The sequence below is a fragment of the Metallococcus carri genome (assembly GCF_011440275.1).
Lineage (GTDB): Bacteria > Actinomycetota > Actinomycetes > Actinomycetales > Dermatophilaceae > Metallococcus > Metallococcus carri.
Genome location: NZ_JAAOIV010000003.1, coordinates 336,724 through 387,232, shown reverse-complemented (window position 1 = coordinate 387,232; position 50,509 = coordinate 336,724). Strand labels below are relative to the sequence as shown.

Sequence of the window (50,509 nt, the reverse complement as noted above, 5' to 3'; positions counted from 1 at the left end):
CGACGCCCCTGCGAGGACGGCATCAACGGAGCAATCAGCTCCCACTGCGCATCAGTCAGCAACTCCGTTCGAGACACACACCGAGCGTTCCAGCGACCAGCCCAAACCTTTGGGAGACACGCCCTAGCGGAGACCGTCCAGGCACGCAAAGCCCAAGCGCCAACATGCTTGCCTTGGTCGACGAAGCGTTGGATGACGACCAGGTATCAGTGGAACTCGTCGCCCGAGGAGTCGATGTCACATCCGTGCGCGTAGACCAGTTCGCCGAGGAACTGCACGATCGGCGCCGCCGGTTTACCGAGGCGTCCGCGCTCAGGCTTGAGACCGAAGCCAAGCTCGCGGGACGCAAGAAGGTCGAGGATGACCTCGCCGAAGTGAACCGCAAGCTCGCCGCGCTTGACGACGAGGAAGAGAAGAAGAAACTCACATCCGCCCAAGCTGTCCTTACCGACAAGGCTGGAATCCTCCGCTATTCGTCCAAGGCCGACGAGCTGGCAACGACACTAGAGCAGATCGTTCAGCCTGAACGCCCGAATCTCACCACCGACGCAGGAGCTCATTTCTTCGCCCCACTGGAGCAGTTGGCAGAGCGCGCGTCATCCGCGGTCGCGGACCTTGTCACAGAGATTCGACGGGTCACGGGTGCGGCGCGGGCGGGGCTCGACTCGGAAACGGACGAGTTCGCGAAGACCATTGCCGCCGCCGAAGCCGTCAAGACGGCTTACGAAGCGAGGCTTGCTGAACTGGGCGTCGATCTCTCTCAATACGGCGCGCTCGGCGTGGAGAAGGTTGCGTTCACAGATGAACTCGCGACTCTTGATGACCTCGCCAAGCAACAGCCGAAGCAGGTTGAGGACGAAGCGGCCGCCTGGGCAGCGATCAACGAGCTGTTCGCCCAAAGACGGTCAGCCCGTGACTCCTTCACTGAGCTTGTTTCGTCGCGGACGCCTGGCCTCCGATTCTCTGTCGATGCCCATGCGGATCATGCGAGCTGGCGCCAGGCCATTCACACCGAGCTCGGCTTTCGACAGGGTGACCACGTTGATTCGCTGCTCAGCGTTGCTGAGTGGATATGGGGAGCCAGCCTCGATTTGGATACGCGCCTCGCGCGGTCTCAGGTTTGGCGAGATGCGCTGCTCAGCAACGACTACACGCCGTTGTCCGACGCCCACCTGTCAAGCTCCTTCGTCTCGCGGCTCAAGCAGGCGACTGAGACGGTACGCATCGGCTTGGCGACACTGAGTGCTGATGACGCACTCGACATGCGCTTCCTTAAAGAGGGCAACGACCCAGCGGATGAGCGATCGTGGCAAACCGTGACTGACGGTAGCCCCGGTCAACGCAGCGCCGCGATGCTCGCCTTCACACTGAGCTATGGCGATAGCCCACTGGTACTGGACCAGCCCGAGGACGACCTTGATAGCGCGCTCGTGAGCGAACTCATCGTTACTCAGTTCCGGAAGGCGCGCTGGAAACGCCAACTCATCGTGGTAACCCACGAAGCGAACATCCCGGTCAACACTGACGCTGAGGTGGTCGTCGTGCTTGAGAATGCAGAAGGCCAACTCCGAATCATGAAGCGGGAGGGTGAGGTCACCACTGGACCGATCGACAATCCTGAGGTGCGTAAGAGCATCCAAGAGCTCCTCGAAGGTGGCGTCCGGGCGTTCGTCAACCGCGAACGCAGGTACGACAACGAACTGTCCAAGTACCGCATCGATGTCGGCATGCTTGCCCGACGCAGGTCAGGCGACTCCTAGTAGATCGCTCGACCTCCTCGACCGCTTCATTCAGAGGTGGACCGGGCCGGGATAGGGAAGCTGTGGCGATCCGCTTCTACCGACAATCGGCGAACGGGTCCACGACGGTGTGGACTCCGTGGGTGGGGCAGATGAACGAAACACGGACGCCGGCACCGGCGCTGTCGAATAGAACTGGCTCGCAGTCGAGCCCGCACTGCGGGCAGGTGCGGTAGTCGTCTCCATCCGGCATGAGCGTGATTTGAGCCTATTGACCAGTCAGGGGGACAGCGGTTGCTGTCCTAGCCACTAAGACCCGATGGTTGCGTAGCGGGCGGACTTCATCGCGTCGCTTCGCCGGCGTGCGCGGCGGCGTTCGGCCGCTTCGTGGAGTCGGATGCGAACCAGGTGGGCGAGGCTGACCGGCCCGATGAGGATGAACTTGAGCGCGTTCCAGATGAACAGGATCACGAGGAGGTTGAGCCAGCCGGGGCCGCCGTCTGCGATGAGGTTGGTGCAGATGCTCGCGGCGAGCAGGTAGGGGGCGGCGAGGAGCATCGCGGGCAGACCCCACTTGAGGCCGCGGCGGGTGCGGATGCGGTCGAGGAGGACGTTGGCGGGCATGTAGCGGCGCAGGAAGTAGCGGGTGCGGACGCTGGCCGCCCAGAGCAGTCGGAACATGGTCGGGCCTCTCATCAGGACGTGTTTCTCCGTCGAGGAGGCAGAAACTTTGATGAGTGGCCCCGAAGGGACTGTCCCGAAGGACCCGCAGAGATGTGAAACGCTGCCTCCCTTCCAGGGTACGACTTCCCGGCGACATTCGTAAGGGCAGTTACGGGTTCCGTCCGCCAGCAGGGTGCCTACAGCCTCGGTCCGAGCGGTCGCGTCGTGGTGCGTCGAGGCCGTTCGCGTTCGGTTCGGCCGGTGTCTGACAGCGTGCGGGCGCGGTCGAGGGCTGCGCGGGCGCGGGCGGCGTCGATCTTCTGCGCGTCGTTCTCGGCCGGTGCGCCGAGCGGTGCGGCGTCCGTGATGTCGTAGCGGTCGCGGTACGCGATGACGGTGCGGGCGGCCTGCCGCCATGCGGCCACGGTGCGGAGCTGCTTCGGAGGAGCGCCGAGTGCCTTGGTCCAGCCTTCGTGTTCGGTGAGCGCGGTGTCCAGGAGTGCGTCGGTTCGGGCCTCGATGAGGTCGCGCCGTTCGGTGAGGGCGTGGCGGAACTCGGCGCTCATGATGCCAGTGGCCTCGGGGATGAGCCCGGCGATCAGCCGCGGGGTCTTCCGGGTCCGGCCCGATCCGGCAGGCCGTTGTGTCGCGCGGGCGAGGCGGTAGTGGAGGACGGCGGCGATGTCGTCGGCGTCCTGGAACCCGCGTGCTCGCACCAGGCGAGGCAACAGGTTCTCGATGTCGTGGTTGTTGGCCTCGGCACGGCGTAGTTCTGCGGTGAGTGCCCCGAACGCTGGGGAATGGATCGCGGCTTCTGTCTCCTCGTCGGTGAGCCCGGAGGAGGAGATGAGCGTGAGCCATCGGTCGCGTTGTGCGGCGGCGGCGATCGTCTCGTACTCGCCGGCAAGCTGGCCGATGTTCGCCCAGGTGTCTTGCTCGGCGGTGATGGTCTCGTGTGCGGAGAGCTCGGCGCCGACATGTGAGAGCACGCCGAACAGCACGCTTCGTGCGGTCGCTTCGGTGTTGTCGGCGGGGTGCGGGCCGTCGTGGGAGTCGTCGGGCTTGTCGATGGCGACGTAGGCGATGTTCGTTTGCCTGCCGCGGGTGAGCGCGACATACAGGTTCTCCCTGGTCATGGCGGCGTCGACCACGACGTGCGCGGTGTCGACGGTGATGCCCTGTGCCCGGTGCGAGGTCACGGCATACCCCAGGTCGAGGTGTTCGGCCACATAGTCAGCCGGGAGGACGACCGATGCTCCCCAGCGGGCCGTGGCGCGGCGGAGTGTGAGAGAGCCGTCGTCTCGGACCTCGGTGACCGTCCACCTGTCGCCGTTGCGCACCCACCCGCGGCCGGCGCGCAGGCGGCGATCGTTGCGGCGGCTGATGACGCTGTCACTGACCGCGGCGCGGGTGCCGTCGTGGAGTTCGACTTCGCGGCGGGGGTTCACGGTGCCGTCGAGGATCAGGTCCGTGCGGGCACGCTGGTTGAGGGCGAGGACGGATTCGTTCGAGTCGGAGACCAGCACCGTCGCCTGCCTGGCCTGCCGGTCGGCCCGCCAGGCGGCGTATGCGGCATCGACCATCGCCTCCGTCTCACCGCCGTGGACGCGCTCGTGGTCCAGGTAGGTGTCGATGACCTCGGTGCGGCCATGCCGCAGGCCCAGGGAAGCGGTCTTCTCCCACTCGTTGGCGAAGCGGTGCACGTCGACCAGTTCCGGGGCGTCGTCGCGGTCGCGGACGAGCAGTGAGAACGCACCGCCGGCATCGACGGACTGGAGTTGGGCGTAATCGCCGACCAGCAGCACCTTCGCCCCGGCCTCGGCGGCAAGGCTGGTGATGCGGTCAAGGGACACGGTGCCGGCGAGGGAGGCTTCGTCCACGATGACGAGCTGCCCTATGCCGAACGTGTCGCCGTACATGAGGTGGTTCTGCCACCATTTCGCGGTGTTCTCGGTCTGGATGCCGAGGTCGTCGGCGAGGACCTGCGCCGCGACCGCGGACGGCGCCAGCCCGACCACGCTGCCTGCGCCGTGTTCGTGCTCCCACGCGCGGCGTAGCGCGGACATGGCCGTGGTCTTGCCCGCGCCGGCAGGGCCGACGAGGACATCGACGAGCCGGCCGGAGACGGCGACCTTCGCCAGCGCGGCCGCCTGGTCATCACCGAGGGCGTGGCCCTTCCTGTCCGGTCGCGCCGCGATCTTCTCGACGGTGGCAAGCGGGACGGTCGGGCCGGTGGTCGTGCGGGCACGCTCGAGGAGTCGGTCTTCGGCGGCCAGCAGCGTCTCGGAGGAGAACACCGCCGAGTTCTTCGGCCGGAACACGCTGCTCCCGTCCGGGCGGCGGAACACGGCCGGGCTGGATTCGAGGTCGGGCGGGGTCAGCCGCAGGGATGCGGCTTCGGCGGCGTCCACGACCATCCCGACGATCGCTTCCCGATCCGTGGTGGACGCGAACCTGTAGCGCATCGTCTGCCGCGCCGCCTCGGCCGTGAGGTTCCACCGCCGCCACGTCGATCGCTTCTCGCCCACGACATCCACGACCGACTGCCCGAGCGTGCCGATCACGTCCAACGGCACGTCGTCCGCGCGCAGCAGCAGAGGCGCGTCGTTCGCCGTCACGGTGCGCGCCCATGAGGTTGCGTTCTGCCCGAGGATGCGCCCGGCCCGCGCCCGCCACTCAGCGGTCAGGTCCGCGAGGGAACGAACCTGCTTCTCCGGGCGGGTGCTGAGCGTGGCCTGCGCGCGCAGTTTGATGATCGTCGCCGCAGACGGCTGCCGACCATGCCGGGCGACGTACTCGGCGATCAGTCGATCCTTCTCGACCTCGATGTGCCGGGACCGGGACGAGAACTCTGAGACCAGTTCCTGCGGTACCGAGGCGACCGCCCAGGCGGGGTTGCGGTCGCGGCCCATCTCCCGCGCCTCCCACTCCACGCCGAACGCGCGGGTCAGGTGGTCGGCGAACACCGCCTCGTGCAGCTCCGACAGAGCGACGGTCGCGGCGTGCATCGGACGGCCGTCCAGGCTTCGCCATTTGCCGTCGAGGACGGTCTGCACCTTGTTCGAGATGACGACGTGCGTGTGCAAATGCGGGTCACCCGCACGGGAGTCGTAGTGGTCGAACGCTGTGGCGATCAGCCCGTGGACATCGACCTGCGCAACCGCGCCGTCGCGGCCGGTTGCACCGGCGCGGGTGGCTGCAACCTCCCGCTCCATGAACGCAACCACCTCTGCAACCGCCGCATGATGCGCGTCCGCGATCAGCGCTTGCGTCCCGGCGTCGGCAACCGCCCACAACACGGAGGCGGACTTCGGCACTGAGAACGTGAAGTCGTATCCCGCGACCGCGCGGCGCGTCCCGCGCGCCGCCTCCTCGGCCTGGATCGCTGCGACCGCCTCGGTCCGGGTGGCCGGCCCGATCGTCGGATCGAGGGCCGAGACACGCTCCGCGACGCGCTCGGCCACCGCCCGGTACTCGGGGTACGCCCGGCCCAACGGTGCCCCGGTGATCGGGTCACGCCCCATGCCGACCAAGAGCTGGAGCTGGGCTTCGGAGACCTGATCGCCTTGTGCGATCTGCCCGCCACCGAGAGTCCCAACGCCGGAACCGAGCCAGAAACCGGGCGGGCTTCCCTCCTCGGCGTAGTAGCGCGTCAACGGCGTCGAGAGCGACCTGTCGCCGTCGCCCGCAGCGACGGTGCGCAGCAGGTACTTATAGCCGTCACCCGCCGACATCACACGCATCGAGACCGTCACTCAGGCCGCCTCCCTCCCGCTCGCTGAGGAGGTGAGCGGAGGCGGTCTGTCGCATCAGATGCGACACGGCGAATCGCGCGGCGCCCTCGATCTGCAAGACGCGTGGCAGCTCAGAAGCGGGGACGTAAGCGACGGCTCCGGGATTAGACGGCAGGCGGGGTGACGGGGTCCGGGGAGCGCGGTGAGCACCTGGCAGGTGACCAGCCCGGCGTTGAACTCGTGTGCAGAGGACCGCCAGGATCACCCGATCGGCGGAGTCCGTATGTCAGAAGTCGAGAACACTAACGACGGTCGCCTACGGGTAGGGTCGCTGTTCTCCGGCTACGGCGGGCTCGACCTCGCCGTCGAGGAAATCTTCCACGCCCGCACCATCTGGTTCTCCGAAATCAACCAGCCCATCGCCCGCGTCTTCTCCCACCACTGGCCCGACGCCCCCAATCTCGGCGACATCACCACCATCAACTGGAATACCGTCCCGCCGGTGGACATCCTCTGCGGCGGCTTTCCTTGCCAGGACGTGTCGACGGTCGGGAAGATGGCCGGCCTCAAGCCCGGCACTCGCTCCGGACTCTGGTCTCACATGGCCGCAGCAATCGATGCTCTGCAACCGGAGTGGGTCGTGATCGAGAACGTCCGCGGGCTGCTATCTGCACCCGCGATCCGCACGATCCCCGAAGGAGACAACGATGAGCAACGCAACCCCAGAGGTGCAACTCCCAGCGGCGCAACCCCTCGCGGTGTGGAATCCGACTCGTGGCATGTGGGAGAAACCGCAGCTCGACCTCTTCGGGCAGCAGGAGCAGTTCTGGGAGACCTGGCCGACCTCCGGTGTGACGCGCAATGGATCGGTCTACCCGCCACCGCCATCGGCGCACCCCATCCCCGATACCGGGTCTTCATCCTCGCCCATCGCACTCTTCCGAACCCCACTGGCGTCGGACGCGTCCCGTGGCGGGGAGAGTTTGCAGCAGGTGAAAGCACGGCGGGGCACGATTGCGCTGAGCCATCAGATCATCGACCTTGCCCTCCACGGTCCGAACGGCTACCCGCGCCCAGACGAGTCCGAGAGCCTGTGGTCGTTGATCGGGCAGCTTTTCGACGCTGGGGACGATACGCCGAAGCCGTGACTCGGTGGGAGCAGATCACTAGCCGCGCTGCTCCTTCTCCGGCGATTCTGAGCGACGAGACCGGCCCTCGTCCGGCGCCCCTATTCGTCGAATGGCTTATGGGGCTACCGTCGGGATGGGTGACCGATGCAAGTCATGGGCTCACCACCAACCAACAACTTGCGTCGCTCGGGAATGGTGTTCTCCCGAGGCAAGCTGTCGCGGCTTTGAGAACTGCCCGGAAGATGTTCAACTCTTGAGAGACTCCTGCTTTGCAAGGACCCGCTGGTTGCCGGCATGTTCACCGAGGCTGAGCGCGGCTAAGCTGCTCCCGGGGTGGCGTCCCCTGGGGTGGTGTAGTTTCCCGGCTCGGGTGTCACGTCGTGGACGTGGTGAGCCATCGTGCGATGGTCAGTGAGAACTGTGTAGGAATCTCACGGAAGGACACAAACGCACGATGGCTCTTGACCAGTCTGCCCTCCTCGAGCTACTCGGGGAACTGAAACTCACCGATGTGAACGACCGGATCCGGGTCGCGACCGAGACGCTCTACCAGGAGCTGATCGACGCGGAAGCAGCTGCGTTCATCGGCGCTGCCCCGTTCGAACGCTCCCCGGACCGTACGACGCAGCGCAACGGGACCCGGCTGCGGACCCTCACCACCACCGCGGGGGAGCTGGAGTTGCGGATCCCGAAGCTGCGGCAGGGATCGTTTTTCCCGTCGCTGCTGGAACGCCGCCGCCGGGTCGATCAGGCCCTGTTCGCGGTCGTGATGGAGGCGTACGTCCACGGCGTCTCCACCCGCAAGGTCGACGACCTGGTGAAGGCGCTCGGTGCCGACACCGGGATCAGCAAGTCGGAGGTGTCGCGGATCTGCAGCAACCTCGACGAGGACGTCGCGGCGTTCCGCGATCGGCCGCTCGCGGACAGCACGTACCCGTACGTGTTCCTCGACGCGACCTACTGCAAAGCCCGCGTCGGCCGGCGGGTCGTCTCCCAAGCCGTCGTCGTCGCGGTCGGTGTCGCCGCCGACGGGCGCAGGGAAGTCCTCGGCTTCGAGGTCGGGGACACCGAATCGCAACCGTTCTGGACCGCGTTCCTTCGCTCGCTGAAGGCCCGCGGGCTGGGCGGAGTGAAGCTGGTGATCTCCGACGCGCACACCGGGCTGATCGCGGCGATCGACACCGTCTTCCAAGGCTCGTCATGGCAGCGGTGTCGGGTCCACTTCATGCGCAACGTGCTTGCCAACGTCCCCAAGACCGCTGGGCCGATGGTCGCGTCGATCATCCGCACGATCTTCGCCCAGCCAGACACCGAGCACGTGTTCACCCAATTCCACGAAGTCGTCCGCATGCTCTCGAGGTCGCACCCGAAGATCGCCGGCATGCTCGAGGACGCGCAGAACGACATCCTCGCGTTCTGTCAGTTTCCCGCCACACACTGGCGGCAGATCTGGTCCACGAACCCGCTCGAGCGGGTCAACAAGGAGATCAAACGCCGCACCGACGTCGTCGGCACATTCCCCAACCCCGCCGCGTTGCTGCGCCTGGCCGGACACGTCCTGATCGAGCAACACGACGAATGGGACGGCGCTGACCGCCGCTACTTCAGCGAGCACTCCATGAAGCTCCTGAACGTCACCGAAGAGGAGGTCGCGATCCCGGAACTCGCTGCGGCATAATCACAACAGCTGACCCGCACGGTGTTGAGAAACTCCACCACTCAGCGGGACGTCACCTGCTCCCGGTGTCGCATTCGATTGAGATGCGACAGCCAACGGATGGAAACAGGGAGCAGCTCCTACTGTCTTGTGCGGAGCGGCGCGCGGGCGTTGGTGTTGGGATTGCGTTAGCAAGCCGAGGCGATCTGTGGGTTTGCTGCATGGGGTCCGTATGGTGCTCTCGCGGTGATTTCGTGATCGAGCAAGCATCAGTGCATGTCTCTCGTAGGTCCCACAGATAGCCGGGCACCATTTCATAGCGGCTCCCGGCTTCCACGACCCGTGCACTGGGGGTCCGTTTATCACGCTGTTGCGCGTCACGGGGTCGGGACGTCCCGGTTGGTCGTGTACTCGCCGGTGTCGTCAGAGCGTGAACGGTTCTGGGCTCGGTTGGCGAGTGCTTTCGCGCCGGTGGCCCTAAGCGTGGGCCTATTGCTGTGGATTCTGCTTGTCGCGGTTGGCGCGTCTCCTGAGGCGTCGGCGGTCGGTATCGTGCTGGCAGGGGTTTCGACCGGTGCGTTCCTTTGGTGGAAGGCGCGTCCGCTTCGCGGACGCGTGGCAACAGCATGGTCGAGCCGGTTCGTGCTCTGGCCTCGTCGTGATGATGAGGATCGTGAAGAGATGATCATCACGCTGTCGTTGCTGATGGAGCGCGCAACAGAGGATCTTCGTCGAGGGAGGATCACGCGAAGCGTGTACGACCACGTGTGGATGGCCGTCTACGAGGAGACGCATGCACTGTCTCCTGGGAGAGACAAGTAAGCACCCGGACTCGCCCTGAGAGTCGGCGCCCGTGACCATCGATGGGTCCAAGGTAGGGCTTCCGCGACGCTAGAGAAGTGCTTCTGCGGCGGCGGCGGCAATGGATCTGTGTGCGATCTGATCCCAGGAGGTCGCGTAGTGGCTCTCGAGGGGTGTTGTGGTGACCCTCTGGTCTACGCGTTCGGCGAGTGCTTCGGGGTCGGTGCGGCAGGTGGTGACGATTCCGGTGATGCAGATGTCGCGACCGTGGCGCATTTCGATCTCGGCGTGGTGTGCGCAGATCGCTGCGGACAATGCGTTGACGGCGCGGTCAGGGGTCGGTGAGTCAGAGGGGACTTCGACGATGTAGAAGATGTGCCGCACCAGGGGGTGCGTGCGCAGCGGTTTCGTGAGGATGTCGTGCGCTGCTCGGAGCTGACTCCGGAGCGCTTGCCGAGGGTGGTTGGTGTCGGGCACGCGGATTCCCACGATCATGGTTCGCGCCCTCCGATCGTCGAGTGCGCCGTGACTGTGAGGAGCGGCCGCAGCAAGATAGGCGAGGCTGTCGAGCGAGTCGCCGTAGAGGAGCAAACGAGCCTGCCCAGGCTGCGGGCCTGCCGGGGACGAGCGGGTGGTGTGTCGGATGGTGTCCATTATTTGAGGCACCTGCCTTGCCACGGCTCGTCGTCACTGCCCGGGTGGATGCGGGCGGGGTGGCTGGTGATCTGCCCGAGTGCGATCGTGCCTTCGCAGGTGAGGGCGAGGAGGTCACCGGGGGCGCAGGTCTGCGGAAGCAGCACCCTGATGGCGGTCTGCGTGTGCGGGGAGCGCAGCAGGGTCGTCTTGCGGTGCCGCGCGTTCGGGCACTGCAGGGGCAGGACGTCGAGGACGCGGGAGTCGAGGGCGCCAAGGTCGCAGTTGACCGTCAGCTCCATGGGGTGCCGTAGCCCGCGGCGCGGTGTGCGGTCGAGAATCGTTGTAATGACGACAGTTCGGTACTCCTCTCCTCGCGCCGATGCGCTGCTGGGCGCGATAAGGAGGCAGGGGGTGCCGCGCTGTGCTGCGAGGGCGGTGAGTGATTGCGCGCCGATGCTGATGTCGTGGTCAGTGAAGGCGGTGTCTGCGGGCCAGGGCGGGCAGTCCTCGTACAGGGCGGCAAGAGCCATCGCCCGAGAGGAGATCAGCGTGTGCGTGATGCTCATCGGGTCACCGCGAGTTCCCGGACCCGTTCGGCGGGGGCGAAGGCTTCCTGCGGGCGTGGGCGCACGTCGCTGAGCGTGACCGCGCCGGCGCAGGGGACGGCGAGGAGGTCGCCTTGGTGGACGTCTGTAGGAAGGGTGACGATCGGGTACGGCCAGGGCGCAGACCCGGTTTCGCCGGGGATGAGTTCGATGGTGGTGCTCTTCGCGGTCGAGGTGCGGCCGATGAGCCGGCACTCGTCCCAGCACGGGGTCACCCGGTCGAATCCGCAGTCGGTGAGGGCGACGCGTTTATCGGTGTCGGTGTCGATACGGAGGGTGACCTGAAAGATGAGGACAGTGACATCGTTGCCGATCCCCTGAGCGCGCGCCTCGGCCGGTTTCGGGTGGGGCAGGTCTCCGGTGAGCAGCGACGGGGTGCCGCTGATCTCCACCAGCCTTGTCAGGGATACTCCGCCGATCACGACATCTGAGACCGTGGGGACGGTGTGTTCGGGCCAATGTCGGGGTTGGAGGGGGTCGGGGATGCTGAGTCTGAGGGTGGGGAGGATGGCGGTGAGGGTCATGCCTCCACTTCTACGCGGCACCCATCAGGCAGGGAACATCCCCTGACGGAACTCATGCGCCTTCTCGGCCTGCCGCTAACAGCACCACCCTGAGGGGCGGCGACCAGGACCCGTGCCATCAGAGCGCTCTGCGGGCTGTCGTGTTAGCGGGCTGTCAGAGTCCGTCCGATCCTCGTATGGGTTCTGTTAGGACGCCTGTTTCGGGGGTGTGGGCGGGTGTTTGATCGTGAGTTGCGCCCGCTGTTTCGGGTTGCGCGGCTAGTGGTCCTGCTGTCGCTTGTTATCCGAATGGAGCTTGTTGTGCTTGACATCGTCTACGTGCTCGGCGTGATCGCCTTGTTCGTGGTCGTCGGGCTGCTGGGGAAGGCGGTGGAGAAGCTGTGATCGTCTTTGAACTTCTCGCCGCCGGTCTCGGGGTCGCGGCGATCGTGTATCTCGTGTTCGCTCTCGTGAAACCGGAGCGCTTCTGATGACCTGGGTGTACGCGCTTCTCGCCCTCGCCACCGTCGCCATCATCCTGGGCGTGCTCTACCGCCCGTTCGGTGACTACATGGCCTGGGTCTACACGTCCCGCAAGGACTGGAAGGTCGAACGCGGGATTTACAAGATCATTGGCGTCGATTCCAAGACCGAGCAGACTTGGCAGGCGTATCTGCGCAGCGTGCTCGCGTTCTCCGCGATCGGCCTGCTGATCGTATACGGTCTGCAACGTCTCCAACAGTGGCTGCCGTACTCGCTGGGCTTGGAGGCTCCGTCTGAGCATCTGTCATTCAACACCGCAGCCTCGTTCGTCGGCAACACGAACTGGCAGTCCTACTCGCCGGAGCTCACCGTCGGCTACACCGTACAGTTCGCGGGTCTCGCGGTGCAGAACTTCGTGTCCGCCGCCGTGGGTATCGCGGTCGCGATCGCCCTGGTGCGCGGCTTCGCCTACCGACGATCCGGCACGATCGGGAACTTCTGGGTCGATCTGATCCGCGGCACGCTGCGCATTCTGCTGCCGATCGCCGTCGTCGGTGCGATCGTGCTGATGATCGGCGGGGTGATCCAGAACTTCAACGGATTCACCTCCGTCACCACGATCACCGGCGCCACGCAGACGATCCCCGGCGGGCCGACGGCTTCGCAGGAGGTCATCAAGCTGCTCGGCACCAACGGGGGCGGATTCTTCAACGCAAACTCCTCGCACCCGTTCGAGAACCCCACAGCGTGGACGAACGTGTTCGAGGTGCTGTTGATGCTCGTCATCCCCTTCTCCCTTCCCCGCACCTTCGGGCGGATGGTGGGTGACAACCGTCAGGGGTACGCGATCCTCTCCGTGATGGCGATCCTGTACGTAGCGTCGTTCAGCATCCTCACCGCGCTGGAATCCGCCGGCATGGGCACCGCTCCCGAGCTTGCCGGTGGCGCGATGGAAGGCAAGGAACAGCGACTCGGAATCATCGGCTCGACGCTCTTCACCACCACCAGCACGGGAACCTCGACCGGTGCGGTCGCTGCAATGCACGACTCGTACACCGGGCTCGGCGGGATGATGCCGATGCTGAACATGATGCTCGGTGAAGTCACTCCGGGCGGCGTCGGCTCCGGGATCTACGCGATCCTGATCCTCGCGGTCATCGCCGTGTTCATCTCTGGCTTGCTGATCGGACGCACTCCGGAGTACCTGGGCAAGAAGATCGGCCCGCGCGAGATCAAGCTCGCCGCGCTCTACATCCTCGTCATGCCCACCCTGGTGCTGGCCGGTACGGCGCTGAGCTTCGCGATCCCCGGTGTCCGGGAAGAGGTGGAAAACACCTCGATCTGGAACCCTGGCATCCACGGCATGTCCGAGGTGCTGTACGCGTTCACGTCTGCGGCGAACAACAACGGTTCCGCGTTCGCGGGTCTCACCGCGAACACGCCGTGGCTGAACACCACGCTGGGTCTCGCGATCTTGCTGGGACGGTTCGTGCCGATCGTGTTCGTCCTCGCCCTGGCGGGCTCTCTGGCCGCTCAGGACAAGGTTCCTAGCACCTCCGGCACCCTCCCCACGCACCGTCCGATGTTCATCGGGCTGCTGACCGTGGTCACGATCCTGGTGACCGCACTGACCTTCTTCCCCGTTCTCGCGCTAGGTCCGCTAGCGGAAGGGCTGATGTAAACCATGTCCACCATCACCGAACCCCGCCCGAAAACGGCGGGTACCCCCACCCGGAAGGGCGGGTTCACCTGGGAACAGGTCCGGGCAGCCCTGCCCGGCGCGTTCCGCAAACTCAACCCCAAAGAGCAGTGGCGCAACCCCGTCATGTTCCTCGTCTGGGTCGGTGCCGCGCTCACCACGGTCCTCGCCGTCGCTGAGCCGTTCATCGGCGGACCTGCCGATTCCGGCGGCACGGTCGTGCCGTGGTCGTTCACCTGGGCGATCGCGGCGTGGCTGTGGCTGACCGTGCTGTTCGCGAACCTCGCCGAGTCTGTCGCCGAAGGCCGCGGCAAAGCGCAGGCGGAAACCCTCCGCAAGACCCGCACCAGCACCATGGCCAGCCGAGTCACCAGCTACGACCCGAAGGCCGATGCCGCTGCGGAGCGGGCCACAACCACGCAGGTGTCCTCTTCGGATCTCACGCTCGGTGATGTGGTTGTCGTGACCGCGGGTGAGCTGATCCCCGGCGACGGGGACATCGTGTGGGGCATCGCGTCGGTAGACGAGTCGGCCATCACGGGCGAATCCGCCCCGGTGGTACGCGAGTCCGGCGGCGACCGTTCCGCGGTCACCGGTGGCACACGGGTGCTGTCGGATCGGATCGTGGTGCGCATCACCTCCAAGCCGGGTGAGACGTTCGTGGACCGGATGATCTCTCTCGTCGAGGGTGCCGCGCGGCAGAAGACGCCGAACGAGATCGCGTTGAACATCCTGCTCGCGTCCCTGTCGATCATCTTCGTCGTCGTCGCGCTCACCCTGAACCCGATCGCGTCCTACGCGGCCGCCCCCGTGAGCGTCACCGTGTTGGTCGCGCTGCTGGTGTGTCTGATCCCGACGACGATTGGGGCGCTGTTGTCGGCGATCGGTATCGCCGGGATGGACCGGCTCGTGCAGCGCAACGTGCTGGCGATGTCCGGGCGTGCGGTCGAAGCGGCCGGCGATGTGACGACGCTGCTGCTGGACAAGACCGGCACCATCACCTACGGCAACCGGCGCGCCAGCGCGTTCGTCCGTCTCGGCGGGGTGAGGGAGCAGGAGCTGGTCCGTGCCGCCGCGTTGTCCTCGCTGGCGGACCCGACCCCAGAGGGCGTGTCGATCGTCGAGCTCGCCGAGCAGGAGCACGGAGAGTTCGACCGGAACACCACTGGAGAGATCGTCCCGTTCACGGCGCAGACGCGCATGTCGGGCCTGGACCTGCCCGATGGCACCCAGATCCGTAAGGGCGCCGGCTCTGCCGTGATGGCGTGGCTGGAAGAGGGCGGTGAACGGTTGCCGTCGTCGCTGGTCGCGGAGCTCGACGAGTATGTCGAGCGCATCTCCCAGTCCGGCGGCACCCCGCTCGTCGTCGCGACCAAGGACGCGACCGGTGCGGGGCGTCTGCTCGGGGTGGTGCACCTCAAGGATGTCGTCAAGGAGGGGCTGCCGGCGAAGTTCGCCGAGATGCGGGCGATGGGTATCCGCACGGTGATGATCACCGGCGACAACCCCCTCACCGCGGCCGCCATCGCGAAGGAAGCCGGCGTCGACGACTTCCTCGCCGAAGCCACCCCGGAGGACAAGCTCGCCTACATCCGTAAGGAGCAGGAGGGCGGGAATCTCGTCGCGATGACCGGTGACGGCACCAACGACGCCCCGGCGCTGGCGCAGGCCGATGTCGGGGTCGCGATGAACTCCGGCACGTCGGCGGCGAAAGAGGCCGGGAACATGGTCGACCTCGATTCCGACCCGTCCAAGCTCATCGACGTGGTGCGGATCGGGAAGCAGCTGCTGATCACCCGCGGGGCGTTGACGACGTTCTCGATCGCGAACGATATCGCGAAGTACTTCGCGATCATCCCCGCGATGTTCATGGGCGTGTTCCCGCAGCTCGCCGCGCTGAACATCATGGGCCTGCACTCGCCTGCCTCGGCGGTGCTGTCGGCGATCATCTTCAACGCGATCGTGATCGTGTTCCTCATCCCGCTCGCGTTGCGTGGAGTGAAGTACCGGCCCGGGAACGCGTCCAGCATCCTCGGCCGCAACCTCGCCATCTACGGGCTGGGCGGCGTGGTCGCCCCGTTCGTCGGGATCTGGTTGATCGACCTGCTCGTCCGGCTCATCCCCGGCTTCTGACACACCTTCGGAAAGAAGAGAACATCATGAACACACAAGCTCGTGGAGTCGGGCGCACCATCTGGGTCGCCACCCGCGCCATGGCGCTCCTGACCCTTGTCCTAGGTGTCGGCTACACCCTGGTGATCACCGGCATCGGGCAGGTCGCTTTGCCCGCCCAGGCCAACGGGTCGATCATCACCAACCAGGACGGTGACCCGGTCGGGTCGTCGCTGATCGGCCAGTCCTTCACCGACGCGGACGGCAACCCGCTGCCCGAGTACTTCCAGTCGCGGCCCTCCGCCGCCGGCGACGGGTACGACGGAGGCGCCTCCTCCGGGTCGAACTACGGGCCGGAGAACGAGGACCTGATCGCCGCGATCACCGAACGCAAAGCCCAGGTCGCAGAGTTCAACGGCGTCACCGAGGCCGAAGTCCCCGTGGATGCGGTCACCGCGTCCTCGTCGGGACTGGACCCGCACATCAGCCCCGCGTACGCGCAGATCCAGATCGACCGGGTCGCCGACGCACGCGGGATCCCCGTGGAGCAGGTACGGGAGCTCGTCGCGGCACACACCCAGGGCCCGGATGCCGGGTATTTGGGAGAATCGAGGGTGAACGTTCTGGAACTGAACCTCGCCCTGGACGAGTTGGAGGACTGATCATGCCGAAACGGGGGCAGCTTCGGGTGTTGCTCGGCGCTGCCCCCGGCGTCGGCAAGACCTTCACCATGCTGGAAGAAGGGCGACGCCTCCTCGGGAACGGGAAAGATGTCGTCGTCGGGATCGTGGAAACCCACGGCCGCGCCGCGACGGCGGCGATGACCGCGGGAATCCCGGCCGTCCCGCGCACACGCATCGAACATCGCGGGATTGCCCTCGAGGAGATGGACCTGCAGGCGGTGCTGGATCGTCGCCCCGGTATTGCGCTCGTCGACGAGCTCGCGCACACCAACGCGCCCGGCTCGAAGAACGACAAACGCTGGCAAGACGTCGAAGAACTCCTCACCGCCGGCATCGACGTCATCTCCACCCTCAACATCCAGCACATCGAATCCCTCAACGACGTCGTCGAACAGATCACCGGCGTCCCGCAACGAGAGACCGTCCCCGACAGCTTCCTCCGCGGTGCGGAACAGATCGAGGTCGTCGACCTCGCCCCGCAAGCGCTCCGCGACCGGCTCAGCGGCGGATTCGTGTACCCGGCTGAACGCATCGACGCCGCCTTGTCGAACTACTTCCGCCTCGGGAACCTCACCGCGTTGCGTGAGCTCGCCCTGATCTGGCTCGCGGACGAGGTCGATCAGGCGCTGAAGGGATACCGCAAGGATCACGGCATCGACAGCACCTGGGAAGCCCGCGAACGCGTCGTCGTCGCCCTCACCGGCGGCCCCGAAGGCGAGACGCTGCTGCGCCGCGGCGCGCGGATCGCGGCCCGCTCCGCCGGCGGCGAGCTCATCGCTGTGCACATCACCAGTCAAGACGGGCTCCGCAGCGGGAACCCGGCGACCCTTGCCGAGCAGCGTGCGCTCGTCGAGAAACTCAACGGCACCTACCATCAGGTCATCGGGGAGGACATCCCCACCGCGCTGGTGGAGTTCGCCCGCTCGGTCAACGCCACGCAGCTCGTTCTCGGTGCCAGCCGCCGTGGACGCGTCACCGCCGCGTTTACTGGACCCGGGATCGGCGCGACCGTCGTCCGTGAATCCGGGGACATCGACGTGCACATGGTCAACCATGCTGCCGCCGGCAAACGCTTCACCCTGCCCCCTCTGACCGGAGCGCTCACCCGTAAACGACGCATCCTCGGGTTCGTGGTCGCGCTCCTGGGCGGGCCCGCGCTTACCGCACTGCTGAGCGTGTTCCGCAGCGAAGACTCGATCACCACCGACGTCCTCAGTTACCAGCTCCTGGTCGTCGTCGTCGCACTTGTCGGAGGGATCTGGCCAGCCCTGTTCGCCGCCGTCCTGTCGGGGATCACGCTCGATTTCCTGTTCATCGAACCGCTGTACACGATCCACATTCACCAGCCGCATCATCTGCTGTCCCTGGTCCTGTACGTCCTTATCGCGGGCCTGGTGAGTTTCGTCGTCGACCGGGCTGCCCGTTACACCCGAGCCGCCCGACGCTCCGCCGCCGAATCTGAACTCATCCAGACCATCGCTGGCAGCGTCCTTCGCGGAGACAACGCGATCCAAGCACTCATCGACCGCACCCGCGAAGCCTTCCAACTCCCCGGCGTGCGGCTCATGCGCGGCGAAGACGTCCTCGCCCGGTCCGGGGAACCGCTGCCCGACAATTATCACGCCAGTATCCGGATCACCGACGACACCACCTTAGAACTGCACGGCCCGGACCTTGCCGCGTCCGAGCAACGCCTCCTTGCCGTCGTCACCGCGCAACTCGCCGCGACCTTGGAACACGAGCACCTCACCGAGACGGCGAAGCAGATCGAGCCGATCGCGGCATCGGATCGGGTGCGCGGTGCGCTCCTGTCCGCGCTCAGTCATGATCTGCGTCGCCCGCTCGCGGCTGCATCCGCCGCTGTCGGGGGTCTCAAAGCGGCAGGGCCCGACTTGGCGTCCGCGCAGAAGAGGGAACTGCTCGACACCGCCGAGGAGAGCCTCGGCGCTCTCGCGACTCTGGTCACTGACCTCCTCGATGTCAGCAGGCTGCAGGCGGGCGTGCTCACTATCGCGGAGATCCCGACCGATCCCGCCGAGACCATCGCGCCCGCCCTCGACGAACTCCACCTCGGGCCCACCGACGTGACTCTCGCGCTGAATCACGGTGACGCGGTGGCGCATGCCGACCCGGTCCTGCTTCAACGTGTGCTCGTCAACCTCCTCACCAATGCGCACCGCTACAGCCCGGCCGGCACCCCCATCCACGTCAGCACCAGCACGTTCGGAGACCGTCTCGAAATCCGTATCGTCGACCGCGGACCCGGCATCCCGCCCGAGAAACTGGACGATATCTTCCTGCCGTTCCAACGCCTCGGCGACACCGACAACACCACCGGCCTGGGCCTGGGCCTTGCCCTCTCGCGCGGTTTTATCGAAGCCATGCACGGCACCCTCACCCCCGAGGACACCCCCGGTGGCGGACTCACCATGGTCATCTCCCTCCCCACGATCTCCACGAGCCAGGAGCCGTCATGAAGATCCTCATCGCCGACGACGACCCCCAGATCCTCCGCGCCCTGCGCATCACCCTCACCGCCAAGGGGTACCAGATCTTCACCGCAGCCGACGGCGCCCAGGCGATTACGGCAGCCATCGACCATCACCCGGACATCTTCCTCATCGACCTCGGCATGCCCGAACTCGACGGCATCGAAGTCATCCACGGCATCCGCGGCTGGTCCCAGGCCCCCATCCTCGTCGTGTCCGGCCGCGCCGGTGCCGCCGACAAGGTCGAAGCCCTCGATGCCGGCGCCGACGACTACATCACCAAACCCTTCGCCGTCGAAGAACTCCTCGCTCGCATCCGCGCCCTTACACGGCGTGTTCCCCAAGAAGACGCTACGCCCGTGGTGCACCTCGGCAACGTCACCATCGACCTCGCCGCCCACAGCGTCACCCGCGACACCTCCGACGGGCAGAAACAGATTCGGCTCACCCCCACCGAGTGGCAGTTCATCGACATCCTCATCCGCAACGCCGGGAAACTCGTCACCCGCCAAACCATCCTCACCACCATCTGGGGCACCGAACACGCCGAAGACACCGGCTACCTCCGCCTCTATGTCTCCCAACTCCGCCGCAAACTCGAAGAAGACCCCAGCAACCCTGCCCACCTGCTCACCGAACCCGGCATGGGCTACCGGCTCGACGGCATGACCATCTAGCCTCAAAGCACGCCGCAGCGATGAGCATCACCGACACCATCGGCATCATTGGCGAAATGCTGTCCTGGATCGGTGCAATCATCGGCATCCCCTTCCTGATCGCAGCGCTCATCATCGCCGCCATCGATGGTCCGCGCACCCCAACGAACGTCACCATCGTCGAGGACCTCGATCAGCAGCAGATCGCGATATGGAGCGCGAAGGAACGCACCTATACGCGCCCCCTCACACCCCGCGATGATCTTCGCGACCACGATTCGACCACCGTCACCGGATACGTTCCCGAACGCCGGCCCGACCGACTCCGCCTGCACAAACGCTCCCACCCGGAACGTCTCTGCCAGACCCTAGCGATCACCATGCTCTGCACCGCAGCAGTAGGATTCCTCGCATCTCTCCTCCCGATGGTCTGGTGACCTTACCTCGGCGCAAACTGCACGCAAACTGTTCAACGTGAGGTAGCCGTTAGGGTTCTGGCAAGCGTCATATGAGTACCGTTAGGGGTACTCGATTCTCAGACGCGAGTGCCCTTCGATTGCCAACTATGACTGGCGATGTTCGGTGGGAGGGGCCTACGGAGTCTGCTGGTGTGCCGGCGGCGCCGGTGGCCGCGTTCTCGCCGTTGCTCGCCCGAACGCAAGTCGCGCACGATCCGGTTGAGCCAATCGCTTTCGATTGCGTCAAGTTCATTGTCATACGGGCGGGTCGGGCTCGACTCTTCAGTGAGTTTGGCGCGCACTTTGTCAGCGTCGGTGATGTCGTTGTTCTGGCGGCAAACACTCTCTGTGGTGCTGAACCCGACGGGTGGGTAGCGACCACGACGCTCTATCTCGACCGAGACTATGTCATTGACCAAGTGTTTTGGCAGTACGCTTCACGGTTCCAAGAGCGACTCGACGCGAGCCAGTTCCTCGATACGCATTATGCGGAACCCACCCAGGTTCTGCGCATCGGTAAGCACCGGGCGGGGCTGATGATGCCGTGGCTTGACGAGTTGGCTGCGTTGAGTGTCGAGGGCGTGCCTCCTGATCGTTTCTATCGGGCGCAATCGCTAGTTTCTGCCGTATTCGATGTCTTGGTTCCGTTTCTCGTGGTCGCCAATGAGGGAACCGCTGTCGCGCGGCGAAACGCGTCGGTTCCCACCGTGCCGCGGCATCGCCTCTTCCGCCCTGTACGTCCTGAGGCGTTGGATATTGCACGGTCCTTGCGTGTGGAGTTGGATCGTCATTGGACGGTGACCGAGCTCGCGGCGCGAGCGCATCTGTCGGTGTCTCAGCTGCGTCGAGTTTTCGTCGATGCGTTTGGGAAATCGCCGATCTCGTACCTGACGATGCTCCGTGCCGAACGAATGGCCCACCTCCTGCGCGTGGAGAATTCACCTATCTCGGACATCGCCGCCAGGGTGGGTTGGAACGACCCTGACTTCGCTGCACGTCAGTTCCGCAGGAGCATCGGCGTGTGCCCGTCGGAGTATCGCAGAATCAGCAGTGGTGCTCCGGCACGCTCAAACCCTGACTGAACGCGCGTATGCCCAGGCGAAACGCTCATGTTTTGGTGCTCAGATCGCCAGGGCGCCAGCGGATGATGTAGACCGAGTTTGACCACGTCGGGTTCAGCGCTGCGCCTGGCGGTCGCCAACTTTGCCCGTCGTCCGTCTCGACCTTCGCTGTTCCTCTTGGCGCACCTTCTGGTCGCAGGAGTCATCCGCCGTGTGCGGTGTGACACGCCGGGAGGAGGACACCGATGGCCGCGACCGAGGATCAGCGGGCCGCGCGGGATGCGAAGCTCGACGCGCTGCATGAACGGCTGGCGGCTGCGGTCGGTCAGCTTTCCTCCGGGGACGACTGGCGTCGCGCGCTCGAGTTCGCAGCCCGGTTCCGGTCGCGGTCGTTTGGGAACACGCTGCTGATCTGGGCTCAGCATCTCGACGCTTTCGAGCAGGGGCGGGTGTCGGCGACGGAGCCGACGTATGTCGCCGGGTACAAGCAGTGGCAGACACTCGGCCGTCAGGTGGAGAAGGGCCAGCCGGGGTACATGATCTTCGCCCCGGTGACGGGCCGGTTCGCGTCCTCGACCCCGCGGGACTCGTTGTCGTGGCGCCGGCTGGGGCGGTTCGAGAAGCCGAAGCCGGGCGAGGCGGTGCGCTCCCGGATGGTCGGCGCGAAGCCGGCCTATGTCTGGGACGTGTCGCAGACGACGGGTGATCCGATCCCTGAGCGCGCTGCGCCGGTGCTGCTGGAAGGCGCCGCGCCCGAAGGGCTATGGGAGGGCTTGGCCGGCCTGGTGGAAGCGGAAGGATTCGCGGTGCTGCGGGTCGAGCGCGCCGGGCTGATCCACGGCGCGAACGGCCTGACCGACTACACGAATCGCACGGTCTCGGTGCGGATGGACATGGACGATGCCGCGCAGGTGAAGACCCTCGCGCACGAGCTCGCGCATGTGCGCCTGCACGGCCCCGACAACCCGGATGCGACACGGCATCGCGGGATCGGGGAGGTGGAGGCGGAGTCGGTGGCGTTGATGATCGGCGCCGCGCACGGCATGGACACCAGCTCGTACACGATCCCGTATGTGTCGGGGTGGGCCGGGACGGTGAAGGACAAGGACCCCGCCGAGGTGGTGCAGGCCACCGGAGAGCGGGTCCGCAAGACCGCCGGGGCGATCCTCGATGCCCTCCCGACCGTGCAGCTCGGCGGAGGCGACCCGCCCGGCCTGAACCGCGACGCCCCGCGTACCGAACGCCCTGCGCGGGCGGAGCGGCCTGCGACGGCGGCGCGGGTGGAGCCGGCGCGGGCGTCTCGGGCGGCGGATACCGCGGTGAGGGGCTTGTGATGCGGGCCGCGTCGCTGTTCACCGAGGCAGCGGGCCTGCCGTTGCCTGCGGCCGCGGCACGGTTCGCGGACGCTGGGGTGCCGGTGTTCCCGTGCGTGCCGGGCGGCAAGCGCCCCCTGACCGGGCACGGGTTCCACGACGCGAGCACCGATCCCGCCCAGGTGTCGGCGTGGTGGCGACGGTGGCCGGGCGCGAACATCGCCGTCCCCACGGGGGCGCCGTCCGGGCTGGTGGTGGTGGATGTGGACGTGCACGGCCCGGTCGACGGGCGGGCGAGCTTCCGCCGTGCCGGCGACGCGGGTCTGGTCGAGGGTTGGGAGCTGCTGGTGCGCACCCCCACGGGCGGCATGCACGCCTACTACCCGGCGACACCGGGCACCGCGCAACGGTCCTGGCAGGCCGGGCGCGCGGGAGTCGATTTCCGTGGCGACGGCGGATACATCATCGTCCCGCCCTCGTCCCGACCCATCGGCGCCGCCACGGTCGGATACCGCATTGTCCAGGTCGCCCCCGGCCCGGGACGCGAGCCGGATGCGGGCAGGTTGCGGGACTTCCTCGACCCCCACCCTCCGATCCGCCCCCGTCCGGTCGGCGGGCAGCGGGTGGGTCGGGAGGATGCGGAGCGGTTGGCGCGGTGGGTGGACCGGCAGGACACCGACCGCAATCTCAAACTGTTCTGGGCGTCGTGCCGACTGGCCGAAGGCGGCGTCCCGCTCGCTGATGCCCTCGATGCGGTGCTGACGGCAGCGAAGTCGGACTTTGGGCCGCGGGAGATCACCGCGACCGTCCGATCCGCCTACCGCGCCGTTCACCCCGACCCCGTCAGGCGCACGACGACCTCCGCGACGCAGACCGCGTCACCGGCAGGGGTCGGCTGGTTCGACCGCCGCCCCGGGTCGGCCCGCCCGGCCGTACCGGGGAGGGGGTTGTGATGGCGGTTCAGGCGGGGAGGCGGTGGGCGGTGGTGACCGCGGCGGGCGGGACGGTGTTCATCGCCGCGGGAGCGTTCTGGCTGTCGTTCACCGCTCTGGCGGACCTGGCCCGGCGTTCCGGGATCGAGGCGGGGCAGGCGTGGGCGTGGCCGCTGATCGTGGACGGCATCATCGTGGTCGCAACCGTCGCCGTGGTCGCCCTGGCCGGGCACCGGCAGGCGTGGTACCCGTGGGGGCTGCTGGCCGCCGGAGCGGTGGTGTCGGTGACGGCCAACGCGATCCATGCCGTCGTCGCCGCCGACGCCGACGTGCCGGCGGTGCTCGCCGCGTCCGTCGCGGCGGTGCCCCCGCTGGTGCTGCTGGCGATCACCCACCTCACCGTCATCCTCACCCGCCCCGTCCCCGCGCCCGCATCCGACCCTTCTGCCGAGCCGCCGACAGCGGCGGATGTCCCCGTGGGTCAGCCGGTGATGCCGTCCGTCCCGGTGGCGACGGCGGCGGTATCGCGGGGTGAGGGGCGTGAGGCGGCGGTGCTGCTGCGGGACGAGGAGGGCTGGTCGAACAAGCAGATCGCCCGCCACCTGGGCGTGCACCCGTCCACGGTGGGCCGCTGGTTCGCCCGGCCGGCGATGACCGGCCCCGACTCGGAGGAGACAACATGAACGACGACAACCAGACCCCTGCCACGCACGAGCAGCATCCCGTTCCCGTCCGCCAGGGACACCGCGATGAGTCGGCGCCGGCGACCGAGGAGCCGAGGCGAGGCGGGGACGGGGAGGTGTCGGAGTTGGCCCGGCATGGCGACCCGTCCGTGACGAAGCCGAAGGCCGACGCGGAGGCGGGGCGGCGACGGTCGGGGGTGGAGTGGGTGCGGCCCACCGATCTGCTGGCCGCGCGGACGGGCAGGGTCGCCGAGCAGGGCATCGACTTCCATGCCGAGCTCGCCCGCCGAGCCCGCCGGGCCCCCGGACAGGCGTACCGGGGTGCGCGCACCGTCGCCCGCTCAGGGGCACGGGTGGTGAGCGAGAGGGCACGTCGCCTGCCCCCGGTGACTGCATTCGGTCGCGGCGGGAGCCCCCGGCACTCGTGGGTGTCGCGGTCCGGAATCGGGTTGGGGTAGCCGTGTCCACCCCGGATCGGTCGACGCGCACGGCGTCGGGTGGGAGTCCTGGTGCACCTGCTGTGCAGGAGGTTGTGTGATGACACCGGAAAGCCCCCGCGAACAGCGGGCGAGATTCGAGGACTCGGAGGCGCTGCGCGCGCTCCTGAACCGGCTGCACGAGGCGGGCAAGGGCGCGTGGCGGCACGACCCGGAGGCCGCCTTGCTGATGCGGCACGCCGCCGACAAGTACGCCGCGCTCGCCAAGAAGCACGGTCTGGACCCGTGGGAGGCTGCCTCGGCCGCGTTCGAGGCTATGCGGGGAGCGGCGACCCGCCGCGCGGATGACCCGTGGGCGGTGGTCACCCGCGCGGTACAGGTGACTTGCATCGGCGAGGAACGCGGCAACGGGCTGCTGTGCTCGGTGCACCAGGCACGCCGCCCCCGCTACTCGGTGTTCCACGACGCCGAGCGGTTCAGCGACCGGGAGAACCCGCTGCCCGACTACCACCCCGCCTTTCACATCGCCCCCTTCGCCGACACCGACACCGACGATGAGGAGAACGGTGGTGAGGTGGTGCCGGAGCGTGCGGTGAACGTCACCGCCGCGGTGGAGGACACGATTGCGCTGCTGTCCTGGGTGGGCTGGGAGCCGGCGACGGCACGAGCCGCGGTGGAGTACATCACCGGACGGCTTGCGGAGTCCGTCTCGCGGGCGTCGGCGTTCGAGACGCTGCGCCGCGACCGGCAGGCCCGCGCCCTGCTGGACCTGCCGGGCTCGTCGTGGACGACGCTGCTGCGGATCGTGCTCGGCCACCCCGACCCTGCACTGTCCGGCACCAACACCGGGCGCGGCCTGCTGCTACGGCTGCTGAACGGCGAACCCCTCCGCGCGCTGCTGCGCGACGACGACCTCGTACTCACCGCAGGGCTCGCCGCCCCCGACACCGGGGACGATCTGCCATGAGCACCACGCCCGGCGGACACATCGAGCTGGAGCGGGCCGTCGATGCCATCGGCGTCGGGTCTCGGCACCGGCAGGACTACGGCGACCTGGCACCGCTGGTCGAGTCGATCCGCCGCAACGGGCTGCTGCAACCGATCACGATCACCCTCGACGGGCACCTGATCTGCGGTGCCCGCCGCCTCGCGGCGATCCGCCAGCTCGGGTGGAAGACCGTCAACGTGTGGGTCCGGTCCGGGGTGTCCGACCGGCTCGGGCAACTCCTGGCCGAGCAGGACGACAACCTGCTGCACAAACCGCTGACCCAGCTCGAAGCCGCCGCCCTCTACCGGGAGCTCAAAGCCCTCCTGACCGAAGGGGCCACGCTGCGACAGGAGGCCACCCGATTCCAGCCCGCCGGCGCGAACGAGAAGAACGGTGCCGTTAACTTAACGGCACCGTGGGCGGGCTTTGGGGAGGCGGCGGTGCAGGCCGCGCAGATGGTCACCGGCCGCGACTCCCACACCACGATGGAACGCATCGTGCGCCTCGAAGACCTCGCCGCCGACCCCGACCAGCCCGACGCTGTCCGGCAGCGTGCGGCGGAGGAGGTGGAGCGGATCAGAGCCGGCGGGAAGGTCTACCCCGCTCACCTGCGCATGAACGCCGAACTGTCCCTCGCCGAGCTCGACCAGCTCGCCGCCGACCCCACCCAGCCGGCGGAGCTGTGCGAGCAGGCCAGGGCGGAGGCCGCCGGTGTGCGGGCCGCGGAACGGGACGCGCGCGCTGTGGAGCTGGAGCACCTCGCCAAAGACGCGCTCGCCCGCGTGCGAGCGGCGAAGAAGACGGGCCGCAAACCCCGTCCCCGGCTCACAGCGGTCGAGCCGGGCGAGGTGGTGCCGTACCCGCTGACCGTCTTCCTCGCGATCTGGGACGACCTCGCCGGCTGGTGGACCCACCACGACCCCGCCGAGGTCGGCCCGGCGCTCACCGACGAGCAATGGGCGCGGTTCGAGGACACCATCGCCGGCACCGTCGCGTTCGCTGACGCCGCACGCGCGTCCCGGCAGGCACAGCGCCTGGGCGAACACATCGCCTGACCGGCACCGACCTGACCGGCGCCGATTTGATCGGCTCTCGGGGTGGCGGGGTGCACCTTCCTGGCGACCACTTCTGTCGCCTTCTGGGAGGACCCTCGCATGGACCCCACCGCCCCTGCCGATGATCGTCGCCGCCGCCGTGTGCTGATCGCCCTGATCGCCGCAGGTCTCGTCCTCGCCCTGCTGGTCAGTGTCGGCATCTACGGGCTGCTGCGCGGCCCCGCACCCCGCACAGAACCCGCCCCCACCGGCACGGCGGCCCCGACCATCACGGCCCCGCCAACCGGAACGTCCCCGGCCGGGCCAGCGCCCGTGTCACAGCTCGGCGGGCCGGAGACGTTCGCCCGTCAGGTCGCCCAGGCACTATTCGGCTGGGACACCACCAACGGGTACGGCCCGGCCGACTACGCCCAGGTCATCGTGGATGTCGCCGCCGGCGAAGAGGCGGACGTGCTGGCCGGCGACGTCCGCGCCTACCTGCCCGGCGCCGAGGCGTGGGCGCAGCTCCGACAGCACCAGACCCGGCAATGGCTGAGCATCCAGGAGATGTTCGTGCCGGAGGCGTGGGAGACCGCGACCTCGCAGGCAGCCCCCGGCCAGATACCCGAAGGGGCCGTTGCCTACACCATCGAGGGGACCCGGCATCGGGACGGCACCTGGGGCACCGAACCCGTCGAGGCCTCCCGCCCGATCGTCTTCACGGTGTTCATCGTCTGTGCCCCGGTTGTCACCAACCGAGGGATCACCGGCACGCACTGTGAGCTGCTGCGGCTGTCCCAGCTCGACAACCCCCTGCGATAGACGGGCGGTGTCCTGATGTGGAAGAAGCTCGCCGCCGCCGCGATCGTTCTGCTGTTTCTGGCCCCCTCGGTCGTGCTCGTCGGGGTCGCTGCGGTGGTCAACCCAGCGATGACCGCCTGCGCGCCGGGATCGCTGATCGTCGGCCCGATCCCGGATTCCCTGACCGCCACCACCCGCAACGGGGAGACCATCACCCTGAACAAGACGCAGCTCACGCACGCGGCGACGATCATCACCACAGGCTCCCAGACCGCCGGAGTCGGCCGGCCCGGCGTGGTGATCGCGCTGATGGCGGCGCTGACCGAGTCCACGCTGCGGATGCTCGCCAACACCGGCACCTACCCCGAATCGGCGGACTACCCGAACGACGGCAACGGCGGTGACCGCGACAGCCTGGGCCTGTTCCAGATGCGCCCGCAATCCGGGTGGGGCACCGTCGCCGACCTCATGGACCCGACCTATCAGGCGCGCGCGTTCTACGGCGGACCCACCGGCCCCAACTACCCCTCGCCGCGCGGCCTGCTCGACATCCCCGGTTGGCAGAGCATGGACCCCGGCGAAGCCGCGCAAGCCGTCGAAGTCTCCGCGTACCCGGACAGGTATCAGAACTATCAACCGGTCGCCGAAGCCATCCTCGCCGCCCTCACCCGCCCCGCACCCACCGGGGTCGGTGGTGCCCCGGTGGTGCCGGAGACCACCCGGATCGTGTTCCCGCTGCCGGAGGGGACGTGGGTGCGCACGAGCCCGTTCGGGTGGCGCACACACCCGACCACCGGGGAACGCTCCTTCCACACCGGCTCGGACTTCGCCGCCGCGGACGGCACCCCGATCCTCGCCGCCGCAGACGGCGTCGTGGTGCTGGCGGAGTTCTCCGGCGGCTACGGCGGCCTGATCGTCATCGAGCACACCGTGGGCGGGCAGCGGGTCGCGTCGTACTACGCGCACATGTGGGAGCACGGCATCCACGTCACCGGAGGGCAGACGGTCACCGCCGGGCAGCACATCGGCGATGTCGGCTCCTCCGGCCAGTCCACGGGGCCGCACCTGCACTTCGAGATCTACCCCGGCGGGCGAGGCGCTGAACCCGTCGACGGGGACGCCTGGTTGACCGACCACGGCGCGGAAGGCATAAGTGGCGGCGCCACCACCCTGGCCTCCTGCACGGCAGGCGGTGGGCTCTGATGGACGTGTTCCCCGACTTCGGCGGCGTCGGCGGCGCGAGCGACCTACGCGCGATCGTCGGCGCGCTGCTGATGTTCGTCCTCGTGATCGCCGTGCTGATGCTGATCGTCTGCTCGATCGTCTGGGCAACAGCCTCATCCTCCGGCAACTACCAGGCCGCCACCAAAGCCCGCACCGGCCTGTTCGTCTCCCTCGGCGCCGCAGCCCTCGCCGGCGCCGGGGTCGCCTGGGTCAACTTCCTCCTCGGCGTCGGCGAACAGCTCTGACCGCGGACGCAGCCGATCAGTCCGAGCCGGACCGGGTTCGACGGGCGATGATCGCCCCGTGCGGCCGGGCGCCGGGGTCCGTGCGCGTGTACCGCGCAGTCACGGTGAACCCGGCTTCCTCCACCGCTTGTGCGAGCGCGTCGATAGTCCAGACGTAGGCGGTGGTCACCGCGTGATCGAACGCGGCGACCACCGGGCCGTCGAAGAATCCGAGTGCGAGCGACCCGTCCGGAGTGAGGGCGCGGGCGAGGGCGCCGAGCACGGCCGGGACACGGGCGGGGTCGGTGTGGATGAGCGAGTACCAGGCCAGGATGCCGCCGAGACTGGCGTCCGCGACGTGCAGGTGCTCGGCTTGTCCGACACGGAACGGGACATTCGGGTAGGTCGCCGTGGCGTGGTCGATGAATGCGGGCACCGGGTCGATGCCTTCGATGTCGTGACCTCGTTGGTGCAGCCACGCCGTCCAGTGTCCCGGCCCGCACCCGACATCGAGGATCAGGCCGGGGACGTCCTCCGCCCATTCCCCGATCAGTTCCCTGTCTTGCTCGGCCGTGGCCTCGATGAACCCTAGGGCGTCGATGTACTCGCCCGCACGCTTCGCATACGCGGCCCCCACTCGACTCACTGACACGTCTCCACGATACGAGCCACCATCCGCGCTGCTCTCGGTGCGGGGTGACGGGGTGCACCTGACCGTCGAGAACACGTCTCGTGAACAGTCAGGAGCACCCTCGTGATCGACATCGACCCCAACAGCTCGGGCCTTCCCGGTATCGAGCAACTGCGCATCATCGTCGGCGCGGTGATGACCGTGGGCCTGATCCTTTCCGTCCTCGCGCTGATCGTCTCGGCGATCGTGTGGGGGTTCGGCGCCAACTCCTCCAACCCGCACCTCGCCTCCCGCGGGAAGGTCGGTGTGCTCGTGTCGTGCGGGGCGGCGATCATCTGCGGTGCCGCGGTGACGCTCATCAATTTCTTCTGGGGCGTCGGGCAGGCCGTCTGATGACCACCCGAGCAAGGCACCATCCGTGGGGGTGGGTGCGGTGAGCATCTGCGATGTCCCGGTCATCTCCTCGGTCTGCGATGCGGTCGGCGAGGGCACCGCGTCGCTGATCGCGGCACCGTTCGACTGGCTCGGGCAGGCGATGGCCGGTGCTGCCGCGTGGCTGTTCGAGGCGGTGTGGTGGGTGTTCGATACCACCACTCTCGTCGACGTCACGTCCGCGGAGTATGTCGGCGTCTACAACGTCCTGTTCGGTGTCGCGATCTTCGTGATGCTCGTGTTCTTCTGCTTGCAGCTCATCACCGGCCTCATCCACCGCGACCCCACCGCGCTCAGTCGTGCCGCCCTCGGCCTCGCCAAGAGCGTGCTCGGGTCGTTCCTGGTCATCACCCTGACCGCGCTGCTGCTGGAAGTGACCGATCAGCTCGCGGTGGGGATCGTGCAGGCGACCGGGAACACGATGGAAGGGATGGGGACCCAGATCGGGCTCCTCGCCACGGGACTTGCCGGGATCAACATCGCCGCCCCTGGCGTCGGCGCGATCCTGACCATCTTCCTCGCCGGCCTTGCCATCAGTGCGGCGGCAATCGTCTGGTTCTCCCTCCTCATAAGGAAGGCGCTGCTGCTGGTCGCGATCGTGTTCGGACCCATCGCCTTGGCCGGGGCGACGTGGGATGCGACCAAGGGCTGGTTCGGCAAGTGGGCGGCGTTCGTGATCGCGCTGATTCTCTCCAAGCTCGTCCTGGTGGTGATCTTCCTGGTCGCCATCGGCCAGGTGTCCGCCCCGATCGAGGCGGACCTTGCCTCGATCAGCGACCCGATCGCGGGGGTGGTGCTGATGTTCGTTGCGGCGTTCGCGCCGTACATCACCTACAAGTTCCTGTCGTTCGTGGGGTTCGACATGTACCACGCGATGAGCTCGGAACAAGAGGCGAAGTCGGCGCTGAACCGGCCCGTCCCCGTCCCGTCCGCCCCGCAGGGCGACACCGCCAAGAAAGTCCTCGACGGCGGCAACCCCGGCACCGGCGCCAGCGGTGCCGGTGGAGGCGGGGCGGCTCCGAAGGGCGCCGCCGGGACCACGGCCAGCGCGGGAACGACAGGGACCGCCGCAGGCACAACCGCTGCATCCGGCGGAGCGAGTGCCGGCGCTGGCGCCGGCGCGGGTGCGGGGGCCGGCGCTGCGGGTGCTGGGGCGGCGGCTGGTCCGGTCGGTGCGGCCGTGATCGTCGGGGGCGCGGTCGTCAAGGGCGCCGCGACCGCCGGGCCGAAGGCCGGGACCGCCGTCGGCGGAGCCGCCGACGGCCACGCCGGGGCAGCAGCGGAGCAGGCCGCTCCGCCGCCGGTCCCGCCCGCCACCGCGAACCCCGCCCCGACCGTGCCGCCCTCCTCCGGGTCTGCGCCGCGCCGTTCCCAGCCGGCACCGCCGCCGTCGACCAAGCCTGCCGCTTCTGGGAAGGAGTGACCCCTGATGGCCACCACTACGCACGCCGACTACCCGCTGGCCCCGGTGCAGTTCTCTCGTCTCACGCGCCGTGGAATCTTGCTGGGCCTGTCGTTGCCGCAACTGATCGTCCTCGGCATCGCGATCCTCATCGTCGTCGCCTCCCTCTACACGGCAGGGGGCATGGGTCTGGCCTGGACCTCCCCTGTCTGGGCCGGCGCTGCGCTTCTCGCGGTCATCCCCGCCGGCGGGCGGAAGGTGATCGAGTGGGTGCCCATCCTTGCCCGCTGGGCGGCGCGAACCTATCTCGGGCAGCTCATCCACCGCCGCCGGGTCATCGCCCCGCGCCCAGCCGGAACCCTCGCCCTGCCCGGGGATGCCGCGGCCCTGCGGGAGTGGGAGGACCCGGAGACCGGGGCGGGCATGATCCACGACCCCCACGCGCAGACCCTCACCGTCATCCTCGGCGTCTCCCATCCCGCGTTCGTGCTCCTGGACCCCGGCGAGCAGCAGCGCCGCGTGTCCGGGTGGGGGCGCGTGCTGGCCGCCTCGTGCCGGTCCGGACGAATCGCGCGGATTCAGGTGTCCGAACGGACCCTGCCCGACTCCGGGACCGGGCTCGCGGAGTGGTGGGCCACCCACGGCACCGACGACGGCTCGTGGGCTGCAACCACCTACGCCGAACTCATCGACCGGGCCGGCCCCGCCGGGGAACGCCACGCCACCACCATCAGCCTCGCACTCGACATGAAAGCCGCCGCCCGGCAGATCAGGACCGCCGGCGGCGGGATAAGAGGCGCCGCGGCGGTGCTGCGGCAGGAGATGACCACGCTCACGACGGCGCTGCGCGCGGCGGAGCTGTCCAGCACCGGTTGGCTCACGCCAGGAGAGGTCGCCGTCATCCTCCGCTCCGCCTACGACCCCGCCGCCGCGCCCGCCCTGGAACGACACGGCGATCTCGGCCGCGACCTCGCCACCGCAGGCCCGGTCGCGGTCACCGAGACGTGGGAACGGCTGCGGTCGGATTCCGCGCACCATGCAGTGCTGTGGATCACCGAATGGCCCCGCTCCCAGGTCTATCCGGGGTTCCTGGCCCCGCTCGTGCTCACCGGCGGCATCCTGCGCACCCTCTCCCTGCACTACACCCCCGTCCGCGCCGACCAGGCCGCCCGCGACCTGCGGAAGAAGAAAACCGAACTCATCAGCGATGCCGCCCAGCGCCGCAAGATCGGGCAGATCGAAGACGCAGGCGCATCCGCCGAGTTGGACGACGTGCTGCAACAGGAGGCCGATCTGACCGCCGGGCACGGCGTCCTGCGCGTCACCGGCCTCATCAGCATCTCCGCGCCCACCGTCGATGAGCTCGACGCCGCGGTCGCCGCGGTCGAGCAGTCCGCGATCCAAGCGTCCTGCGAAACCCGCCGCCTGGTCGGCCAGCAAGCCCAGGCGTTCACCGCCGCCGCGCTGCCGCTGTGCCGAAACGTCTGACCACCCCCACCCGACCGCACTTGCGAGGAGTTCCGATCATGCCGACCTTCACCCATCCGGTAGACGACGCCGCCGAGGCATCCCAGGCGCTGCGGGGGCTCGCCCACGCGACTCGCACGTTCGCCGACCCGGCTGACACTTACGCGGTGCTCGGTGATCTGCTGGCGGGGGTGCGGTCGCTGCGGCAGGTGCTCGACCAGCTCGCCGCCGCCCACATCGGCGGTCGGTCCCGCGCGCATGACGACGCCGGCAACCAGACCGCCGGGGCGACCGCTGCGCTGGCGGCTGCCGACGAGCTGCACCAGGCCGGCACCCTGCTGGATGCGGTGCATGACCGGGTGGACGCGGCAATGTCGCAGTCCGGGCGGATCGCCTGGCACCCCGCACCGGAACCGCTCGACACCTCCGGCGCCGTGCGTGCCACGGTGCAGGCCGGGGAGCTGACGTTGACAGTGTGGCCGGACGTGCCGCTGGGTGAGCACCAGCGGTACGCGTACCTGATCCAGCACCCCGCCACCGGGCAGAGCATCGAAGGGCGGGACCTGTTCACCGGGACCGGAGCGCCGGTGTCCCCGGCGCGGGCGCTGCGGGAGCTCGCGGTGTTCCTATCCGCCGCCGGCGATTCCCGCCAGTACGCGCTCGATCACCCCGGCGACCACACCGACCACGACGGGGCGTTCCCCGAATGGGTGGCCGACGCCGCCCGCCGCGACCCCGACAGCCTGGCCGAGCTGATCGACCACGACCCCGACCTGCCCGACACGACCGACCGGCGATGGGTGAGTGTCGTGTTCCTCCAAGGGGAGGACGCGGACCGTGTGCTCGACATCATCGACCGAGACGGCACGGACGCCGCGATCGACCACCTCACCGGCTACGACTTCGGGGAGGAGACGACCCAGGCCGCGCTCGAGAACGGATACGTCTACGACACACCCCCTGTCGGGACCCTCGACCGCACCGCGACCCACGGCACCTACACCCTCACCTACAGTCCCTTCCTCAGCCACGTCTCCCTGCTGCGTGCCCACCACGCTGCCCCCGACCCGGAGCTGGGCGCGGTCGCCGCACCGGCCCCCGCCTCGGCGTCGGTATCGGCCGCGGGGACGTCGGAGCGTGCGCAGGCGCGGACGCGGCGATCGGAGGGGAAGGACTGGTTCGCGCGCCGGCCGGGCGCGTCTGCGTCGCAGGGGCGGGGGCTGGCGCTGTGACCGGGCAGGAGGAGGGCCGGCTGCATACGGCGGTGCTGGTCGGCCCGGAAGGCGAACGCCGCCGGCACCGCAAGGCCCGCAGACAGGCCGCGACCCGGATCGAGACCACCGCCCGCGAGATGCGGAAGGCGCAGGCGAAAGCCCGCTGGCAGGCCGAGCAGGCCGAGAAACGCGCCACCACCTACCTGCCCGCCGCCGGCGAGCCGGGACCGGCGGCGCTGCGGACACCGGTCCGGTTCCGACTCCCCAAGCACCAAGACACGAGTGCGACCCTCGCCGGCCAGTACCCGTTCCTCGCCGAAGGCGGCCTCGGCAGCCAAGGGGTGTTCGTCGGCCAAGACCTCTACTCCGGCGGGTCGTTCGTGTACGACCCGTGGGTGCTCTACCAGCGGGGCCTCATCACCGCCCCAAATGTCGTGCTGGCCGGGATCGTCGGGTCGGGGAAGTCGTCGCTGGCGAAGTCCCTCTACACCCGCTCCCTCCCGTTCGGCCGTCGCGTGTACGTTCCCGGCGACCCGAAAGGCGAGCACACCGCCGTCGCCGAAGCAGTCGGCGGACGAGCGATCGTCCTCGGCCACGGCCTGTCGAACCGCCTCAACCCACTCGATGAGGGACACCGGCCTTCCGCCGTGTCGGATGCGGAATGGGCGATGCAGGTCGCCTCCCGCCGCCGCGACCTGATCGGCGCTCTCGCGGAGACCGTGCTGGACCGGCCGCTCTCGCCGCTGGAGCACACCGCCATCGACCTCGCCCTGAGGGACGCCGTGAGGTCGGCGGAGGTGCCGATCCTGCCGATGGTCGTCGACCGCATCCTCGCCCCCAACCCCGCCGACGACGAAGACGGGCGCCTCGCCGAAGACGGCCGCCTGGTCGGACATGCTCTGCGTCGCCTGGTCGCCGGAGACCTCCAAGGACTCTTCGACGGCCCCTCGACGGTCCGGTTCGACCCGTCCCTGCCGATGGTGTCCCTGGACCTGTCGAGGGTCGCGGAGAACGCCACGCTCATCTCCGTGCTGATGACGTGTTCCTCCGCGTGGATGGAGTCGGCGCTGTCGGACCCGGACGGCGGCCAACGGTGGGTGATCTACGACGAAGCCTGGCGCCTCATGCAATACCCCGCCCTGCTGCGCCGCATGGACGCCCAATGGAGGCTCGCGAGGCATTTCGGGATCGCGAACATGCTGATCTTCCACAAGCTCACCGACCTCGACAACGTCGGCGACCAAGGTTCCGCCATGCGCGCCCTCGCCTCGTCCTTATTGGCGAACGCCGAGACCAGGATCATCTACCGGCAAGAGCCCGACCAGCTCGGCGCGACCGCGACCGCGCTCGGGCTCACCGGCACGGAGCAGAAGCTGCTCCCCGGGCTCGGCACCGGGCAGGGCCTGTGGCGGATCAAGGACCGCTCCTTCGTCGTCCAGCACCAGCTCCACCCCGCCGAACTCGCCGCGTTCGACACCACCGGACGCATGACCCAGAAAGGCCGCGAGTTCAGGAATCTCGACGGTTCTTCGGGAATCTCGAACGATCGGCAGGAATCCTGATGGCCCGCCCGCGCTACAAGCGCACCACCCCCAACCCCGACCCAGACCGTGAGAGCGAGACACCGCCGGTCCCGGTCGTGCTGCCACAAGTGGTCATCACCGTCGCGCCTACCGGGACCTTGACGGTCACCGTGGACGGGGAGCCGGTGGCGCCGGAACCGTTCGCACCAGCGTGGCGGCGGGAGGACTTCGCCCGCGTGCTCGACCAGCTCACCGACACGCACCGTTCGGCGGTGAGGGTCGAGGTCCGTGAGGCGGACGGAACGGTGTTCACCGACATCATCACCCCCAGCACACGCCGCCGCCGGCCCGCACCCGACCCTACCCCGGACCGCCCTGCACGTCAGGCGATGCCGGAGCTGGTCGTCCTGCACGGGGCGGGCTTCGTGCCCGGTGAGGATGTCGCCATAGCGGTGGTCATCGCGCACGGCGATGCCGCCCCGGACGGGACCATGCGCGCCCTGCTCACCGCCGAACAGGCTGGCGCGTCTCCGACCCGCGAGGTGATCCTGCTCGGCCGCGTCTCCGGCACCCTCACGATCGGGCACCCCGGATGAGCACCCCCAGGCCATCCGGGTCCCTCGGCGACGAGCTCAGCAACCTCGGCATCGGCATCCTCATCTCAGCCGCGATCCTCGCCGCCATCCTCCGCGGCGCCGGGTCCGTCGCCGCCTGGATCACCGGCACCACCCAACCCGCCGGCGGTATCGAGGCCGGCCTGGGCGTGCTGCTGAACCCCGGCGACCCGGCCACCGCGCTCGACGCCCCAGGTCTGGGCGCGGTCGCGTACTGGATCACCGCGAGCGTCCTCATCCTCACCGCAGGCGCGGCCGGGTGGTGGGGGTGGCGGCTGCTGCGCGATCACGGCCGGCAGGTGAAGACCGACCCGTACCGGATCGCCGGGATCGCCACCCGCACCGAGGTCGCACGCGCCGGCTCCGAGAAGGCGCTGCTGCACCGGGCCGGACACCTGCGCCCCTCCCTGGACACCCCGCAACCCACAGATGTCGGATACCGGATCGGCGCGTCCCGCGGGCACGGAGTATGGGCGTCGGTGGAGGACTCGATTCTCCTGCTCGGCCCGCCCCGGTCCGGCAAAGGCGCCCATATCGTCATCAACGCGATCCTTGACGCGCCCGGCGCGGTGGTCACCACCAGCACCCGCCCGGACAACCTCGCCGCGACCCTCCGCGCCCGTGAGCGCCGCGGCGGGCCGGTGGCGGTGTTCGACCCTCAGCACCTCGCCGAAGGCGTCCCCGCCGGCCTGCGCTGGTCACCGATCCGCGGATGCGAGGACCCGCTGACGGCGATGATCCGCGCCACCGGACTCGCCGCCGGCACCGGCCTGTCCGCCGGCGGTGTCGAAGGCGGCGGATTCTGGGAAGGGAAGACCCGCACCGCTCTCCAAGCCCTCCTGCACGCCGCCGCCCTCGACTACCGTCCACCGGGCGAGCTGTTCCGGTGGACCCTCGACCCGTCCGCCGCCGCGGACGCGGTCGCGATCCTCACCGCGAACCCGAACGCGGCAGTCGGGTGGGCGGAAGGCTTGCAAGCGATGATCGACTCCGACCCCCGCACCCGCGACTCCATCTGGCAAGGCGTCTCCCTCGCCCTGGCCGCCCTCGCAGACCCCCGCGTCCTCGACGCCGTATCCCCACGGGAGGGCGAGGACTTCGACCCCGAAGCGTTCCTCCGCGCCAAAGGCACCCTCTACCTCCTCGCGACCGGCGCGGGAGCCAACAACTCCGCCGCACTGGTCGCGGCATTCGTGGAGGATGTCGTGGAAGCCGCACGCCGGATCGCCGCGACCAGCCCCGGCGCACGCCTGGACCCGCCGCTGCTGCTCGCGCTGGATGAGGTCGGCAACCTCGCCCCGCTCCCGTCGCTGCCGACCCTGATGGCCGAAGGAGGCGGCACCGGGATCACCACCATGCCCGTCCTCCAAAGCCTCGCCCAAGCTCGCGAGAAGTGGTCCGAGAACGCCGCCGGTGCCATCTGGGACGCCAGCATTGTGAAGATCATCCTCGGCGGCGCATCGAACTCGAAAGACCTCCACGACCTCACCACCCTCATCGGCGAGCGGGACGAGGTGACCGACTCCACCACCGTCGGCGACCACGGGTCCCGCACCGCGCAACGCTCCATCCGGCGGGTGCCGATCATGCCACCTGACGCGATCCGCACCCTCCCGTTCGGCACCGCCCTCGTCCTACTCCGATCCGCCCCGCCCATCGTCACCAGGCTCCGCACCTGGACCCAGCGACCCGACGCGACCAGGCTGCGCGCGGACCGCACGGAGGTCGAGGCACTGCTGCAACAGCGACCGTAGGGGCGGGTGAGCGCACCTGCCTGGCATGGAGGCCCCGGATTCTCGGGGTCGTTGATGTCAGGAGGAAGTCTGATGGCTGTCCGCACTCACCAGTCCTTGTCGGGGTATGTCGCCACGGAGCCGTCCACGGACCCGGCCCGCGACGGCACGCCCCGCTTCTACGCCCGCGCCGGCCAGCGGCAGGGCCGCCGGGAACGGGACGGCACCTACACGAAACTGCCCACCGAGTACGTCCCTATCGTCGCCTACGGCGACGCCGCCGAGGAAGCGGCCGCGCTGCTGTCCAAGGGGACCGGGTTCGTCGCCGAGGGCCGGTTCCGCCCGGTCCGGGACCGCACCGACCCAGCCACGATCACCGGGCAGGAGTTCGAGATGTGGAAGGTCGGACGCCGCCCCACCGCCGCCGTCCCCGACGTCCCGACCGATCAGCCCACCCGGCACCGTGACCTGCCCGTGCAGTTCACCGCACCACGCAGCACCCGCCCGTCCGCACCCGCCCCGGCTCTGTGAGGCTGAGATGACCGAGCACACCGCTACCGCGCCTGAACCCGACGACGCGCCAGAGCCTCCCACCGACATCGACGCCGAAACCGAGGACGCCGCGGAGGAGTCGAATGAGAGCGGCCAGGGCGAGGAACTGCCCGAGCCGCCGCATCCGGTCAACTGGAACCTGCTCACCGCCGACGAGGCCAAGGTCGAGTGGCGGGAGCTGAATAAGTGGGTGAACTGGTTGCGCCGCACCTACGGGCTTCCCGCCAGCGTCCTCCCGCCGTTCTGGCACCGGCATGCAGAGCTGGTATGGGAGCTGAGCGCGTTGCATCTGCACTGGCTGTGCGCGTATGACCCGGAGGAGAACGGGTCCGCGCCGCTGGGCTGGCACCGCGACTTCGCCGAGGCACGAGGACGACTGCGGGAGTGGGTCGCCGCGTCCGGCACCCGCCTGGACCGCGACCGTCCCACACGGCAGACCGCCTGGCCCGGCGAGAAGCCCGCCCCATCCGTCGAGGACATCGTCATCCCGCACCGCGATGCCGACTTCGCACAGTTCACGGGGGAGGATATCACCGCCCGCCGTCAGGCCGAGGACGAGTTCTACGCCGGCCTCAACCCGGACACCGGAGAGTTGCCGTGACCACCACCCTGCGGCCCGAGCCTCGCCTGGACGCGATACCAGACGGTGCTGGCGCGGCCCCGCGGACGCCGGCACTCGCCGGGGACTTCGACATTCGAGAGTGGACGCGGCAGGCGTGCGAGGCATCCGGGGTGTCCTTCGCGGTCACCGATCCAGTGGCACTCGACCGGCTCCGCGCGCTCGTTGCCCACCCCGGATGATGCCCGCCCGCCGTGCGCGGGCGGCTGCCGGTCAGGCTTTGAAGGTGAGCTGGACCCGTCCGGGCCGGAACCGGGAGCCGCAGTTCGGGTCCGGGAGGACAACGAGCGTGTCGATCAGCGCGTTCAGGATCGCCCGCTTCTGCCCGACCGTCCACTCCTCGTACCAAGCGTGCCGCAGAGCGGCCTCGTCGCCGATGGGGAGTCCTTTGAGGGCGTCGCCGCGGTTCAGGGTGCCGAGGGTGGTTTCGGCTTCTCTGACGGCGTTCTGCGCCGCGACACGGCCCGCGTGGTATTCGCTGCGGGCCAGCAGCCCCGCGCCGTAGTCGCGGGCTAGGTCTTCCATCCGGTGCCGTGCCGCCATGATCCGCCCCATCGCCTCCGCGACCGCACCGCCCGTCTTGCCGTCATCGGCGGGCAGGGTCGTCGCCGCGAGCCGGGCGATCACCGCCTCAGACACCACCGTCTCCAACCCGGTCGCCGTCACCGAAAGGCCGCCGCGTTCTGGGTGGCCGGGGACGGGCATGCAACGGTAGTAGCGGCGCTTCGCATCCGAGGGGCCGCGACGGTTCTTGCCCGACACCAGCCCGGAGCCACACTTCCCGCACGTCGCGATCGCCGACAACAGGTTGATCGAGGACGCCCCGACCCGGCGGTCCGGGTGGGAGAGCATCGCCCGGATACGGGTCGTCTCCTCTGGGGTGATGATCGCCTCCCAGCTCCCCGGACCCAGAATCTCCCGCCCCGCCGGAGCATCCCCACGCTTCCGTGCCGGCTCGTAGGCGCGCTGACCCGAGATACGCGCGGACACCAGGATCGACTTCACCGTCGTCGCGTGCCACACCCCGAGCGTCTTGCCCGTGTGCGCCTGCGGGGCCGGGAACCCCGACTCCTCGTTCAGCCACGCCGTGATCGACCGCAACGACTGGCCCGCCAGGAACCTGTCAGCCATTTCACGGATCACCGCCGCCTGCTCCGGGATCAACACGCCGCCGGTGCCGTACCCGAACTTCGCCGCCCCATGCCAATCACCACGCTCGGCCTTCTGCCGGTTCGCGCGCCTGATCCGGTCGGCCTTGTGCCCGGACTCGTACGCGGCCATCGCGACGAGCTGGCGAGCCATCAACCGGCCCTCATGCGTGTTCAGATCGAACGCGCCCCCCATCACCGCCTCGATACGGATCGGGTGCGACTCCACCAAGTCGATCAAGTCTTCCAACTCGCGCGGGCGCCGGTAGAGGCGATCCACATGCCAGACCACGACCCGCGACGGACCCTGCCTGACACGAGCCAGCATCTTCTCGAACTCGGGGCGCTTCTTGTTCAGATACGCCGACGTGTCGTTGTCCATAAACACGTCCCCAGCGGCCACATCCAGGCCAAGGCGACCGCACAGGGCCAGGCAGTCATCGCGCTGCCGCTCGACGCCGGCCTCCTCGCCCGTCCGGTCCTCGCTGATCCGCAGATACACCAGCACCTGCTCCGCGACACCAGTAACCTCGCCCGTCCGCGGCCTCTCCAACTCACTCATCGCCATCTCGACACCTCCACTCAACAGGTGCGTCATTCGCACCAAGTGGAGAAGACCACGCTGCTCGGGGCGATGCTGCGCGAAGTGCCCGCCGACGAGCGGATCGTGCTGGTGGAGGACGTGCGCGAGTTGCGCATCGAGCACCCGCATGTCGTGCGGTTGGAGGGTCGGGCACCCAACGTCGAGGGGGTCGGCGAGATCACCCTGTCGGTGCTGGTGCGACAGGCCCTGCGGATGCGTCCGGATCGCATCGTCGTCGGGGAGGTGCGCGGCGCCGAGGTGCGCGAGCTGATGAGCGCCCTCAACACCGGCCACGAGGGTGGGTGCGGCACCGTGCACGCCAACGCCCCCGCCGACGTCATCGCGCGGTTCGAAGCCCTCGGGGCGCTCGCGGCAATGTCGCCGGAGGCGGTGCGCACCCAGCTCGCCAGCGCGCTACAGGTCGTGATCCATCTCGACCGCAGCGGTGGCCAGCGCCGGGTGGCCGAGGTGGGCGTGATCGGCCGGGACCCGAGTGGACAACTGGTGGTGCGTGCTGCGGTGGGAGGTGGCCCGGAGGGCCTGCGGCGCGGTCCCGCCTGGCCCGATCTGCAGCGGTGGTTGGGGTCGTGGTGACACTGCTCGCTCTCCTGCTCGGGGCGGGCCTGTGCTGGCCGGGTGTGCTGCCCCGGCCAAGACTTGCGGTGCCACGGGTGCGGCGGCGGCCTGCGCCCGACGACGAACAGTTGGTCGCGCTCGTGGAGGCGCTGGCGACCGCGGTGGGTGCCGGCGTGATGCCGGCGACGGCCGTCGCCGTCGCCGGGCGCCAGACGCTCGAGCGGCTCGGCGACGCACACCTGCGAGCGGCGCTCGCGCAGGTCGTGACCGCTGCCGAGCACGGTGGCGATCTCACCCGGATGTGGTGGCGGCTGGCGGCCGTCGGTCGGCAGCCGGTCATCGTCGGGGTGGCCCGCACCTGGGCGTTGTCGGAAGCAACCGGCTGTCCGCTGGCCCGGTCGCTGCGGCTGGCCGCCCGCCTCGGGCGTTTCGAGATTGACCAGCGCCGCCGGCTGCGCATCGTGACCGCAGCTCCGCGCGCGTCGATGCAGTTGCTGACCGGTCTGCCGGTGCTCGGCGTCCTGCTCGCCACCGCCCTCGGCGCGGACCCCCTCACCGTGTATGCCGGGCCGCTGGCGCTCGTCACCCTGCTGCCCGGAGTCGCGCTGGTGCTCGCCGGTCGCCGGGCCACCGGCTGGATGATCCGGCGGGCGACGGCGGTGCCATCGCTATGACGACGGCGGAGGTGACGACGACGGCCGCGCCGAGGACGGTCGGCGACGCACCGGCCGGTCCGGAGACGGTGCTCGACGTGGCGGTGGCGATCGACCTGATCGCGATCGGTCTCTCCGGCGGTGCGGCGCTGGTGGATGCCGTCGCGGCCGTCGCTGAAGTGTCCGGGCCGGTGATCGGCTCGCACCTGCGCCAGGTGGTGGCCGCGCTGCGGTGGGGTGTCCTCGGCGCGGCGGCCTGGGCGGACCTGCCCGAGGTCTGGCAGCGCGCCGCCGCCGCTCTGGTGCTGGCCGAGGAGGCCGGCGTGCCACCGCGCGACCTGTTGCACGATGCCGCCGACGCCTTGCGCGCCGACGAAGCAGCCCGGCAGGAAGCCGCCGCCGCACGGCTGGGGGTGGCGCTCGTCATACCGCTCGGGCTGTTCTTCCTCCCGGCCTTCGGGCTGCTCGCCGTGGTGCCGGTGATCGCCGCCCTCGCCCGGGACGTCCTCAGCGGCGTGACATGACCGCGGCAACGGATCGACCGGGCAGCTCGCCCGGCGCACCGGGGGCGACCGCTCCCGGTGCATGGAGCGGCCCGCTGGGGCCGCCGGAGGAAGGGAGCACGGATGAGCAGAACGTCGACGCGAGGTGGGCTGCAGTTGGTGGCCCGTTGGCAGCGGATGGTCGCCCTGGGCCGAGACGCCGGGATGGCCACCTCGGAATATGCCGTCGGCATTCTCGCCGCGGTGAGTTTCGCGGTGGTGCTGATCGGCATCGTGAAGTCCGGTGCGGTGAAGGGCGCGCTGATCAGCATCATCACCGGCGCGCTCAACGTCGCCGGCTGATGGCTCGCGGGCGGCTCCGCCGGGACCGAGCGATGGTCTCGGCGGAGTTCGCCGCCGCCGTGCCCGCTGTCGTGCTGGTGCTGGTCGCCGCTCTCACCGCAGTGCAATGGGGTGTGGGCGTCGTGCGGGCGCAGGACACCGCCCGGCTCGTTGCTCGGGCCGCGGCTCGCGGCGACCCGCCCAGTGCGCTCGCCGACCTGGTCGCCCGCAATGCTCCACCGGGCACCACCTGGCGGGTGGCGCCGCAGGGCGATCGGGTGCGGGTCCGGGTCGAGGTGCCGCTGCGAGGGGCCGGTGGGTGGGTGCTCGGTGGCCGGACCGCGGTGGCCGACGCCACCGGACTGCGTGAGGACAGCAGCGGGGTGCCGCCGTGATCTGGGGTGAGCGGTGCGACCGCGGGTCGGGCACCGTCGTGGCCGCCGGGCTGATCGGGATGCTGGTGACCCTGCTGCTCACCGTGCTGGCTCTGCTCGCTGCGGTCCGGGCCAGCACGACCGCCCGCACCGCCGCCGACCTCGGAGCCCTCGCCGGCGCGGGTCGCCTCGTTGCTGGCGAAAACGCCTGTGCTGCAGCCGAATCCATCATCCGCGCCAATGGCGCAGCCATGACTGGTTGTCGGGTGGCGGGCTCCGAGGTGACCGTGACCACCGCGGTGAGCTCGCGGATGCCCGGCTGGCCGGACGCCATCGCGATCGCGCGAGCCGGTCCCCCAATTCAGCCAACCGGGCCACCGACGCGGCGCCAACCTGGGAAACTTCCGGTGCGGCGGCCCGCGATGACGAGCCGCCGCGGGCCGCCACCGCCGAGGATCGGAGCGATCTCATGACCGGTCACGACCAGCCGACGTCATACCGGGACCAGCAGTCCTGGCGCGACCTGCAGACCTTCCTGCCGCCTGACTATCGACTCGATGACAGCACCGCGCCGGAGGAGGAGTTCTGGGCCTGGCGCGGCCACCGGGTGCACCTCGAGCGTTATGCCCGGCCCGAGTCGCCGGTCAAGGTCGTGCTGCACCATGGCGTCGGCACCAATGGCCGGCAGATGTCGCTGGTCCTTGGCCACCCGCTCGCGGCCAGCGGCATCGAGACGGTCGCGGTCGACAACCTGGGCTACGGCCTCACCCAGGTCGACCCGTCGGCGAAGATCACCTACGACGACTGGGTCGAGTTGATGGTCGACTTTGTGCGCGCCGAGCGGCAGCGCGATGACCGGCCGCTCTATCTCTTCGGCCTGTCCGCGGGCGGCATGCTGGCCTACCACGTCGCCGCGCGGATGACCTCCGCGGACATCAGCGGCATCGTCGGGATGACCTTCCTGGACCAGCGGGACCCGAAGGTGCGCCGGGAGACGGCGCGCTTCCCGCTGCTCGGTGCGACGAGTGGCGCCCTCGCTCCGCTCGCAGCCTCACCGCTCGGTGGCCTGCAGGTGCCGATGAGCTGGCCGTCGAAGATGAGCGCCCTCGCCAACGACCCCGGGGCGATGAAGGTCTTCATGGCTGATCGCACGTCGGCGGCCAACCGAGTGAGCGTGCGCTTCCTGCACAGCTACATGTCCTACACGCCCGCGGTCGAGCCGGCGCAATTCGCCACCTGCCCGGTGCTGCTGACCCAGCCGGAGCTGGACCGGTGGACCCCGGCACGCCTCAGCGAGCCGGTGCTCAGCCGGATCCAGCAGGTCCCGGTCGAGCGGGTGACGCTCGGCGGCGCCGGCCATTACCCGCTCGAGCAGCCCGGTCTGACCCAACTGCACGACGCCGTGCACGAGTTCGTCACGCGCGGCAGGTCAGGCGTCGCGCAGTAACCGGCGCAGGACCGCGACCGCGCCAGCTTTGTCCAGCGGCTGGTTGCCGTTGCCACATTTCGGTGATTGCACGCACGCCGGGCAGCCACTGCGGCAGGCGCACCCGGCGATCGCCTCGGCGGTGGCCGCGAGCCAGGTCTGCGCCGCTGCGTAACCCCGGTCGGCGAAGCCGGCGCCGCCCGGGTAGCCGTCATACACCACCACCGTCGGCTGCCCGGTGTCCGGATGCAGAGCCGTCGACACCCCGCCGATATCCCACCGATCGCATTGGGCGACCAGGGACATCAACCCGATCGCGGCATGTTCGGCCGCATGCAGGGCTCCCGGCCACGCCGCCTCCTCGACGCCGGCCTCGGCGAGTGCACCCTCGGGCAGCGTCCACCACACCCCGCGTGTCACCAGGGTCCGCGGCTCGAAGTCCAGCCGGTGCTCACCGATCACCTCGCCGCTCGGCAGCCGCCGCACGAACGAGGTGACCTGGTCGACGACGCGCAGCCGGCCGACATGGAGCTGGGCGTCACCCCAGGCCGTATGCCGGTCGCTGCCGAGGATGCGGAACTCGCTGCGCGAGCGCGCCTGGGTGGACCAGCCCGGATCGCCGGGCACGGCGTGAGCGCTGCCGTCGGCGAGGTCGAGGTCGCGCACGACATACGGCTGGCCCTGGTGCACGTAGACCGCTCCAGGATGCACGGTCGAGGGGGCGCGCGCCGCGTCCACGGTGCCGAGCACCCGGCCGGTGCGGGTCTCGGTGATCCGCACATCGGGATCATCACCGCCGCGCAGCTGGACGTGATCACCGGGGCGGTCATCCCGGTCCCAGAACCAGCCGCGCGGACGCCGGCGCAGGATGCCCGCTTCGGCCAAGGCGTCGGCCAGCACGGTGAGTTCGGGCCCGAACCACTGCTCGTCGTCCCGGGTCAGTGGCAGCTCGTAGGCGGCCGCGGACAGGTGGGGGGCGAGCACGTGCCGGTTGAGCGGATCGAGCACGGCCGCGTCGACCGGACGTCCGAGCATCGCCTCCGGGTGGTGCACGAGATAGGTGTCCAATGGGTCGTCGGCCGCCACGAAGACGACCAGGGACGGGGTGTCGCCTCGCCCGGCGCGGCCGGCCTGCTGCCACCAGGACGCGACGGTGCCCGGCCAGCCGGCGACGACGACCGCGTCCAGTCCGCTGATGTCGATGCCGAGCTCCAGCGCGTTGGTCGCGGCCAGGCCGCGCACCCGGCCGCTGCGCAGACCGTTTTCGAGCGCCCGGCGCTCCTCGGGCAGATAACCACCGCGATAGGCCGCCACCGTGTCCTGGTCATCGAGCGCCAGCCCGAGCCGCGAGCGCACCCGCGCCGCGACCGTCTCCACGCCCACGCGGGAGCGGGCGAAGGTCAGGGTCTGCACGCCATGCTCGACGAGCGTCGTGGTGAGGTCGGCCGCCTCGGCGACCGCGCTGCGCCGGGCACCGTCGGCGTCGACCGATCCGGGCTCCCACAACGCGATGGTGGTCGACGGCCGTGGTGAGCCGTCCTCGGTCACCGCCTGCACCGGGCGCCCCGCCAGCGCGGTCGCGTGTGCAGCCGGGTCGGCGACCGTCGCGCTCGCGAAGACCAGGGTGGGCTCGGCGCCATACCGCGCGGCGACGCGCATCAGCCGGCGCAGCACGAGCGCGACATGGGTGCCGAAGACCCCGCGGTAACGGTGGCATTCGTCGATGACGACATAGCGCAGCTTGCGCAGGAAGGACGCCCACGACTCATGCGCCGGCAGCAGGCTGTGGTGCAGCAGGTCGGGGTTGGTGAGGATGAGCTGGGCGTGGTCGCGGATCCACCGGCGCTCGTCCGGCGGGGTGTCACCGTCGAGCACCGCCGCGCGCAGGCCCGGCACGGCCAGGGCGTGCAGCCGGGCGTATTGGTCACCGGCGAGCGCCTTCGTCGGCGACAGGTAGATCGCCGTCGCGCCCCTCCCGGTCGGCGCCATCGCACCCTCGACCACGGCGGTGAGCACCGGCAACTGGTAGCCCAGGCTCTTGCCGGACGCGGTCCCGGTCGCGACGACGACGTCATGGCCGTCGTGCGCGAGGTCGGCCACCCGGCGCTGGTGCGACCACAGCTGCGTCACCCCTGTGCCACACAGCGCCGTCTCAACCACTGGATCCACCCACGACGGCCAGTCGGTGGTGCGGGCGGTGCGTGCCGGGAGGGTCTGCAGATGGCGCAGGGCACCGGTGCCCGAGCCGTCCAGCCATCGCACGGCCTCGGTCGGATCGAAGGGTGTGCGCATGGCTGGACCCACGCTAGCCGCTTCACGGGATGGGACAACGCGCCCGACACCGGCTAGGGTTTGCCGCGCCGTTGCCCGACCTCACGCAGTAGGGGGAAGCCGTGGATCTCAACTTCGAGACCAGTGAACACGACGGGTGCGCCGTCCTCGCGGTGACCGGTGAGGTCGATGTCGCGACCGCGCCGCGGCTGCGGGAGGAGATCCTGCGGCTGCAGGACGAGGGCAATGTGCGACTCGTGCTCGACCTGACCGGTGTCCCCTTCATCGACTCGACCGGGCTCGGGGTGCTCGTCGGCCGGCTGAAGGCCGCCCGTGCCGCCGGCGGCGACCTCGCCCTGGTTGTCACCGCCGAGCGCCTGCTGCGCAACCTCGGCATCACCGGGCTCGACAAGGTCTTCGTGATCGCCGACTCGGTGCCGGACGCGGTCGCCGCGAGCAAGTCGGCGTCCTGACCGGGACGACGCTGCTCCCGGACCGCGCGCCGGACACACTGGCCGCCGATCTGCGGGCGGCGAATTTCACCGCCGATGGCCTGCAGGCCCACCTCGGGTCGGTCGCTGCCGCGGCGCTGCACCGCGAGCAGGTCGTGCCGGCCCTGCGCGCGACCGACGACGATCGGCCGCTGTCGGTCCTGATCCGCTTCTTTTGCCTCGGTATGCCGATGCCGGCCGGCCTGCTCGACCGCGCTCTGCCCTCGACCGGCGCTGCAGGGCTCGTCGCCCACGGCTTGGCGACGCGAGACGGCGAGGCGCTGGCGCCGGCATACGACTTGCGGCCCTATGGCGACGAGGACCACGACTGGTGGGTGCTGTCGGACCTGTCGGAGGTGGCGACCAGGGCTCCGTTGCGCGAGGACCACGTGCTCGGCATCGGCGGCGCGTCCACCACGCTGGCCAGCTGGACGCCGCGCCGACGAGCCCGCCGCGCCCTCGATCTCGGCACCGGCAGCGGGGTGCAGACGCTGCACCTCGCCCAGCACTGCGACCAGATCGTGGCGACGGACCTGTCTGAAAGAGCTTGTGCCACAGCGCAATTCACTGCTTCGATCAACGGTCTCGACATGGTCGAGGTGCGGCGGGGCAGTCTGTTCGAGCCGGTCGCCGGCGAGCGTTTCGACCTGATCGTGAGCAATCCGCCGTTCGTCATCACTCCGCGTGCGCCCGGCGTGCCGGAGTACGAATACCGTGACGGCGGACTGGTCGGTGACGCGATCGTGCGCACGGTCGTGCAGCAGGCCGAGCAGCATCTCCAGCCGGGCGGCATCGCCCAGCTGCTGGGCAACTGGGAGGTGCCGCGCGGGCGCGACTGGGCCGATGTCGTGGGGGACTGGCTCGCGCCGACCGGGCTGGACGCGTGGGTGGTCCAGCGCGACAGCCAGGACCCGGCCGAATACGCCGAGCTGTGGGCGAGCGACGGCGGCCACCGCACCGGCGAGATCTACGAGCGGATGTATGCCGCGTGGCTGGACGACTTCGCCGCCCGCGAGGTCGAGCGCATCGGCTTCGGCATCATCACGCTGCGCCGCCCCGAAACCGATCGGCCGGCCGTCCGGCGGCTGGAGGAGGTTGGCGGCCCGGTGGCCAGCCCGATGGGCCCGACGATCGACGCTGGCCTGCGCGTCCTGGAGTGGACTGCCACCCACGAGGTGCTCGACGCCCGGTGGATGGTCGCCGCCGATGTCACCGAGGAACGCTTCGGTCGGCCCGGAGCCGCCGACCCGAGCGTGATCCGGCTGACGCAGGGAGGAGGGCTGCGGCATACGGTCCAGATCGACACGGCCACGGCGGCCTTCGTGAGCGTCGCCGACGGCGAACTCACCGCGCGCCAGGCGTATGCCGCGATCGCCGCCCTCCTCGATCAGGACGCCGAGGAGTTGCTCGCCGAGCAGCGCCCGATCGTCCAAGGGCTGGTCGAACGCGGCTTCCTGGTGCCCGTCGAGGGCGAGTGAGTCAGGTCACATGAGCGCCTCGGGTACGTTTCCCTCGAACCGGCACACCGAGGTCACGACGAATCCGTGACCCGCCGGGGGATCGAAGGAGCGCCCGTGGCCACCAAGCTCGTCATCGTCGAGTCGCCCAGCAAGGTCAAGAACATCTCCTCCTATCTGGGGGAGGGATTTGTCGTCGACGCCAGCGTCGGGCACATCCGCGACCTGCCCAATCCCTCCGAGCTGCCGGCGGACATGAAGAAGGGCCCCTACGGCAAGTTCGCGGTCAATGTCGACGACGGCTTCGACCCCTATTACGTGGTCGATGCGGACAAGCGCAAGAAGGTCACCGAGCTCAAGCGGCTGCTCAAGGACGCCGACGAGCTCTATCTCGCGACCGACGAGGACCGCGAGGGCGAGGCGATCGCCTGGCACCTGCTGCAGGTGCTCAAGCCCAAGGTGCCGGTCAAGCGGATGGTCTTCAACGAGATCACCAAGGAGGCGATCCAGCGCGCGGTCGCCAACACCCGCGAGCTGGATGACCGGCTCGTCGACGCGCAGGAGACCCGGCGCATCCTGGACCGGCTCTACGGCTACGAGGTCAGCCCGGTGCTGTGGCGCAAGGTGCGCCAGGGCCTGTCGGCCGGTCGCGTGCAGTCGGTCGCGACCCGGATGGTGGTCGAGCGCGAGCGTGAGCGGATGGCCTTCCGGGCCGCGTCCTATTGGGACATCGACGGCGAGTTCGCGGCCGGCTCGGGCAATGCCTTCACCGCGCGGCTGTCCGCGCTCGATGGCACCCGGGTGGCCACCGGACGCGATTTCGACGACCTCGGCCGGCTGACGACCTCCAGCGTCGTGCACCTGGACTCCCAGCGTGCGACCGCGCTCGCCGAGGCGGTCAAGGCCTCCGACGCGCGGGTCACCTCGGTGCAGGAGAAGCCCTACACCCGCCGCCCGAGCGCGCCGTTCACCACGAGCACGCTGCAGCAGGAGGCCTCGCGCAAGCTGCGGCTGTCGAGCAAGAACGCGATGCGCGTGGCCCAGCGCCTCTACGAGAACGGCTACATCACCTACATGCGCACCGACTCGGTGACGCTGTCCTCGGCCGCCACCAGTGCCGCCCGTCAGCAGGCGCGGGACCTGTATGGCGCGGAGTACGTGCCCGACAAGCCCCGGGTGTATGCCGGGAAGGCCAAGAACGCCCAGGAAGCGCACGAGGCGATTCGTCCGGCCGGGGATCGTTTCCGCACGCCCGCCCAGGTGGCCGGTGAATTGCGGGGCGATGAGTTCGCGCTCTACGAGCTGATCTGGAAGCGCACCGTGGCCTCGCAAATGGCCGACGCACGTGGGTCCACCGCGACCGTCCGGCTCGAGGTGCCGGTGGACGCGGCCGGTGCGAAGGTTGCCGAGTTCTCCGCCAGCGGCACCGTTATCACCTTCCGCGGCTTCCTCGCGGCCTACGAAGAGGGTCGCGACGCGGTCCGCAATGCCGACGACAGCACGGCCGAGCGCCGGCTGCCGAAGCTGTCCGAAGGTGTCGAGCTCGACGTGCTGGACGCCGAGGCCAAGGGCCACGAGACCTCCCCGCCGCCGCGCTACACCGAGGCGACGCTGGTGAAAGCCATGGAGGAGAAGGGGATCGGCCGCCCGTCGACCTATGCCGCGACCGTCGGCACGATCCAGGACCGCGGTTATGTGCAAAACCGCGGGTCGGCGCTGGTGCCGACCTGGCTGGCGTTCGCGGTGACCCAGCTGCTCGAGCAGCATTTCCCGA

Annotated in this window: 48 protein-coding genes and 1 pseudogene (1 of these 49 cut by a window edge); 41 read left to right on the top strand and 8 right to left on the bottom strand. The window is 69.2% G+C overall.

The annotated features are described in order from the left end of the window. Positions 1 to 173 precede the first annotated feature (173 nt). Positions 174 to 1,760: a coiled-coil domain-containing protein gene (locus tag G9U51_RS06535; protein WP_166194848.1), complete on the top strand. Its 1,587-nt coding sequence runs from the start codon at positions 174 to 176 to the stop codon at positions 1,758 to 1,760. Positions 1,761 to 2,048: 288 nt separating this feature from the next. On the opposite strand, the gene G9U51_RS06530 is transcribed toward G9U51_RS06535, so the two are convergent. Further along, on the bottom strand, positions 2,049 to 2,420 hold the full coding sequence (locus G9U51_RS06530) for a sulfate permease (RefSeq protein WP_076690474.1): 372 nt from the start codon (positions 2,418 to 2,420) through the stop codon (positions 2,049 to 2,051). 179 nt (positions 2,421 to 2,599) lie between these two features. Next, entirely contained in the window at positions 2,600 to 6,145 is a 3,546-nt protein-coding gene (gene mobF / locus G9U51_RS06525; RefSeq protein ID WP_235945653.1) for a MobF family relaxase, read from the bottom strand. Between the two features lie 274 nt (positions 6,146 to 6,419). Here mobF and G9U51_RS17320 point away from each other — a divergent pair. The 4 genes and pseudogenes from G9U51_RS17320 to G9U51_RS17985 all read left to right on the top strand — a co-directional run. Then, positions 6,420 to 6,812 (top strand): annotated as a pseudogene (locus G9U51_RS17320) (DNA cytosine methyltransferase); the annotation flags it as partial. Between the two features lie 31 nt (positions 6,813 to 6,843). Then, the gene (locus G9U51_RS17315; RefSeq protein ID WP_232321804.1) at positions 6,844 to 7,284 is read left to right on the top strand and encodes a hypothetical protein; all 441 of its coding nucleotides are present in this window, start codon (positions 6,844 to 6,846) and stop codon (positions 7,282 to 7,284) included. A 436-nt stretch (positions 7,285 to 7,720) separates the two neighbouring features. After that, positions 7,721 to 8,944: an IS256 family transposase gene (locus G9U51_RS06515; RefSeq protein ID WP_166194845.1), complete on the top strand. Its 1,224-nt coding sequence runs from the start codon at positions 7,721 to 7,723 to the stop codon at positions 8,942 to 8,944. A 255-nt stretch (positions 8,945 to 9,199) separates the two neighbouring features. Beyond that, positions 9,200 to 9,745: a DUF6611 family protein gene (locus G9U51_RS17985; protein WP_372430959.1), complete on the top strand. Its 546-nt coding sequence runs from the start codon at positions 9,200 to 9,202 to the stop codon at positions 9,743 to 9,745. Between the two features lie 69 nt (positions 9,746 to 9,814). On the opposite strand, the gene G9U51_RS06510 is transcribed toward G9U51_RS17985, so the two are convergent. From G9U51_RS06510 to G9U51_RS06500, 3 genes are read right to left on the bottom strand one after another with little or no spacing between them, the layout of a single operon-like run. Then, on the bottom strand, positions 9,815 to 10,378 hold the full coding sequence (locus tag G9U51_RS06510) for a hypothetical protein (RefSeq protein ID WP_157127927.1): 564 nt from the start codon (positions 10,376 to 10,378) through the stop codon (positions 9,815 to 9,817). Further along, positions 10,378 to 10,926 (bottom strand): hypothetical protein, encoded by a 549-nt coding sequence (locus tag G9U51_RS06505; RefSeq protein WP_076690477.1) that lies wholly within the window; start codon positions 10,924 to 10,926, stop codon positions 10,378 to 10,380. The genes G9U51_RS06510 and G9U51_RS06505 overlap by 1 nt, the downstream gene beginning before the upstream one ends. Next, complete coding sequence (locus tag G9U51_RS06500; RefSeq protein ID WP_076690478.1) at positions 10,923 to 11,489, bottom strand: hypothetical protein; 567 nt, start codon at positions 11,487 to 11,489, stop codon at positions 10,923 to 10,925. Before G9U51_RS06500 ends, G9U51_RS06505 begins: the two co-directional genes overlap by 4 nt. A gap of 380 nt (positions 11,490 to 11,869) precedes the next feature. On the opposite strand from G9U51_RS06500, the gene G9U51_RS17980 reads away from it, so the two are divergent. From G9U51_RS17980 to G9U51_RS06415, 17 genes are all read left to right on the top strand, one after another. Next, the gene (locus G9U51_RS17980) at positions 11,870 to 11,959 is read left to right on the top strand and encodes a potassium-transporting ATPase subunit F (protein ID WP_035731468.1); all 90 of its coding nucleotides are present in this window, start codon (positions 11,870 to 11,872) and stop codon (positions 11,957 to 11,959) included. Then, on the top strand, positions 11,959 to 13,632 hold the full coding sequence (gene kdpA, locus G9U51_RS06490; RefSeq protein ID WP_076690479.1) for a potassium-transporting ATPase subunit KdpA: 1,674 nt from the start codon (positions 11,959 to 11,961) through the stop codon (positions 13,630 to 13,632). Before G9U51_RS17980 ends, kdpA begins: the two co-directional genes overlap by 1 nt. A 3-nt stretch (positions 13,633 to 13,635) precedes the next feature. After that, a complete protein-coding gene (kdpB, locus tag G9U51_RS06485) occupies positions 13,636 to 15,783 on the top strand; it encodes a potassium-transporting ATPase subunit KdpB (protein WP_076690480.1) in 2,148 nt (715 codons plus the stop codon). Between the two features lie 26 nt (positions 15,784 to 15,809). Further along, positions 15,810 to 16,424: a potassium-transporting ATPase subunit KdpC gene (kdpC, locus tag G9U51_RS06480; protein ID WP_076690481.1), complete on the top strand. Its 615-nt coding sequence runs from the start codon at positions 15,810 to 15,812 to the stop codon at positions 16,422 to 16,424. 2 nt (positions 16,425 to 16,426) lie between these two features. Next, positions 16,427 to 18,922 (top strand): ATP-binding protein, encoded by a 2,496-nt coding sequence (locus tag G9U51_RS06475; protein WP_166194842.1) that lies wholly within the window; start codon positions 16,427 to 16,429, stop codon positions 18,920 to 18,922. Next, positions 18,919 to 19,611, top strand: coding sequence for a response regulator (locus G9U51_RS06470; RefSeq protein WP_076690483.1), 693 nt, complete (start codon positions 18,919 to 18,921; stop codon positions 19,609 to 19,611). The genes G9U51_RS06475 and G9U51_RS06470 overlap by 4 nt, the downstream gene beginning before the upstream one ends. A gap of 20 nt (positions 19,612 to 19,631) precedes the next feature. Beyond that, positions 19,632 to 20,027: a hypothetical protein gene (locus G9U51_RS06465; protein ID WP_076690484.1), complete on the top strand. Its 396-nt coding sequence runs from the start codon at positions 19,632 to 19,634 to the stop codon at positions 20,025 to 20,027. Positions 20,028 to 20,200: 173 nt separating this feature from the next. Continuing rightward, the gene (locus G9U51_RS06460; protein WP_232321743.1) at positions 20,201 to 21,130 is read left to right on the top strand and encodes a helix-turn-helix transcriptional regulator; all 930 of its coding nucleotides are present in this window, start codon (positions 20,201 to 20,203) and stop codon (positions 21,128 to 21,130) included. A 224-nt stretch (positions 21,131 to 21,354) separates the two neighbouring features. Beyond that, entirely contained in the window at positions 21,355 to 22,443 is a 1,089-nt protein-coding gene (locus tag G9U51_RS06455; RefSeq protein ID WP_207948063.1) for an ArdC family protein, read from the top strand. Next, positions 22,443 to 23,375, top strand: a complete 933-nt coding sequence (locus G9U51_RS06450) for a bifunctional DNA primase/polymerase (RefSeq protein WP_076690486.1) — start codon at positions 22,443 to 22,445, stop codon at positions 23,373 to 23,375. The genes G9U51_RS06455 and G9U51_RS06450 overlap by 1 nt, the downstream gene beginning before the upstream one ends. Further along, positions 23,375 to 24,037: a DUF2637 domain-containing protein gene (locus G9U51_RS06445; protein WP_076690487.1), complete on the top strand. Its 663-nt coding sequence runs from the start codon at positions 23,375 to 23,377 to the stop codon at positions 24,035 to 24,037. Before G9U51_RS06450 ends, G9U51_RS06445 begins: the two co-directional genes overlap by 1 nt. Further along, a complete protein-coding gene (locus G9U51_RS06440; RefSeq protein WP_076690488.1) occupies positions 24,034 to 24,495 on the top strand; it encodes a hypothetical protein in 462 nt (153 codons plus the stop codon). Before G9U51_RS06445 ends, G9U51_RS06440 begins: the two co-directional genes overlap by 4 nt. A gap of 79 nt (positions 24,496 to 24,574) precedes the next feature. Next, complete coding sequence (locus G9U51_RS06435) at positions 24,575 to 25,441, top strand: hypothetical protein (RefSeq protein WP_076690489.1); 867 nt, start codon at positions 24,575 to 24,577, stop codon at positions 25,439 to 25,441. Further along, a complete protein-coding gene (locus G9U51_RS06430; RefSeq protein ID WP_076690490.1) occupies positions 25,438 to 26,517 on the top strand; it encodes a ParB/RepB/Spo0J family partition protein in 1,080 nt (359 codons plus the stop codon). The genes G9U51_RS06435 and G9U51_RS06430 overlap by 4 nt, the downstream gene beginning before the upstream one ends. Before the next feature lie 99 nt (positions 26,518 to 26,616). After that, positions 26,617 to 27,318 (top strand): hypothetical protein, encoded by a 702-nt coding sequence (locus G9U51_RS06425; RefSeq protein ID WP_166194839.1) that lies wholly within the window; start codon positions 26,617 to 26,619, stop codon positions 27,316 to 27,318. A gap of 15 nt (positions 27,319 to 27,333) precedes the next feature. Further along, on the top strand, positions 27,334 to 28,500 hold the full coding sequence (locus G9U51_RS06420; RefSeq protein ID WP_076690492.1) for a M23 family metallopeptidase: 1,167 nt from the start codon (positions 27,334 to 27,336) through the stop codon (positions 28,498 to 28,500). Beyond that, positions 28,500 to 28,766 (top strand): DUF6112 family protein, encoded by a 267-nt coding sequence (locus tag G9U51_RS06415; protein ID WP_166194836.1) that lies wholly within the window; start codon positions 28,500 to 28,502, stop codon positions 28,764 to 28,766. The genes G9U51_RS06420 and G9U51_RS06415 overlap by 1 nt, the downstream gene beginning before the upstream one ends. 16 nt (positions 28,767 to 28,782) lie before the next feature. Here G9U51_RS06415 and G9U51_RS06410 read toward each other — a convergent pair whose 3' ends face one another. Beyond that, a complete protein-coding gene (locus G9U51_RS06410) occupies positions 28,783 to 29,397 on the bottom strand; it encodes a class I SAM-dependent methyltransferase (RefSeq protein WP_076690494.1) in 615 nt (204 codons plus the stop codon). A gap of 102 nt (positions 29,398 to 29,499) precedes the next feature. Here G9U51_RS06410 and G9U51_RS06405 point away from each other — a divergent pair, with 102 nt between their 5' ends. The 9 genes from G9U51_RS06405 (at position 29,500) to G9U51_RS06365 (ending at position 38,914) form a co-directional block, all read left to right on the top strand. Beyond that, positions 29,500 to 29,769 carry a DUF6112 family protein gene (locus G9U51_RS06405; protein ID WP_062764860.1) on the top strand — a complete coding sequence of 90 codons (270 nt, stop codon included), beginning with the start codon at positions 29,500 to 29,502 and terminating at the stop codon, positions 29,767 to 29,769. 40 nt (positions 29,770 to 29,809) lie between these two features. Beyond that, complete coding sequence (locus G9U51_RS06400; RefSeq protein WP_076692165.1) at positions 29,810 to 31,231, top strand: conjugal transfer protein TrbL; 1,422 nt, start codon at positions 29,810 to 29,812, stop codon at positions 31,229 to 31,231. 6 nt (positions 31,232 to 31,237) lie between these two features. Further along, on the top strand, positions 31,238 to 32,698 hold the full coding sequence (locus G9U51_RS06395; RefSeq protein WP_076690496.1) for an SCO6880 family protein: 1,461 nt from the start codon (positions 31,238 to 31,240) through the stop codon (positions 32,696 to 32,698). 38 nt (positions 32,699 to 32,736) lie between these two features. After that, a complete protein-coding gene (locus G9U51_RS17310) occupies positions 32,737 to 33,909 on the top strand; it encodes a hypothetical protein (RefSeq protein WP_232321744.1) in 1,173 nt (390 codons plus the stop codon). Further along, positions 33,906 to 35,453, top strand: coding sequence for a VirB4 family type IV secretion system protein (locus G9U51_RS06385; protein ID WP_076690497.1), 1,548 nt, complete (start codon positions 33,906 to 33,908; stop codon positions 35,451 to 35,453). The genes G9U51_RS17310 and G9U51_RS06385 overlap by 4 nt, the downstream gene beginning before the upstream one ends. Further along, positions 35,453 to 36,010: a hypothetical protein gene (locus tag G9U51_RS06380; RefSeq protein ID WP_232321745.1), complete on the top strand. Its 558-nt coding sequence runs from the start codon at positions 35,453 to 35,455 to the stop codon at positions 36,008 to 36,010. The genes G9U51_RS06385 and G9U51_RS06380 overlap by 1 nt, the downstream gene beginning before the upstream one ends. Continuing rightward, entirely contained in the window at positions 36,007 to 37,782 is a 1,776-nt protein-coding gene (locus G9U51_RS06375) for a type IV secretory system conjugative DNA transfer family protein (protein WP_166194833.1), read from the top strand. The genes G9U51_RS06380 and G9U51_RS06375 overlap by 4 nt, the downstream gene beginning before the upstream one ends. Positions 37,783 to 37,854: 72 nt before the next feature. Next, positions 37,855 to 38,292, top strand: coding sequence for a single stranded DNA-binding domain-containing protein (locus tag G9U51_RS06370; protein ID WP_076690499.1), 438 nt, complete (start codon positions 37,855 to 37,857; stop codon positions 38,290 to 38,292). A gap of 7 nt (positions 38,293 to 38,299) precedes the next feature. Then, a complete protein-coding gene (locus tag G9U51_RS06365; protein ID WP_166194830.1) occupies positions 38,300 to 38,914 on the top strand; it encodes a hypothetical protein in 615 nt (204 codons plus the stop codon). Between the two features lie 231 nt (positions 38,915 to 39,145). Here the strand turns inward: G9U51_RS06365 and G9U51_RS06360 are convergent, their stop codons facing one another. Next, the gene (locus G9U51_RS06360; RefSeq protein ID WP_084202150.1) at positions 39,146 to 40,678 is read right to left on the bottom strand and encodes a recombinase family protein; all 1,533 of its coding nucleotides are present in this window, start codon (positions 40,676 to 40,678) and stop codon (positions 39,146 to 39,148) included. Between G9U51_RS06360 and G9U51_RS06355 the strand changes: the two genes are divergently transcribed. The 7 genes from G9U51_RS06355 (at position 40,670) to G9U51_RS06325 (ending at position 44,537) form a co-directional block, all read left to right on the top strand. Next, the gene (locus G9U51_RS06355) at positions 40,670 to 41,257 is read left to right on the top strand and encodes an ATPase, T2SS/T4P/T4SS family (RefSeq protein WP_407941425.1); all 588 of its coding nucleotides are present in this window, start codon (positions 40,670 to 40,672) and stop codon (positions 41,255 to 41,257) included. The two genes, G9U51_RS06360 and G9U51_RS06355, sit on opposite strands and share 9 nt — an antisense overlap. After that, a complete protein-coding gene (locus G9U51_RS06350) occupies positions 41,251 to 41,913 on the top strand; it encodes a type II secretion system F family protein (RefSeq protein ID WP_166194827.1) in 663 nt (220 codons plus the stop codon). The genes G9U51_RS06355 and G9U51_RS06350 overlap by 7 nt, the downstream gene beginning before the upstream one ends. After that, the gene (locus G9U51_RS06345) at positions 41,910 to 42,416 is read left to right on the top strand and encodes a type II secretion system F family protein (RefSeq protein ID WP_166194824.1); all 507 of its coding nucleotides are present in this window, start codon (positions 41,910 to 41,912) and stop codon (positions 42,414 to 42,416) included. Before G9U51_RS06350 ends, G9U51_RS06345 begins: the two co-directional genes overlap by 4 nt. 102 nt (positions 42,417 to 42,518) lie before the next feature. Next, the gene (locus G9U51_RS06340; protein WP_166194821.1) at positions 42,519 to 42,737 is read left to right on the top strand and encodes a DUF4244 domain-containing protein; all 219 of its coding nucleotides are present in this window, start codon (positions 42,519 to 42,521) and stop codon (positions 42,735 to 42,737) included. 32 nt (positions 42,738 to 42,769) lie between these two features. After that, positions 42,770 to 43,111, top strand: coding sequence for a TadE family type IV pilus minor pilin (locus G9U51_RS06335; protein ID WP_166194818.1), 342 nt, complete (start codon positions 42,770 to 42,772; stop codon positions 43,109 to 43,111). Next, positions 43,108 to 43,563, top strand: a complete 456-nt coding sequence (locus G9U51_RS06330) for an Rv3654c family TadE-like protein (protein WP_207948061.1) — start codon at positions 43,108 to 43,110, stop codon at positions 43,561 to 43,563. Before G9U51_RS06335 ends, G9U51_RS06330 begins: the two co-directional genes overlap by 4 nt. Continuing rightward, complete coding sequence (locus G9U51_RS06325) at positions 43,560 to 44,537, top strand: alpha/beta hydrolase (RefSeq protein ID WP_166194815.1); 978 nt, start codon at positions 43,560 to 43,562, stop codon at positions 44,535 to 44,537. Before G9U51_RS06330 ends, G9U51_RS06325 begins: the two co-directional genes overlap by 4 nt. Here the strand turns inward: G9U51_RS06325 and G9U51_RS06320 are convergent. Continuing rightward, positions 44,520 to 46,808 (bottom strand): DEAD/DEAH box helicase, encoded by a 2,289-nt coding sequence (locus G9U51_RS06320; protein WP_166194812.1) that lies wholly within the window; start codon positions 46,806 to 46,808, stop codon positions 44,520 to 44,522. The genes G9U51_RS06325 and G9U51_RS06320 overlap by 18 nt on opposite strands. Positions 46,809 to 46,909: 101 nt before the next feature. Here G9U51_RS06320 and G9U51_RS06315 point away from each other — a divergent pair, with 101 nt between their 5' ends. From G9U51_RS06315 to topA, 3 genes are all read left to right on the top strand, one after another. Further along, entirely contained in the window at positions 46,910 to 47,260 is a 351-nt protein-coding gene (locus G9U51_RS06315) for an STAS domain-containing protein (protein ID WP_166194809.1), read from the top strand. Then, the gene (locus tag G9U51_RS06310; protein ID WP_456238027.1) at positions 47,257 to 48,756 is read left to right on the top strand and encodes a DUF7059 domain-containing protein; all 1,500 of its coding nucleotides are present in this window, start codon (positions 47,257 to 47,259) and stop codon (positions 48,754 to 48,756) included. The genes G9U51_RS06315 and G9U51_RS06310 overlap by 4 nt, the downstream gene beginning before the upstream one ends. Before the next feature lie 96 nt (positions 48,757 to 48,852). Next, positions 48,853 to 50,509: the 5' portion of a type I DNA topoisomerase gene (gene topA / locus G9U51_RS06305; RefSeq protein ID WP_166194806.1), read on the top strand. The gene runs 1,073 nt beyond the window's last position; 1,657 of the gene's 2,730 nt are visible here — the first part of the coding sequence; it begins with the start codon at positions 48,853 to 48,855; its stop codon lies beyond the right edge, outside the window.

Excerpts from the sequence above, each read along its gene's own strand:
- G9U51_RS06530 (WP_076690474.1), bottom strand. The coding sequence starts at position 2,420 with ATGTTCCGACTGCTCTGGGCGGCCAGCGTCCGCACCCGCTACTTCCTG.
- mobF (WP_235945653.1), bottom strand. The coding sequence starts at position 6,145 with ATGCGTGTGATGTCGGCGGGTGACGGCTATAAGTACCTGCTGCGCACC.
- G9U51_RS17315 (WP_232321804.1), top strand. The coding sequence starts at position 6,844 with ATGAGCAACGCAACCCCAGAGGTGCAACTCCCAGCGGCGCAACCCCTC.
- G9U51_RS06515 (WP_166194845.1), top strand. The coding sequence starts at position 7,721 with ATGGCTCTTGACCAGTCTGCCCTCCTCGAGCTACTCGGGGAACTGAAA.
- G9U51_RS17985 (WP_372430959.1), top strand. The coding sequence starts at position 9,200 with ATGTCTCTCGTAGGTCCCACAGATAGCCGGGCACCATTTCATAGCGGC.
- G9U51_RS06510 (WP_157127927.1), bottom strand. The coding sequence starts at position 10,378 with ATGGACACCATCCGACACACCACCCGCTCGTCCCCGGCAGGCCCGCAG.
- G9U51_RS06505 (WP_076690477.1), bottom strand. The coding sequence starts at position 10,926 with ATGAGCATCACGCACACGCTGATCTCCTCTCGGGCGATGGCTCTTGCC.
- G9U51_RS06500 (WP_076690478.1), bottom strand. The coding sequence starts at position 11,489 with ATGACCCTCACCGCCATCCTCCCCACCCTCAGACTCAGCATCCCCGAC.
- kdpA (WP_076690479.1), top strand. The coding sequence starts at position 11,959 with ATGACCTGGGTGTACGCGCTTCTCGCCCTCGCCACCGTCGCCATCATC.
- kdpB (WP_076690480.1), top strand. The coding sequence starts at position 13,636 with ATGTCCACCATCACCGAACCCCGCCCGAAAACGGCGGGTACCCCCACC.
- kdpC (WP_076690481.1), top strand. The coding sequence starts at position 15,810 with ATGAACACACAAGCTCGTGGAGTCGGGCGCACCATCTGGGTCGCCACC.
- G9U51_RS06475 (WP_166194842.1), top strand. The coding sequence starts at position 16,427 with ATGCCGAAACGGGGGCAGCTTCGGGTGTTGCTCGGCGCTGCCCCCGGC.
- G9U51_RS06470 (WP_076690483.1), top strand. The coding sequence starts at position 18,919 with ATGAAGATCCTCATCGCCGACGACGACCCCCAGATCCTCCGCGCCCTG.
- G9U51_RS06465 (WP_076690484.1), top strand. The coding sequence starts at position 19,632 with ATGAGCATCACCGACACCATCGGCATCATTGGCGAAATGCTGTCCTGG.
- G9U51_RS06455 (WP_207948063.1), top strand. The coding sequence starts at position 21,355 with ATGGCCGCGACCGAGGATCAGCGGGCCGCGCGGGATGCGAAGCTCGAC.
- G9U51_RS06450 (WP_076690486.1), top strand. The coding sequence starts at position 22,443 with ATGCGGGCCGCGTCGCTGTTCACCGAGGCAGCGGGCCTGCCGTTGCCT.
- G9U51_RS06445 (WP_076690487.1), top strand. The coding sequence starts at position 23,375 with ATGGCGGTTCAGGCGGGGAGGCGGTGGGCGGTGGTGACCGCGGCGGGC.
- G9U51_RS06440 (WP_076690488.1), top strand. The coding sequence starts at position 24,034 with ATGAACGACGACAACCAGACCCCTGCCACGCACGAGCAGCATCCCGTT.
- G9U51_RS06435 (WP_076690489.1), top strand. The coding sequence starts at position 24,575 with ATGACACCGGAAAGCCCCCGCGAACAGCGGGCGAGATTCGAGGACTCG.
- G9U51_RS06430 (WP_076690490.1), top strand. The coding sequence starts at position 25,438 with ATGAGCACCACGCCCGGCGGACACATCGAGCTGGAGCGGGCCGTCGAT.
- G9U51_RS06425 (WP_166194839.1), top strand. The coding sequence starts at position 26,617 with ATGGACCCCACCGCCCCTGCCGATGATCGTCGCCGCCGCCGTGTGCTG.
- G9U51_RS06420 (WP_076690492.1), top strand. The coding sequence starts at position 27,334 with ATGTGGAAGAAGCTCGCCGCCGCCGCGATCGTTCTGCTGTTTCTGGCC.
- G9U51_RS06415 (WP_166194836.1), top strand. The coding sequence starts at position 28,500 with ATGGACGTGTTCCCCGACTTCGGCGGCGTCGGCGGCGCGAGCGACCTA.
- G9U51_RS06395 (WP_076690496.1), top strand. The coding sequence starts at position 31,238 with ATGGCCACCACTACGCACGCCGACTACCCGCTGGCCCCGGTGCAGTTC.
- G9U51_RS17310 (WP_232321744.1), top strand. The coding sequence starts at position 32,737 with ATGCCGACCTTCACCCATCCGGTAGACGACGCCGCCGAGGCATCCCAG.
- G9U51_RS06380 (WP_232321745.1), top strand. The coding sequence starts at position 35,453 with ATGGCCCGCCCGCGCTACAAGCGCACCACCCCCAACCCCGACCCAGAC.
- G9U51_RS06375 (WP_166194833.1), top strand. The coding sequence starts at position 36,007 with ATGAGCACCCCCAGGCCATCCGGGTCCCTCGGCGACGAGCTCAGCAAC.
- G9U51_RS06370 (WP_076690499.1), top strand. The coding sequence starts at position 37,855 with ATGGCTGTCCGCACTCACCAGTCCTTGTCGGGGTATGTCGCCACGGAG.
- G9U51_RS06365 (WP_166194830.1), top strand. The coding sequence starts at position 38,300 with ATGACCGAGCACACCGCTACCGCGCCTGAACCCGACGACGCGCCAGAG.
- G9U51_RS06360 (WP_084202150.1), bottom strand. The coding sequence starts at position 40,678 with ATGACGCACCTGTTGAGTGGAGGTGTCGAGATGGCGATGAGTGAGTTG.
- G9U51_RS06345 (WP_166194824.1), top strand. The coding sequence starts at position 41,910 with ATGACGACGGCGGAGGTGACGACGACGGCCGCGCCGAGGACGGTCGGC.
- G9U51_RS06340 (WP_166194821.1), top strand. The coding sequence starts at position 42,519 with ATGAGCAGAACGTCGACGCGAGGTGGGCTGCAGTTGGTGGCCCGTTGG.
- G9U51_RS06335 (WP_166194818.1), top strand. The coding sequence starts at position 42,770 with ATGGTCTCGGCGGAGTTCGCCGCCGCCGTGCCCGCTGTCGTGCTGGTG.
- G9U51_RS06325 (WP_166194815.1), top strand. The coding sequence starts at position 43,560 with ATGACCGGTCACGACCAGCCGACGTCATACCGGGACCAGCAGTCCTGG.
- G9U51_RS06320 (WP_166194812.1), bottom strand. The coding sequence starts at position 46,808 with ATGCGCACACCCTTCGATCCGACCGAGGCCGTGCGATGGCTGGACGGC.